Annotated in this window: 51 protein-coding genes and 1 other RNA gene; 37 read left to right on the top strand and 15 right to left on the bottom strand. The window is 45.1% G+C overall.

Going from position 1 to position 56,841, the window contains the following annotated elements; all coding sequences use genetic code 11:
* Window positions 1–503: 503 nt before the first annotated feature.
* The 9 genes from purU (at window position 504) to Q5076_RS10570 (ending at window position 8,362) form a co-directional block, all read left to right on the top strand.
* The gene (gene purU / locus Q5076_RS10610) at window positions 504–1,361 is read left to right on the top strand and encodes a formyltetrahydrofolate deformylase (RefSeq protein WP_303013047.1); all 858 of its coding nucleotides are present in this window, start codon (window positions 504–506) and stop codon (window positions 1,359–1,361) included.
* A complete protein-coding gene (gene hisH, locus Q5076_RS10605; RefSeq protein ID WP_303013046.1) occupies window positions 1,361–1,951 on the top strand; it encodes an imidazole glycerol phosphate synthase subunit HisH in 591 nt (196 codons plus the stop codon). The genes purU and hisH overlap by 1 nt, the downstream gene beginning before the upstream one ends.
* A gap of 190 nt (window positions 1,952–2,141) precedes the next feature.
* The gene (hisA, locus tag Q5076_RS10600) at window positions 2,142–2,861 is read left to right on the top strand and encodes a 1-(5-phosphoribosyl)-5-[(5-phosphoribosylamino)methylideneamino]imidazole-4-carboxamide isomerase (RefSeq protein ID WP_303013044.1); all 720 of its coding nucleotides are present in this window, start codon (window positions 2,142–2,144) and stop codon (window positions 2,859–2,861) included.
* 124 nt (window positions 2,862–2,985) lie between these two features.
* Complete coding sequence (gene hisF / locus Q5076_RS10595; RefSeq protein ID WP_303013042.1) at window positions 2,986–3,738, top strand: imidazole glycerol phosphate synthase subunit HisF; 753 nt, start codon at window positions 2,986–2,988, stop codon at window positions 3,736–3,738.
* A gap of 79 nt (window positions 3,739–3,817) precedes the next feature.
* Window positions 3,818–4,429, top strand: coding sequence for a bifunctional phosphoribosyl-AMP cyclohydrolase/phosphoribosyl-ATP diphosphatase HisIE (gene hisIE, locus Q5076_RS10590; RefSeq protein WP_303013041.1), 612 nt, complete (start codon window positions 3,818–3,820; stop codon window positions 4,427–4,429).
* The gene (locus Q5076_RS10585; RefSeq protein ID WP_303013040.1) at window positions 4,414–5,139 is read left to right on the top strand and encodes a cell division ATP-binding protein FtsE; all 726 of its coding nucleotides are present in this window, start codon (window positions 4,414–4,416) and stop codon (window positions 5,137–5,139) included. The genes hisIE and Q5076_RS10585 overlap by 16 nt, the downstream gene beginning before the upstream one ends.
* 13 nt (window positions 5,140–5,152) lie before the next feature.
* Window positions 5,153–6,472, top strand: a complete 1,320-nt coding sequence (locus Q5076_RS10580; RefSeq protein ID WP_303013038.1) for an aspartate kinase — start codon at window positions 5,153–5,155, stop codon at window positions 6,470–6,472.
* Between the two features lie 130 nt (window positions 6,473–6,602).
* Window positions 6,603–7,763 (top strand): diaminopimelate decarboxylase, encoded by a 1,161-nt coding sequence (gene lysA, locus Q5076_RS10575; protein ID WP_303013049.1) that lies wholly within the window; start codon window positions 6,603–6,605, stop codon window positions 7,761–7,763.
* Between the two features lie 119 nt (window positions 7,764–7,882).
* Window positions 7,883–8,362, top strand: coding sequence for a ferritin (locus Q5076_RS10570; RefSeq protein ID WP_303013036.1), 480 nt, complete (start codon window positions 7,883–7,885; stop codon window positions 8,360–8,362).
* A gap of 190 nt (window positions 8,363–8,552) precedes the next feature.
* On the opposite strand, the gene Q5076_RS10565 is transcribed toward Q5076_RS10570, so the two are convergent.
* Window positions 8,553–8,978: a DUF2721 domain-containing protein gene (locus Q5076_RS10565; RefSeq protein ID WP_303013035.1), complete on the bottom strand. Its 426-nt coding sequence runs from the start codon at window positions 8,976–8,978 to the stop codon at window positions 8,553–8,555.
* A gap of 138 nt (window positions 8,979–9,116) precedes the next feature.
* Window positions 9,117–10,304 carry a glycine C-acetyltransferase gene (gene kbl / locus Q5076_RS10560; RefSeq protein ID WP_303013033.1) on the bottom strand — a complete coding sequence of 396 codons (1,188 nt, stop codon included), beginning with the start codon at window positions 10,302–10,304 and terminating at the stop codon, window positions 9,117–9,119.
* Window positions 10,305–10,439: 135 nt separating this feature from the next.
* Here kbl and Q5076_RS10555 point away from each other — a divergent pair, with 135 nt between their 5' ends.
* From Q5076_RS10555 to Q5076_RS10535, 5 genes are all read left to right on the top strand, one after another.
* Window positions 10,440–11,393, top strand: a complete 954-nt coding sequence (locus Q5076_RS10555; protein WP_303013031.1) for an NAD-dependent epimerase/dehydratase family protein — start codon at window positions 10,440–10,442, stop codon at window positions 11,391–11,393.
* Window positions 11,393–12,241 carry a DUF4348 domain-containing protein gene (locus tag Q5076_RS10550; protein WP_303013029.1) on the top strand — a complete coding sequence of 283 codons (849 nt, stop codon included), beginning with the start codon at window positions 11,393–11,395 and terminating at the stop codon, window positions 12,239–12,241. The genes Q5076_RS10555 and Q5076_RS10550 overlap by 1 nt, the downstream gene beginning before the upstream one ends.
* 58 nt (window positions 12,242–12,299) lie before the next feature.
* Window positions 12,300–13,289, top strand: coding sequence for a UDP-N-acetylmuramate dehydrogenase (gene murB / locus Q5076_RS10545; protein ID WP_303013027.1), 990 nt, complete (start codon window positions 12,300–12,302; stop codon window positions 13,287–13,289).
* Window positions 13,290–13,294: 5 nt separating this feature from the next.
* On the top strand, window positions 13,295–14,053 hold the full coding sequence (locus tag Q5076_RS10540; protein ID WP_303013026.1) for an MBL fold metallo-hydrolase: 759 nt from the start codon (window positions 13,295–13,297) through the stop codon (window positions 14,051–14,053).
* Between the two features lie 83 nt (window positions 14,054–14,136).
* Window positions 14,137–15,714 carry a DUF3352 domain-containing protein gene (locus Q5076_RS10535; protein ID WP_303013024.1) on the top strand — a complete coding sequence of 526 codons (1,578 nt, stop codon included), beginning with the start codon at window positions 14,137–14,139 and terminating at the stop codon, window positions 15,712–15,714.
* A gap of 71 nt (window positions 15,715–15,785) precedes the next feature.
* On the opposite strand, the gene Q5076_RS10530 is transcribed toward Q5076_RS10535, so the two are convergent.
* Window positions 15,786–16,160 (bottom strand): DUF3127 domain-containing protein, encoded by a 375-nt coding sequence (locus tag Q5076_RS10530; protein ID WP_303013023.1) that lies wholly within the window; start codon window positions 16,158–16,160, stop codon window positions 15,786–15,788.
* Window positions 16,161–16,313: 153 nt separating this feature from the next.
* Here Q5076_RS10530 and dnaN point away from each other — a divergent pair, with 153 nt between their 5' ends.
* The 8 genes from dnaN to Q5076_RS10490 all read left to right on the top strand — a co-directional run bounded on the left by dnaN (window position 16,314) and on the right by Q5076_RS10490 (window position 25,327).
* On the top strand, window positions 16,314–17,438 hold the full coding sequence (dnaN, locus tag Q5076_RS10525) for a DNA polymerase III subunit beta (RefSeq protein WP_303013022.1): 1,125 nt from the start codon (window positions 16,314–16,316) through the stop codon (window positions 17,436–17,438).
* A gap of 116 nt (window positions 17,439–17,554) precedes the next feature.
* Complete coding sequence (locus tag Q5076_RS10520; RefSeq protein ID WP_303013020.1) at window positions 17,555–18,334, top strand: 3'-5' exonuclease; 780 nt, start codon at window positions 17,555–17,557, stop codon at window positions 18,332–18,334.
* Entirely contained in the window at window positions 18,334–19,548 is a 1,215-nt protein-coding gene (gene coaBC / locus Q5076_RS10515; RefSeq protein WP_303013018.1) for a bifunctional phosphopantothenoylcysteine decarboxylase/phosphopantothenate--cysteine ligase CoaBC, read from the top strand. The genes Q5076_RS10520 and coaBC overlap by 1 nt, the downstream gene beginning before the upstream one ends.
* A gap of 18 nt (window positions 19,549–19,566) precedes the next feature.
* Entirely contained in the window at window positions 19,567–21,231 is a 1,665-nt protein-coding gene (gene recN / locus Q5076_RS10510; protein WP_303013017.1) for a DNA repair protein RecN, read from the top strand.
* A 30-nt stretch (window positions 21,232–21,261) separates the two neighbouring features.
* On the top strand, window positions 21,262–22,005 hold the full coding sequence (gene rlmB / locus Q5076_RS10505; RefSeq protein ID WP_303013015.1) for a 23S rRNA (guanosine(2251)-2'-O)-methyltransferase RlmB: 744 nt from the start codon (window positions 21,262–21,264) through the stop codon (window positions 22,003–22,005).
* Window position 22,006: 1 nt separating this feature from the next.
* Window positions 22,007–23,713 (top strand): serine protease, encoded by a 1,707-nt coding sequence (locus tag Q5076_RS10500; protein ID WP_303013013.1) that lies wholly within the window; start codon window positions 22,007–22,009, stop codon window positions 23,711–23,713.
* A 642-nt stretch (window positions 23,714–24,355) separates the two neighbouring features.
* Window positions 24,356–24,856 carry a DUF805 domain-containing protein gene (locus tag Q5076_RS10495; RefSeq protein WP_303013012.1) on the top strand — a complete coding sequence of 167 codons (501 nt, stop codon included), beginning with the start codon at window positions 24,356–24,358 and terminating at the stop codon, window positions 24,854–24,856.
* 96 nt (window positions 24,857–24,952) lie between these two features.
* Window positions 24,953–25,327: a RidA family protein gene (locus Q5076_RS10490; RefSeq protein WP_303013010.1), complete on the top strand. Its 375-nt coding sequence runs from the start codon at window positions 24,953–24,955 to the stop codon at window positions 25,325–25,327.
* On the opposite strand, the gene Q5076_RS10485 is transcribed toward Q5076_RS10490, so the two are convergent.
* Entirely contained in the window at window positions 25,295–26,776 is a 1,482-nt protein-coding gene (locus tag Q5076_RS10485) for a folylpolyglutamate synthase/dihydrofolate synthase family protein (RefSeq protein WP_303013009.1), read from the bottom strand. The two genes, Q5076_RS10490 and Q5076_RS10485, sit on opposite strands and share 33 nt — an antisense overlap.
* A 132-nt stretch (window positions 26,777–26,908) precedes the next feature.
* On the opposite strand from Q5076_RS10485, the gene Q5076_RS10480 reads away from it, so the two are divergent.
* Window positions 26,909–28,234 (top strand): PhoH family protein, encoded by a 1,326-nt coding sequence (locus Q5076_RS10480; protein WP_303013007.1) that lies wholly within the window; start codon window positions 26,909–26,911, stop codon window positions 28,232–28,234.
* A gap of 600 nt (window positions 28,235–28,834) precedes the next feature.
* Here Q5076_RS10480 and Q5076_RS10475 read toward each other — a convergent pair.
* The 4 genes from Q5076_RS10475 to Q5076_RS10460 form a co-directional block, all read right to left on the bottom strand.
* Window positions 28,835–29,815 (bottom strand): dihydroorotate dehydrogenase-like protein, encoded by a 981-nt coding sequence (locus Q5076_RS10475; RefSeq protein ID WP_303013005.1) that lies wholly within the window; start codon window positions 29,813–29,815, stop codon window positions 28,835–28,837.
* Between the two features lie 21 nt (window positions 29,816–29,836).
* The gene (locus Q5076_RS10470) at window positions 29,837–30,505 is read right to left on the bottom strand and encodes a YggS family pyridoxal phosphate-dependent enzyme (protein WP_303013003.1); all 669 of its coding nucleotides are present in this window, start codon (window positions 30,503–30,505) and stop codon (window positions 29,837–29,839) included.
* 6 nt (window positions 30,506–30,511) lie between these two features.
* The gene (locus Q5076_RS10465; RefSeq protein WP_303013001.1) at window positions 30,512–30,991 is read right to left on the bottom strand and encodes a DUF4494 domain-containing protein; all 480 of its coding nucleotides are present in this window, start codon (window positions 30,989–30,991) and stop codon (window positions 30,512–30,514) included.
* Window positions 30,992–31,074: 83 nt separating this feature from the next.
* On the bottom strand, window positions 31,075–31,638 hold the full coding sequence (locus Q5076_RS10460; protein WP_303012999.1) for an HdeD family acid-resistance protein: 564 nt from the start codon (window positions 31,636–31,638) through the stop codon (window positions 31,075–31,077).
* A 227-nt stretch (window positions 31,639–31,865) separates the two neighbouring features.
* On the opposite strand from Q5076_RS10460, the gene tpx reads away from it, so the two are divergent.
* On the top strand, window positions 31,866–32,366 hold the full coding sequence (tpx, locus tag Q5076_RS10455; RefSeq protein WP_303012997.1) for a thiol peroxidase: 501 nt from the start codon (window positions 31,866–31,868) through the stop codon (window positions 32,364–32,366).
* A 97-nt stretch (window positions 32,367–32,463) separates the two neighbouring features.
* Entirely contained in the window at window positions 32,464–33,348 is an 885-nt protein-coding gene (locus Q5076_RS10450; protein WP_303012995.1) for a DUF3078 domain-containing protein, read from the top strand.
* A 145-nt stretch (window positions 33,349–33,493) separates the two neighbouring features.
* Here the strand turns inward: Q5076_RS10450 and Q5076_RS10445 are convergent, their stop codons facing one another.
* The 4 genes from Q5076_RS10445 to Q5076_RS10430 all read right to left on the bottom strand — a co-directional run bounded on the left by Q5076_RS10445 (window position 33,494) and on the right by Q5076_RS10430 (window position 38,322).
* Entirely contained in the window at window positions 33,494–34,144 is a 651-nt protein-coding gene (locus Q5076_RS10445; protein WP_303012993.1) for a DedA family protein, read from the bottom strand.
* 29 nt (window positions 34,145–34,173) lie between these two features.
* On the bottom strand, window positions 34,174–35,607 hold the full coding sequence (locus tag Q5076_RS10440) for a lipopolysaccharide assembly protein LapB (RefSeq protein ID WP_303012992.1): 1,434 nt from the start codon (window positions 35,605–35,607) through the stop codon (window positions 34,174–34,176).
* A 109-nt stretch (window positions 35,608–35,716) separates the two neighbouring features.
* Entirely contained in the window at window positions 35,717–37,456 is a 1,740-nt protein-coding gene (locus Q5076_RS10435) for a glutamine--tRNA ligase/YqeY domain fusion protein (protein ID WP_303012990.1), read from the bottom strand.
* Between the two features lie 53 nt (window positions 37,457–37,509).
* Window positions 37,510–38,322: a phosphate ABC transporter substrate-binding protein gene (locus tag Q5076_RS10430; RefSeq protein WP_303012988.1), complete on the bottom strand. Its 813-nt coding sequence runs from the start codon at window positions 38,320–38,322 to the stop codon at window positions 37,510–37,512.
* Window positions 38,323–38,500: 178 nt separating this feature from the next.
* Between Q5076_RS10430 and pstC the strand changes: the two genes are divergently transcribed.
* The 6 genes from pstC to Q5076_RS10400 all read left to right on the top strand — a co-directional run bounded on the left by pstC (window position 38,501) and on the right by Q5076_RS10400 (window position 43,662).
* A complete protein-coding gene (pstC, locus tag Q5076_RS10425; protein ID WP_303012987.1) occupies window positions 38,501–39,697 on the top strand; it encodes a phosphate ABC transporter permease subunit PstC in 1,197 nt (398 codons plus the stop codon).
* Between the two features lies 1 nt (window position 39,698).
* Window positions 39,699–40,574, top strand: a complete 876-nt coding sequence (gene pstA / locus Q5076_RS10420; protein WP_303012986.1) for a phosphate ABC transporter permease PstA — start codon at window positions 39,699–39,701, stop codon at window positions 40,572–40,574.
* Between the two features lie 9 nt (window positions 40,575–40,583).
* Window positions 40,584–41,342 carry a phosphate ABC transporter ATP-binding protein PstB gene (pstB, locus tag Q5076_RS10415; protein ID WP_303012984.1) on the top strand — a complete coding sequence of 253 codons (759 nt, stop codon included), beginning with the start codon at window positions 40,584–40,586 and terminating at the stop codon, window positions 41,340–41,342.
* Window positions 41,343–41,412: 70 nt separating this feature from the next.
* Window positions 41,413–42,102 (top strand): phosphate signaling complex protein PhoU, encoded by a 690-nt coding sequence (phoU, locus tag Q5076_RS10410; protein WP_303012983.1) that lies wholly within the window; start codon window positions 41,413–41,415, stop codon window positions 42,100–42,102.
* 379 nt (window positions 42,103–42,481) lie between these two features.
* A complete protein-coding gene (locus Q5076_RS10405; protein ID WP_303012982.1) occupies window positions 42,482–43,084 on the top strand; it encodes a riboflavin synthase in 603 nt (200 codons plus the stop codon).
* Between the two features lie 32 nt (window positions 43,085–43,116).
* A complete protein-coding gene (locus Q5076_RS10400) occupies window positions 43,117–43,662 on the top strand; it encodes a nitroreductase family protein (RefSeq protein WP_303013048.1) in 546 nt (181 codons plus the stop codon).
* A gap of 212 nt (window positions 43,663–43,874) precedes the next feature.
* Here the strand turns inward: Q5076_RS10400 and Q5076_RS10395 are convergent, their stop codons facing one another.
* The 3 genes from Q5076_RS10395 to rnpB all read right to left on the bottom strand — a co-directional run bounded on the left by Q5076_RS10395 (window position 43,875) and on the right by rnpB (window position 49,028).
* Window positions 43,875–47,156 carry a S41 family peptidase gene (locus tag Q5076_RS10395; protein ID WP_303012981.1) on the bottom strand — a complete coding sequence of 1,094 codons (3,282 nt, stop codon included), beginning with the start codon at window positions 47,154–47,156 and terminating at the stop codon, window positions 43,875–43,877.
* A 54-nt stretch (window positions 47,157–47,210) separates the two neighbouring features.
* A complete protein-coding gene (locus tag Q5076_RS10390; protein ID WP_004296663.1) occupies window positions 47,211–48,530 on the bottom strand; it encodes a YihY/virulence factor BrkB family protein in 1,320 nt (439 codons plus the stop codon).
* A gap of 112 nt (window positions 48,531–48,642) precedes the next feature.
* Window positions 48,643–49,028, bottom strand: an RNA gene (gene rnpB, locus Q5076_RS10385) — RNase P RNA component class A.
* Window positions 49,029–49,127: 99 nt separating this feature from the next.
* Here rnpB and Q5076_RS10380 point away from each other — a divergent pair.
* The 6 genes from Q5076_RS10380 (at window position 49,128) to Q5076_RS10355 (ending at window position 55,996) form a co-directional block, all read left to right on the top strand.
* On the top strand, window positions 49,128–50,108 hold the full coding sequence (locus tag Q5076_RS10380; protein WP_303012979.1) for a C40 family peptidase: 981 nt from the start codon (window positions 49,128–49,130) through the stop codon (window positions 50,106–50,108).
* A 42-nt stretch (window positions 50,109–50,150) separates the two neighbouring features.
* Window positions 50,151–51,302, top strand: coding sequence for a dipeptide epimerase (locus Q5076_RS10375; RefSeq protein WP_303012978.1), 1,152 nt, complete (start codon window positions 50,151–50,153; stop codon window positions 51,300–51,302).
* A gap of 219 nt (window positions 51,303–51,521) precedes the next feature.
* Window positions 51,522–53,057 (top strand): Do family serine endopeptidase, encoded by a 1,536-nt coding sequence (locus tag Q5076_RS10370; RefSeq protein ID WP_303012977.1) that lies wholly within the window; start codon window positions 51,522–51,524, stop codon window positions 53,055–53,057.
* Window positions 53,058–53,239: 182 nt separating this feature from the next.
* Window positions 53,240–54,100 (top strand): RNA polymerase sigma factor RpoD/SigA, encoded by an 861-nt coding sequence (locus Q5076_RS10365; RefSeq protein WP_002561589.1) that lies wholly within the window; start codon window positions 53,240–53,242, stop codon window positions 54,098–54,100.
* Window positions 54,101–54,276: 176 nt separating this feature from the next.
* A complete protein-coding gene (locus Q5076_RS10360; RefSeq protein WP_303012975.1) occupies window positions 54,277–54,678 on the top strand; it encodes a hypothetical protein in 402 nt (133 codons plus the stop codon).
* Between the two features lie 94 nt (window positions 54,679–54,772).
* The gene (locus Q5076_RS10355; RefSeq protein ID WP_303012974.1) at window positions 54,773–55,996 is read left to right on the top strand and encodes a clostripain-related cysteine peptidase; all 1,224 of its coding nucleotides are present in this window, start codon (window positions 54,773–54,775) and stop codon (window positions 55,994–55,996) included.
* Window positions 55,997–56,841 lie beyond the last annotated feature (845 nt).

Below are 56,841 nucleotides of genomic sequence, written 5' to 3'. Positions count from 1 at the left end.
TGACCCCATGCGTGACAGGCATGTATTCTAACCAACTGAACTAACGCACCAAAATTTCATTTTGTTAATCTGCATCTCTCTCGATTGCGGGTGCAAAGGTAGTTGTTTTTTGTAAATCTGCAAACGTTTTAAGAAAACTTTTTTCCGGTAGAAAATGAGAAAAATGCTTAGTGTCTCATTTTGAGTGTTTTTTGTAATGAAAAAAATATTGTTTTTTATTGAAAAGGATGGTGGCGCTCTTTTGTCTTGGGGATGATGGCCTTGGATAGGGAAACGGGTTGTCATGCGATTGAACGGAGAGGATAGGATGATACCGTTTTGGGGAATGTCCTTCTTTTCATAAGATATCTATCTTGATATCTTTCTATCTGTTAGAAATCAACGTTTTTATATCAACTTTCTGCTTGAAAAATTCGTAATTTTGCAATAAATCGTTATTTTTGCGCTCTAAAATTGGAGAGGTGGAATATTTTCTGCCCGGAATTGTTAATTAGTAAAAAAGAATGATGACTACAGCCAAACTGTTATTGCATTGTCCCGATAAACCGGGAATTCTTGCGGAAGTGACAGATTTTATTACGGTAAACAAAGGGAATATAATTTATCTGGACCAATATGTAGACCATAGTGAGAATATATTCTTTATGCGTATAGAATGGGAATTGAAAGATTTTTTGGTCCCTCAGGAAAAGATTGAGGATTATTTCAGGACATTGTACGCGCAAAAATATGAGATGGATTTTCGTCTTTATTTTTCGGACGTGAAACCGAGAATGGCTATTTTCGTCTCTAAACTGTCTCATTGCCTTTTTGATATGCTGGCTCGTTATACGGCAGGAGAATGGAATGTGGAAATTCCTCTTATTATAAGTAATCATCCGGATTTGCAACACGTGGCCGAACGTTTCGGCATTCCTTTTTATTTGTTCCCTATTACAAAGGAGACAAAGGAAGAACAGGAACGTAAGGAAATGGAATTGCTGGCTAAACATAAAATTACATTTATCGTTTTAGCGCGCTATATGCAGGTGATTTCCGAACAGATGATTAACGCTTATCCGAATAAGATTATTAATATTCATCATTCTTTCCTTCCGGCATTTGTAGGGGCCAAACCTTATCATGCCGCCTTCCAGAGGGGGGTGAAGATTATCGGCGCTACCAGCCATTATGTAACGACGGAATTGGACGCCGGGCCGATTATCGAACAGGATGTGGTACGTATAACACATAAGGATTCTATAGAGGAACTTGTGAATAAAGGAAAGGATTTGGAAAAAATAGTTCTTTCACGTGCGGTACAGAAACACATCGAACGTAAAATTTTAGCTTATAAAAATAAAACTGTAATATTTAGTTGATGAAAGTAGCGGTTGTAAAATACAATGCCGGAAACATCCGTTCTGTGGACTATGCTTTAAAACGGTTGGGAGTGGAGGCGGTAATTACTGCTGATAAGGAAACTATTCAATCTGCAGATAAGGTTATCTTTCCCGGAGTGGGGGAGGCGGAAACGACTATGAAGCATTTGAAGGCGACAGGGCTGGATGAGTTGGTGAGAAACTTACGGCAGCCGGTGCTGGGGATTTGTCTGGGCATGCAGTTGATGTGCCGGCATTCTGAAGAAGGAGAGGTTGACTGCTTGAATATCTTTGATGTGGACGTGAAGCGTTTCTTGCCGCAAAAGCATGAGGACAAGGTTCCGCACATGGGTTGGAATACTATCGGGAAGACGAACAGCGGGTTGTTTAAGGGATTTGCCGGAGAGGAGTTTGTCTATTTCGTACATAGCTTTTATGTGCCGGTTTGCGACTTTATGGCTGCTGAAACTGATTATATCCATCCGTTTAGCTCGGCCTTGCATAAAGATAATTTTTATGCGACCCAGTTTCATCCGGAAAAGAGTGGTAAAACGGGGGAAAGGATTTTGAAGAACTTTCTGGCTCTTTAATTAAGGGATGGGTGTTTGCAATAAAAACACGTTTTCGTTCTTTAAGATGTATCGTATATTGACCTGAAAGGGAAGATAGTAATTTTGTCTGGCGGCTGATGGTTTCTTTCCCTGGAGAAATGGGGGAGTGGAATATTGAAAGCCCCGGTAATGAAAAGAAGTTGTAATTTGTCAAAACGTAGATAATTTGATGATAGAGATTATTCCGGCCATAGATATTATTGATGGGAAGTGCGTGCGCCTTTCCCAGGGAGATTATGACAGTAAGAAAGTGTATAATGAAAATCCGGTGGAGGTTGCCAGGGAATTTGAGGCGAATGGTGTTCGCAGGCTTCATGTCGTGGATTTGGACGGGGCGGCTTCTCATCATGTGGTTAATTACCGGGTGTTGGAACAGATAACGGCGCATACTTCTTTAGCGGTGGATTTCGGTGGCGGAGTGAAAAGTGACGAGGACTTGAGAATCGCTTTTGAGAGTGGTGCGCAGATGGTAACAGGGGGAAGTATTGCTGTAAAGGAGCCTGCTCTGTTTTGCCGTTGGTTGGAAATGTACGGAAATGAGAGAATTATTTTAGGGGCGGATGTGAAAGAACGTAGAATAGCCGTTAACGGTTGGAAGGATGAAAGTGCCTGTGAACTTTTCCCGTTTCTTGAAGGTTATGCGGAGAAGGGGATTAAGAAAGTGATTTGTACGGATATCAGTTGTGACGGAATGTTGAAAGGTCCTTCCGTGGCTCTGTATAAAGAGATATTGGAGAGGTTTCCCGGTCTTTATCTGATAGCCAGCGGTGGGGTAAGTAGTGTGGATGACATTGTCGCTCTGAATGAAGCGGGGGTTCCTGGGGTAATTTTCGGAAAGGCATTGTATGAAGGACATATCACTTTAAGGGATTTGAGAAGTTTTTTATGATTAGGCATGATTAGCATGCCAAAATGAAATAAAGGTTTTGTTATAATGAAAGGGTGGGGAGTTTTTCCCCCTTTTTTCGATTTATCGGTTATCAATTGTCAAACAGTAAATAAAAAATAGGATTGTGTTAGCAAAAAGAATAGTGCCTTGTCTGGATATAAAAGACGGACAGACAGTTAAGGGAACGAATTTCGTTAATTTACGCCAGGCGGGCGATCCGGTTGAGTTAGGACGGGCTTACAGCGAACAGGGGGCCGATGAGCTTGTTTTCCTGGACATTACTGCCAGCCATGAAGGGCGTAAGACTTTTACGGAATTGGTGAAAAGAATCGCTGCTAATATAAATATCCCGTTTACTGTCGGTGGCGGGATTAATGAATTGAGTGATGTAGACCGTTTGCTGAATGCCGGGGCGGATAAGATTTCGATTAATTCTTCTGCAATTCGTAATCCTCTGTTAATCGACGGGATTGCCAAGAATTTCGGCTCTCAGGTTTGTGTTCTGGCGGTGGATGCGAAGTGGACGGAAAAGGGATGGAGATGTTATCTGAATGGAGGACGTATTGAGACCGATAAGGATTTGTTTTCGTGGACGAAAGAGGCGCAGGAACGCGGGGCAGGCGAGGTGCTTTTTACAAGTATGAATCACGATGGCGTGAAGTCCGGATATGCCAATGAAGCACTTGCCGTCTTGGCAGACCGGCTTTCTATCCCTGTCATCGCTTCGGGAGGAGCGGGGTGTAAGGAACATTTCCGTGATGTTTTTCTTCAGGGAAAAGCGGATGCTGCATTGGCTGCCAGTGTTTTTCATTTCGGAGAAATTAAAATTCCCGAATTAAAATCGTATCTTTGCAGCGAAGGAATCTCTGTGAGGTAGCCGGTGCGTCATTTGTGGGGATTCGTATGATGAATGGCATATAATTTGTAAATAGTAAATTTAAGATATTGAGAATAAAATGGAATTGGATTTCGATAAAATGAACGGGCTTGTTCCGGCTGTCATACAAGATAACGAGACACGTAAAGTCTTGATGCTGGGTTTTATGAATAAGGAAGCTTATGATAAAACGGTGGAAACCGGAAAGGTTACTTTCTTTAGCCGTACAAAGAACCGTCTTTGGACGAAGGGAGAAGAGAGCGGTAATTTTCTTCATGTGGTTTCCATCAAGGCGGATTGCGACAAGGACACGTTGTTGATACAGGTGAATCCTGCAGGTCCGGTTTGCCATACGGGTACGGATACTTGCTGGGGTGAAAAAAATGAGGAGCCGGTAATGTTCCTGAAAGTTTTGCAGGATTTTATCGATAAACGCCATGAGGAGATGCCTGAGGGTTCTTACACAACCAGTTTGTTTGAGTCTGGAATCAATAAAATGGCGCAGAAGGTCGGTGAGGAAGCGGTGGAAACCGTAATCGAGGCGACAAACGGTACGGATGAACGTTTGATTTATGAAGGAGCCGATTTGATTTATCACATGATTGTGTTGTTGACTTCAAAAGGTTACCGCATTGAAGATCTTGCGCGTGAATTGCAGGAAAGGCATAGCAGTACATGGAAGAAACATTGATTCAATATAGGAATGTAGAAATCCATCAACAGGAACTCTGTGTATTGAGTGATGTAAATCTGGAGCTGCATAAAGGGGAGTTCGTTTATCTGATAGGAAAGGTTGGTTCCGGAAAAACGAGTCTTCTTAAAACTTTATACGGCGAGCTGGATGTGGTTGCCGGTGAGGCTAGGGTGTTGGGGTATGACATGCGTTCCATCAAACGTAAGCATATTCCTCAACTACGGCGGAAATTAGGCATTGTATTTCAGGACTTCCAATTGCTGACGGACCGGACGGTATATAATAACCTGGAATTCGTTCTTCGCGCCACGGGTTGGAAAGACCGGCGGGAGATTAAGGAACGTATTGAGGAGGTGCTCGATTTGGTGGGGATGTCCAATAAAGGGTATAAGATTCCTAACGAGCTTTCCGGAGGTGAACAGCAACGCATTGTGATTGCGCGTGCCGTATTGAATTCTCCGGCTATCATTTTGGCGGATGAACCTACGGGAAATCTTGATGTGGATACGGGAAGGTCCATCGTGGAACTGTTGCACAATATTTGTAGGAACGGTTCGTCCGTAATGATGACGACGCATAATTTGCAGTTGTTGAAGGAATATCCCGGTCGGGTTTACCGTTGTGCCGGACATCAGATAGAAGATGTGACCGCCGAATACATGCCGGGACAGAGAACAATAGAAATAGATTTAAATATAGATAACTAAAACAGTAACGAAGATGAAAGTTTTAAAGTTTGGAGGAACTTCTGTAGGTTCTGCTCAGCGGATGAAGGAAGTAGCCAAATTGATTACCGATGGTGAGCGGAAGATTGTTGTCCTTTCTGCTATGTCAGGTACGACAAATACATTGGTGGAAATTTCGGATTATCTGTATAAGAAAAATCCGGAGGGTGCCAACGAGATTATCAATAAGCTGGAGGCTAAATATAAACAGCATGTTGATGAACTTTACGCAACTCAGGAATACAAACAGAAAGGCCTGGAAGTCATCAAGTCTCATTTCGACTACATCCGTTCCTATACTAAAGACCTTTTCACCTTGTTTGAAGAGAAGGTGGTCTTGGCACAGGGAGAGCTTATTTCTACAGCTATGGTAAACTTCTACTTACAGGAATGTGGTGTGAAGTCCGTATTGCTTCCGGCTTTGGAGTTCATGCGTACTGATAAAAATGCGGAACCGGACCCGGTATATATCAAGGAAAAATTGCAGGCGCAACTTGACCTTTATCCGGATGCGGAGATTTATATTACTCAGGGTTTTATTTGCCGCAATGCCTATGGGGAAATTGATAATCTGCAGCGTGGGGGCAGCGATTATACCGCATCTTTGATTGGGGCTGCCGTAAATGCTTCTGAAATACAGATATGGACGGATATTGACGGCATGCATAATAATGATCCGCGCATTGTGGACAAGACTGCTCCGGTTCGTCAGTTGCATTTTGAGGAAGCTGCGGAGTTGGCTTACTTCGGCGCCAAAATCTTACATCCTACTTGTGTTCAGCCAGCTAAATACGCCAATATTCCTGTACGTTTGCTGAATACGATGGACCCGCTTGCACCCGGTACATTGATTTCTAATGATACGGAGAAGGGAAAGATTAAGGCGGTGGCGGCAAAGGATAATATTACGGCGATTAAAATCAAGTCCAGCCGTATGTTGCTTGCCCACGGCTTTTTGCGTAAGGTATTCGAAATTTTTGAGAGTTACCAGACTTCCATTGATATGATTTGTACTTCGGAGGTGGGTGTTTCCGTGACGATAGACAATACGAAACACTTGAATGAGATACTGGACGACTTGAAGAAATACGGTACGGTGACTGTTGATAAGGAGATGTGCATCATCTGTGTGGTAGGTGACTTGGAATGGGAAAATGTGGGTTTTGAAGCGAAAGCGTTGGATGCTATGCGTGATATACCGGTGCGGATGATTTCATTTGGCGGAAGTAATTATAATATTTCTTTCCTTATCCGGGAATGCGATAAGAAAGCTGCGTTGCAGTCATTGAGCGATATGCTTTTCAATAACCGATAATACTGAAAATAAATAATATTGGGGCTGTATCAAGATGGAGCGCTCCCCGAAAGTCCGTAACGGGCTTTTAGGGGGCATTGCAAAAAGATACAGCCTCTTTTCTAAATTAACTAAACAAGTTTTTTGAATGATGAAGGGAATGTTTCCAATTGATAAATTCCGTGCATTGCAGACGCCTTTTTATTATTATGACACGAAGGTGTTGCGTGATACATTGTCGGCTATTAATCTGGAGGTTGCCAAATATTCCGGTTATTCCGTACATTATGCTGTGAAAGCGAACGCCAATCCTAAGGTGTTGGCTATTATCCGTGAAAGCGGAATGGGGGCCGATTGTGTGAGCGGTGGAGAAATACGTGCTGCCATTCGTGCTGGATTTCCGGCGAATAAGATTGTTTTTGCCGGAGTGGGAAAGGCTGACTGGGAAATCAATCTGGGATTGGAATACGGCATTTTTTGTTTTAATGTAGAGTCTGTTCCGGAGTTGGAGGTGATTAACGGATTGGCTGCCGCCCAGAATAAAGTTGCTAATGTGGCTTTCCGTATTAACCCGGATGTCGGTGCGCATACTCACGCGAATATTACTACCGGTCTGGCTGAAAATAAATTCGGAATCAGTATGCAGGATATGGAACAGGTGATAGATGTGGCGTTGGAAATGAAAAATGTAAAGTTCATGGGGCTTCATTTCCACATTGGCTCTCAAATCTTGGATATGGGCGATTTTGTGGCGCTTTGTAATCGGGTCAATGAATTGCAGGATAAGCTGGAGGCGCGTCATATTTTGGTGGAACACATAAATGTCGGCGGTGGCCTGGGAATTGATTACGGGCATCCCGACCGTCAGGCTATTCCGGATTTTAAAAGTTATTTTGCTACTTATGCCGGGCAATTGAAGTTGCGTCCTTATCAGACATTGCATTTTGAGCTGGGCCGTTCTGTTGTCGGTCAGTGCGGCTCGTTAATCAGCAAGGTGCTGTATGTGAAACAGGGAACGAAGAAGAAGTTTGCTATTCTTGACGCCGGCATGACGGATTTGATTCGTCCGGCCTTGTATCAGGCTTATCATAAGATGGAGAATATCACATCGGAAGAGCCGACGGAGACGTATGATGTGGTGGGACCGATTTGTGAATCGTCGGATGTTTTCGGAAAAGCGATTGATTTGAACAGGGTGAAACGGGGCGATTTGATTGCTCTCCGTTCGGCCGGAGCTTACGGCGAGATTATGGCATCCGGTTATAATTGCCGCGAGTTGCCGAAGGGGTATGTTGCGGATGAGCTGGTGTAAATAAAATGTGAATGTAGTTTAAAAAAGCGAACTACGTGGAACAATCTTTATTGAAATCTCATTACTTTTGTAATGAGTTCAAAAAGGAACTGCATTAACAACTTTATAAAAATAAGATTATGATTTCAGAAAAATTACAAAAGGCAATCAATGAGCAGATCACGGCTGAAATGTGGTCTTCTAATTTGTATTTGGCTATGTCTTTCTATTTTGAGAAAGAAGGATTCAGCGGTTTTGCACATTGGATGAAAAAACAGTCGCAGGAAGAACTGGAACATGCTTATGCGATGGCTGATTATATTATTAAACGTGGCGGAACTGCGGTTGTTGATAAAATTGATGTCGTACCTAACGGGTGGGGCAGTCCATTGGAGGTGTTTGAACATGTGTACAAGCACGAATGCCATGTTTCTTCTTTAGTGGATAAATTGGTCGATGTGGCTGCCGCTGAAAAAGATAAGGCTACTCAGGACTTTTTGTGGGGATTCGTTCGTGAACAGGTGGAAGAAGAAGCTACGGCTCAAGGAATCGTCGATAAGGTTAAAAAGGCGGGTGATGCCGGCGTATTCTTTCTTGACTCACAAATGGGACAACGTTAATGGCATAGTTGTACAAAGCTAAAGATTCATACGAGGCTGTACCGAAATAAAACTGCTGCTGCGCTTTACCGGGGATATTCGGTGGATATCCCGTTTTGGTTTTCTGTTATTGAAAAGGAGAGTTTTTTCCCTCTCGGTTATACGATAAGAATGACAGGTTTCCGGATAAATAAAGCGATAGGCGGATTTCTCATTTGGGTAGAGCCTCTTCTTTTTTTCTCTTTCCTTTCTCCATAGTTCCTAAATAAATCTCCAATGAGCGGGTCGAAATCTGTATTTCGCGGAAAGATACACCCAGAGATGCGATTAACAGGATTAAAGCTACCCCGAATACATACGCGGACAATAATTGCAGTCCGATGTAGATAAGGAACATGCTCACTACACATAAAAACAGGCTGGCAATACCTAATCCTTGCATGGTACGTGTCAGGTTCAATCGTTTCCGTAAATTTTCAATCTGTGCCACGGTAATATCCGAAGGTTTTTCCATGTAACGGTCACGCAGTTGACGTACCAGTTGGGCGTATGACAGAAAACGGTTGGTATAGGCCAGCAGTATTAGGGATACGGCGGAAAATAATAATGCGGGGGTAGTGAGTGTAAGTTCTTCCATAATAATGCAGGGGATGAATGGTAAATCTTAATGGGCGGATGATGAATCTGATGAGTGTCTTGTTTTGAATGGGATGATGGGTAGGAAGTAAGATAGAAACAGTCTGTTTTTTACTTGCTACCCATCATTTATAGTCTGTTATTTCAGTACACCGAGCTCTTTTCCCACTTTGATAAAGGCTGTGATACATTTATCGAGATGTTCTTTTTCGTGTCCGGCGGAAATTTGCACACGGATGCGCGCCTGGCCTTTCGGGACAACCGGATAATAGAATCCTGTTACGTAGATACCTTCTTCCTGCATGCGTGAGGCATATATCTGAGACAGTTTGGCATCATACAGCATGACGGCGCAGATTGCACTTTGGGTCGGTTTTATGTCAAATCCGGCAGCAGTCATTTTGTCGCGGAAGTAATTTACGTTTTCCACCAGTTTGTCATGCAGCGCATTGCTTTCTTTCAGCATCTTGAAAACCTCAAGGCTCGCACCGATGATACCCGGAGCCAATGAGTTGGAGAACAGATACGGGCGGCTGCGTTGGCGTAATAGGTCGATAATCTCTTTGCGTCCGGTGGTGAATCCTCCTAAAGCTCCTCCAAACGCTTTTCCCAATGTACCTGTGTAGATGTCCACACGTCCGTGGGTTTTGTATAATTCGCTTACACCGTGTCCTGTGGCTCCTACCACACCGGCGGAATGGGATTCGTCTACCATGACTAAAGCGTCATATTTTTCGGCTAGTTCGCAAATCCGGTCCATAGGCGCTACATTGCCGTCCATGGAGAATACTCCGTCCGTAACGATGATACGGAAACGTTGGGCTTGCGCTTCCTGCAGGCATTTTTCCAGCTCTTCCATGTCGGCATTGGCATAGCGGTAACGTTTCGCTTTACAGAGGCGCACGCCGTCAATAATGGAAGCGTGGTTCAAAGAATCCGAGATAATGGCGTCTTCATCTGTGAAAAGAGGTTCGAATACACCGCCGTTCGCATCAAAGCAAGCCGCGTACAAAATGGTGTCTTCCGTTTGGAAATACTCGGAAATGGCAGCCTCCAGTTCTTTGTGTATGTCTTGCGTGCCGCAGATAAAGCGGACTGACGACATACCGTATCCGCGGCGCTCCATCATTTTCTGGGAGGCTTTTATTAACCGGGGATGATTGGACAACCCTAAGTAGTTGTTAGCGCAGAAGTTTAATACTTCTTTACCTTTTACAGTGATGGCAGCTTGCTGCGCACTTTCGATTAGTCGTTCTTCTTTATAAAGCCCGGCTTCTCTGATTTCAGCCAATGTCTGGCTGAGGAATTCTTGCATTTTACCGTACATAGTGTCTGAGTGATTAAGTTAGATTACAAAGGACACAATTTTTCTTGGAATATCAATGTCTTTTTGGCAAAAATCTGAAAAAAAAGTGCTTACTTTGCGTACAAATTTAGCTTAATAATTTTAAGTACAAGGAAAATGGAACACATTTTGATTATTGGAGCCACAGGACAGATTGGTTCCGAGTTAGCGATGGAGCTGCGTAAACGTTATGGTAACACAAACGTAGTGGTAGGTTATATCCCGGGAGCAGAACCTAAGGGAGAGTTGAAAGAATCGGGACCATCGGCTATTGTTGATGTGACTGATGGTGAAATGATTGCGTCTGTGGTAAAAGAATACCATATTGATACGATATACAACTTGGCTGCTTTGCTTTCGGTGGTGGCTGAATCAAAACCTAAATTGGCCTGGAAGATAGGTATCGACGGATTATGGAATGTGTTGGAAGTGGCGCGCGAGCAGAAGTGCGCCGTATTCACTCCCAGTTCTATCGGCTCGTTCGGGGCAAGTACGCCTCATACGAAAACGCCGCAGGATACCATCCAGCGTCCGCGTACGATGTATGGGGTTACGAAGGTGACAACGGAATTGTTGAGCGACTATTACTTCAATAAATACGGTGTCGACACCCGTGCTGTCCGTTTTCCGGGTATTATCTCGAATGTGACTCCTCCGGGAGGGGGGACGACGGATTACGCCGTTGACATTTATTATTCGGCTGTAAAAGGTGAAAAATTTGTCTGTCCTATCAAGGAGGGTACTTTGATGGACATGATGTATATGCCGGACGCGCTGAATGCGGCGATTATGCTGATGGAAGCTGACCCGGCAAAGTTGATACACCGCAATGCTTTCAATATCGCTTCTATGAGTTTCGGGCCGGAAACGATTTTCCAGGCCATAAAGAAACAGGTTCCTGATTTCCAGATGGTTTATGATATCGACCCTTTAAAACAACGTATTGCCGACAGTTGGCCGGACAGCCTGGACGACACTTGCGCCCGCGAAGAGTGGGGATGGAAGCCTGTCTATGATTTAGAGAGCATGACGACGGATATGCTTGAAAAGTTAAGAGAGAAATTGAAATAATGAAAAAAATTATTGCAGGGGTCATGCTGCTTGGTATATTGGGCTCTTGTAGCAACAAAAAAGCAAAGATTGACCCTTTCGCATCTATTACTCAAGAAGTGGATTCTATCCGGTATAAAACCGATTCCATCCACGAAAAAAAATTGCCGGAAGAGCCGAAGCCTACACAGGCTGACGAATCTTTCGACGATTTTATCTATAATTTTGCTTCCGATGATGTCCTGCAGCGTCAACGTGTGAAGTTTCCGTTGCCTTATTATAAAGGCAATGAAAAATCGAATATCGAAGAATGCCATTGGAAGCATGACGATTTGTTTACTAAACAGCGTTATTATACGCTCTTGTTTGATAAAGAGGAGGATATGGATTTAGTGGGGGATACTTCCCTCACTTCCGTGCAAGTGGAATGGATATTCATGAAGACACGGATGATGAAAAAGTATTATTTTGAGCGTATTAAGGGGGCGTGGATATTGGAGGCTATTAATCTGCGTCCCGTCGAGCGGGATAAAAATGAGGATTTTATAGAATTTTTCAGTCATTTTGCTGCCGACAGCCTTTTTCAAAGTCAACGTGTACGGGAACCGTTGGCTTTTATTACTACAGACCCTGACGATGACTTTTCGGTATTGGAGACGACTCTCGATTTGAATCAATGGTTCGCGTTCAAGCCGGAATTGCCTGCCGACCGTCTTTCAAATATTAATTATGGGCAACGGAATAATGATAATTCGCCGACAAAGATACTTGCATTGAAAGGTATCGGGAATGGATTTTCCAATATCCTTTATTTCCGTCGGAAGGCTGGCGAGTGGGAATTGTATAAATTTGAGGATGTAAGTATCTAACGGTAGTCTTCGAAGTGATGGTTATTTGACATGGTTCATAATTCATAATTATTTTGATATGTATTCTCTGTTATCTTATAATACTTTCGGTATTGATGTCAGCGCTGCCCGCTTTTTGGAGTATGCTTCGGTGGAAGAATTGAAGATGCTGATTTCGCAAGGCGCCGTGACATCCCCTTTTCTGCATATTGGTGCGGGAAGTAATCTGTTGTTTACCGGAGATTACGAGGGAGTGATATTGCATTCCCGTATCAAAGGGATTGAAGTGACGGAAGAGGATGGCAAATCGGTATCGTTACGGGTAGGGGCAGGAGTCGTATGGGATGATTTTGTCGCATATTGCGTGGAACATGGATGGTACGGAGCTGAGAATCTTTCACTTATTCCCGGTGAGGTGGGAGCGGGTGCTGTGCAGAATATTGGGGCGTACGGCGTTGAGGTGAAGGATTTGATAACGTCTGTGGAGACAGTGAACAATCGGGGCGAGGAGTATGTTTATCCTGTTGAAGAGTGCGGATATGCTTATCGTGACAGTATCTTTAAGCATCCTGATAACAAGTCGGTATTTGTGACATACGTTCATTTCCGGCTTGGCAAAGAGGAACGTTATACATTGGATTATGGTACGATTCGCCGGGAGTTGGAGAAATATCCGGCGTTGACCTTGTCCGTTGTCCGGGAAATTATCATCCATATCCGTGAGGCGAAATTGCCTGACCCGAAGGTGACGGGTAATGCCGGCAGCTTCTTTATGAACCCGGTTGTTTCGAAAGAAAAGCTGGAAACTTTGCAGGAGGAATATCCGTGCATGCCTTATTATGAGTTGGCTGACGGCCGGATAAAAATTCCGGCGGGGTGGATGATTGAACAGTGCGGGTGGAAAGGAAAATCTCTGGGACCGGCAGCCGTACATGATAAGCAAGCGTTGGTCTTGGTAAACCGGGGTGGAGCAAAGGGAAGCGATATTATTGCACTCTCGGATGCCGTGCGGGCTTCTGTCCGCGAGAAGTTCGGCATAGATATACATCCGGAAGTAAATTTTATCTGAAAGAAATGAAAATAAGAATATTAGGAAGCGGGACATCTACGGGAGTCCCCCAGATAGGTTGCACGTGTCCGGTTTGCACGTCGGCCGATCCGAAAGATAATCGGTTGCGCACGTCAGCGATTGTGGAGACGGAGGATGCGCGGATTCTTATTGATTGTGGTCCTGATTTCCGGACGCAGGCGTTACGTCTTCCTTTTGAGAAGATAGATGGCGTACTTATAACTCACGAGCATTACGACCATGTGGGAGGTTTGGATGATTTGCGCCCGTTTTGCCGTTTCGGCGCCGTGCCTATTTATGCGGAGAAGCATGTATCGGACGGTTTGCGTTCACGTATGCCTTATTGTTTTGTAAATCATCGTTATCCCGGTGTACCTGATATTCCTTTGCAGGAGATATTCGCCGGGCAAAATTTCTTTATAAATACGACTGAGGTGCTTCCTTTGCGCGTGATGCATGGGAGGTTGCCGATTCTGGGGTATCGTATCGGGCAAATGGGGTATATTACCGATATGCTGGCTATGCCCGAAGAATCGTATGAACAATTGGCGGGAATAGATGTTTTGATAGTGAATGCGCTTCGGATAGCTCCTCATCCTACACATCAGGATTTGGAAGAGGCATTGGCGGTTGCACGGCGTATTCGGGCGAAGGAGACTTACTTCATACATATCAGCCATGATATGGGTTTGCATGCTGGGGTTGAAAAGGATTTTCCCGAAAATATTCATCTTGCATACGATGGGTTGGAAATTAATCTTTGATTATCGGCGGAATTTTTAGCAAAAGTTTTGTTTCCTTTGTAGAATTTATTATTTTTGCGCTTAGCCGATAAACAACGAATATTATGAAACTTCGTACGATAGTGAAAATCGCGGTCACTTCTTCTGTTGTACTTTTGTGCGCAGGTTTCGCTTCATACTCTTTTTTCAAGTTGTCGGCTGCCGAAGGGAAAAAAGATTTCAATCTTTACGAATTGGTCCCTGCTTCTGCTTCCGCGGTGTTTGTAACCGATGATATGTTGGATTTTGTGGCGGAAATAGACGGGTTGGCGTGCAGTAAAAACCGGCAATACCTTCATGCTTCTAAAATCTTTTCTTATCTGAAAGAATGTCTTTATACTCTTCTGGAAGACGCGCCTCACGGGTTGAGCCGACAAATGAATCGGATGCTGATAAGTTTTCATGAACCGGACAATATTTATAACCAGATACTTTATTGCAGGCTGGGAGAAAGCGACCGGCAGTTGCTTGAACGTTTTGCAAATAAGTATATTTTATCGCTATATCCGCCTAAGATTTTTAAGTATAGAGGAGAGAAAATAACAATTTATCCTATGGCGGACGGTAACTTTCTGGCATGTTACCTGACATCGGATTTTATGGCTTTGAGTTATCAGAAAAAGTTGATAGAAGATGTCATTGATACGTATAAGGGCGGAATATCATTAGCGGACGATTCCGGATTTGTCGAGACGGCCGCTCTGAAAAAAAACACTGCGATTGCTACGGTTTATACCCGTTGGGAAGGGATGATGGGATGGACGGAGTTTGACATGAAATTGCGGGATGATTTTATTTATCTTACCGGAGTCAGCCATGAAAAAATAGATACTTGCCTAACATTTGCGGACATGCTCCGGAAGCAGGATTCTGTCAAAGGATTTCCTGGAGAGAGACTTCCTTCCACTGCTTTTTATTTCAGTAAACAGGGAATCTCCGATTGGACGTTTTTGCTTTCTTACGGAGGTGCGCCCGGACAAGAGAAGGCGGGCCGCACGGATGAAATACGGAACCGGGATAGGGAGTTGTCCCGTTATTTGATAGAGAATGCCGGGCAGGATTTGATTGCCTGTCTTTTTCAACATGAAGATACGTTGCGGAAAACCGCGGCAGTTTTGAGTATATCTGTGGCGGATGCGAAAGAGGCTGAAAGGACGCTTCGCTCTCTTGTCAATACGGTTTCACAGGAGGAAGGGAGAACAGTGCCTCGTATCTCTTTGGGATATACTGCCGGTAAGGCATATCCTGTCTATCGGTTGCCTCAAACGAGCTTATTTGAGCGGTTAACGGGTTTTACAGGACCGGTTTCGGATGTTTATGCCGTATTTTACGGCGAACGTTTGTTGTTTGCTCCGGACGAAGAAAGCCTGTTTTGTTATATCCGCCAACTGGATAAAGGTGAAGTACTTGACGGAGCGGTAACTTATCGGGCGGGGATGGACAGTTTGTCCGATTCCTATCATTTTATGTTGGTAGCGGATTTTGACCGGATATTTCAGCAATCGGAAACTTTGGTCCGCTTTGTGCCTGACTTCTTTTTGCATCATGCCGGTTTCTTCCGTAATTTCACATTATTTGTCCAGTTTATTTGTACTGACGGAGTAATATATCCCAACCTTGTTTTGAAATATCAGGCGGAATAAAAAACTCCCGGCAAAAATCAGTCTTTGCCGGGAGTTTTTTATATGTACCTCTTAAACCGGGAGTTTTTACCTTAAAAAGGCAAATCGTCTTTAGCGTCGCCCGGAGTGAATTCCGGAATAGCGGTAGGGGGCGGGGGAGGAACGGGAGAACCCGGAGCCATTGGGGCATTTGCGCCTACACGTTCGACTTTCCATGCACGAATCCGGTTGAACCAACGGTCCTGCCACGGATTGGCATCGATATCGAATGAAACGGTCAACTCTTCGCCCATCTGGATATTGAACTGATCGATTTTTTCCGCTCCGAATACTTCGAAGCACATTTTTCTCGGATATTGGTCATGGTTCTCAATAACGAACTCCTGCGCTTTCCACTCGTTACCGGTAGTTTTTGAGACTCCTCCTTTGGGCTGGAGGATAGCGATGATTTTTCCTGTAAATTCCATTGTGATAATTTTAAATTCAGCGGCGAAGTTACAATTTTTTAGTAATATCCCTTACACAAAGCCCGTTTTTTTCTTTTGTTTTATTGGGAAGCCCCAATCTTTTTCGTAACTTTGTGCGATAAGAACATTTAAAACTTAAATACACGAAAATATATGAAATTTATCGTTTCAAGTACTGCTCTTTCCAGCCGTTTACAGGCTATCAGCCGTGTGATTAATTCAAAAAATGCGCTGCCTATTCTCGATTGTTTCCTCTTTGAACTGGAAGACGGAACATTGTCTGTAACAGTGTCTGACAGTGAAACAACAATGGTTACCACCGTGGAAGTGAATGAAAGCGATGCAAATGGACACTTTGCCGTACCGGCGAAAACGTTGCTTGATGCACTGAAAGAAATTCCGGAACAGCCTCTTGCCTTTTCAATTAATGCGGACAATTACGAGATTACGGTGCAGTACCAGAACGGGAAATATAGCCTGATGGGGCAGAATGCAGATGAATTTCCACAGTCCGCTACATTGGGAGACAATGCGGTCCGTGTAGAGATGGAGGCGAAAGTATTGCTGGGGGGAATCAACCGTTCGGTTTTCGCTACTGCCGATGATGAATTGCGTCCGGTGATGAACGGTATTTATTTCGATATTACGACTGAAGATATTACGATGGTGGCTTCGGACGGTCACAAACTGGTACGTTGTAAGACGCTCGCTGCAAAAGGCAGTGAACGTGCGGCGTTTATCCTGCCGAAGAAACCGGCGACTTTGCTTAAAAATCTGTTGCCGAAGGAACCGGGAACCGTAACGATTGAATTCGATGAACGCAACGCTGTGTTTATGCTTGAAGGCTATCGCATGGTTTGCAGGTTGATTGAAGGACGTTATCCGAATTATAATTCCGTGATTCCGCAGAATAATCCGCATAAGGTGACGGTGGACCGCCTGCAATTACTGGGAGCTTTGCGCCGTGTATCTATTTTTTCGTCACAGGCGAGCAGTTTGATTAAACTCCGCATGCAGGAGAACCAGATTGTGGTTTCCGCGCAGGATATCGATTTTTCCACTTCCGCCGAAGAAACGCAAGTCTGCCAGTATTCAGGTACGGCGATGAGCATCGGCTTTAAATCTACATTCCTTATCGACATCCTGAACAATATTTCGGCGGATGAAGTTGTCATAGAGCTTGCAGACCCTTCACGCGCCGGTGTAATCATCCCGGTGGAACAAGAGGAAAATGAAGATTTGTTGATGTTGCTGATGCCTATGATGTTGAACGATTAATTATATTTCCCCACAGAGGACGCAGAGAATACAGAGGATAGTAAATCATGATTTATTATCATTACTTGGGCTCTGCGTCTTTTGTGTCCTTTGTGGTGATACAAAATACATAAACAATGAAATTAAATTTGAAAAACCCCATCGTCTTTTTTGATTTGGAGACGACCGGAACAAATATCAACACAGACCGAATCGTTGAAATCTGTTATTTGAAAGTGTATCCGAATGGTAATGAAGAAGCAAAGACTTTGCGTATCAATCCTGAAATGCATATCCCCGAAGCGTCTTCTGCCGTGCACGGTATTTATGATGCGGATGTAGCGGATTGTCCTACCTTTAAGGAGGTGGCGAAAAATATCGCCCGCGATATCGAGGGATGCGATTTGGCCGGATTCAACTCCAACCGTTTCGATATTCCGGTGCTTGCCGAAGAATTCTTGCGTGCCGGAGTGGATATTGACATGACAAAACGCAAGTTTGTGGATGTACAGGTGATATTCCATAAAATGGAGCAACGTACTTTGTCGGCCGCTTATAAGTTTTATTGCGATAAAAACCTGGAAGATGCACATACGGCAGAGGCCGATACGCGGGCTACATACGAGGTGTTGAAAGCGCAGCTCGACCGTTATCCGGAACTTCAGAATGATATAGCTTTTTTGGCGGATTATTCCAGTTTCAGCAAGAATGTGGATTTTGCCGGCCGTATGGTTTACGATGATAACGGCGTAGAAGTATTCAACTTCGGAAAATATAAAGGAATGTCGGTCGTCGAGGTGTTAAAGAAAGACCCCGGATATTACAGTTGGATTTTAAACAGTGATTTCACATTGAACACAAAGGCGGTATTGACGAAAATCCGTTTGCGTGAAATGAGTAATTTGATTACAAGATAATGCTGAAAGGGAAAAAGATAATTCTTGGAATTACAGGCAGTATTGCCGCATACAAAGCTTGCTATATCATTCGCGGATTGATAAAACGGGGGGCGGAAGTGCAAGTGGTGATTACCCCGGCAGGAAAAGAATTTATTACTCCTATTACTCTTTCCGCTCTGACTAGTAAGCCGGTTATCAGTGAGTTTTTTGCACAGCGGGACGGTACGTGGAACAGCCATGTGGATTTGGGGTTGTGGGCGGATGCGATGTTGATAGCGCCTGCCACTGCTTCCACTATCGGAAAGATGGCAAACGGAATTGCCGATAACATGTTGATAACAACCTATCTTTCTGCTAAAGCTCCGGTGTTTGTGGCTCCGGCGATGGACCTCGATATGTTTGCCCATCCTGCTACTCAGAAGAATCTGGAGATACTTCGTTCGTATGGCAATCACATTATCGAACCCGGTACGGGTGAATTAGCCAGCCATCTGGTAGGAAAGGGGCGTATGGAAGAACCGGAAAATATCATTCGCGTATTGGACGAGTTTTTTTCCGCAAGCAATGAGCTGGAAGGAAAAAAAATCATGATTACGGCGGGACCGACTTATGAAAAGATTGACCCGGTCCGTTTTATCGGTAATTATTCTTCCGGAAAAATGGGATTCGCGTTAGCGGAAGAGTGTGCCCGTCGCGGAGCGCAGGTAACGCTGATTACAGGCCCCGTACAGTTGCAGACAAAGCATTCGCGTATTTGCCGTATCGATGTGGAGTCTGCTCAGGAAATGTTTGAGGCGTCGCAGGTACATTTTGCTGAAGCCGATGCAGGTATCCTTTGTGCGGCGGTAGCCGATTTCAGGCCGGAAGCGGTTGCCGATAAGAAAATCAAACGGGAAAAAGAAGAATTGGCTTTGCGTCTGCAGGCTACGGAAGACATTGCGGCCGGTTTGGGGGCGAAAAAAGGCAAGAATCAGCTATTGATAGGTTTTGCCCTTGAAACCCATGATGAACAACAAAATGCCGAAGGGAAGCTGGCGCGTAAGAATTTTGATTTTATCGTGCTGAACTCGCTGAATGACGCAGGGGCGGGATTTCGCCATGATACGAATAAAATAAGTATCATTGACCGGAAAGGCCGTACGGATTATCCGTTGAAGCCGAAAACGGAAGTGGCCCGTGATATTGTAGACCGTTTGGAAACAGCGTTCAATACTCAGGTTTGTAGTATATAATTTATAATTCAAATAAAGGTGTTACGTTCACTATATATTCAGAATTACGCATTGATAGAGAAGCTGGACATCAGTTTTGAAACAGGTTTTTCCGTTATAACTGGTGAGACAGGAGCCGGAAAGTCAATTATTCTGGGAGCAATCGGACTGTTGCTGGGGCAGCGGGCAGATGTAAAAGCGATTCGTCGCGGCGCTTCCAAGTGTGTGATAGAAGCCCGTTTCGATATTTCGGCATATAATATGAATTCTTTTTTTGAAGAGAACGAACTGGAGTATGATAACGAATGCATCTTGCGCCGTGAAGTACAATCGTCCGGCAAGAGCAGAGCATTTATCAATGATACTCCCGCATCTCTGGCACAAATGAAAGAACTGGGAGAGCAACTGATAGACGTGCATTCACAGCATCAGAATTTGTTGCTCAATAAAGAGGGATTTCAATTGAATGTGCTTGATATTCTCGCGCATAATGACGCTGCGCTGGAGAAATACCAGTCTTGTTATGCCGAATGGAAGAAAACGGAGCGGGAATTATCGGAATTGGAGGAACTGGCGGAAAAGAGCCGCGCCGATGAAGACTATATTCGTTTTCAGTTGGAACAGCTTGAAGAAGCCTGCCTTACCGGAGGAGAACAGGAAGAATTGGAACAGGAAGCTGAAATGCTGAGCCATGCGGAAGAAATCAAGGCGGGGCTTTATCGGGTGGAACAATCTTTCCTTTCGGACGAAGGAGGATTACTCTCTTATCTGAAAGATAATCTGAACATATTGAACAACCTGCAAAAGGTTTATCAGCCGGCGGGGGAATTGGCGGAACGTATGGAAAGTACCTATATTGAGTTGAAAGATATTTCACAGGAAGTATCTTCACAAGGAGAATCCATAGAGTTCAATCCCGGTCGCCTGGACGAAGTGAACGAACGTTTGAACTTGATTTATTCTTTACAGCAGAAACATCGGGTACAGACACTTGAAGAATTGATTGCCCTGACAGACGAGTACCGTAGCAAGTTGGCTGACATAACTTCTTATGATGAGCGCATCGCTGAATTGACGGAGCGTAAAGAGAAACAGTACGGACAAGCGAAAGAACGGGCGGAGACGCTCACTAAAGCGCGGGCGGCAGCGGCCCGTGAAGTGGAAAAGCAGTTGGCGGCCCGGCTGATTCCGTTGGGAATGCCGAATGTCCGTTTTCAGGTCGAGATGGGGTTAAAAAAAGAATTGGGGATGCAAGGAGAGGATACCGTTAATTTTTTGTTCTCCGCTAATAAAAACGGTATGTTACAGAGCATTTCCTCCGTAGCTTCCGGGGGTGAAATAGCCCGTGTCATGCTTTCTATCAAGGCAATGATTGCCGGAGCCGTGAAATTGCCGACTATCGTATTTGACGAGATAGACACGGGAGTTTCCGGTGAGATAGCCGACCGTATGGCAGATATGATGCAGGAGATGGGAGAGCACAACCGTCAGGTAATCAGTATCACCCATTTGCCGCAAATAGCTGCCTGGGGACGCGCTCATTATAAAGTATATAAGAAAGATAACGATACGGAAACGAACAGCCATATACGCCGTCTAACCGACCGGGAACGGGTAGAGGAGATTGCCCACATGCTGAGTGGAGCAACGTTGACGGAGGCGGCCCTTAGCAATGCCAAGGCTTTGTTGGCGCGTACTTCATAGTTTTTAATTCAAAATTTATAATTAATACAGATGCTTGATAAAAGTGAAATGATTTTCGGCGTTCGTGCCGTGATAGAAGCCATTCAGGCTGGAAAAGAGATTGATAAGGTCTTGGTGAAGAAAGACATTCAGAGTGATCTTTCCAAAGAACTTTTTGCAGCTTTGAAAGGTTTGCTGATACCAGTTCAGCGTGTTCCGGTGGAGCGTATTAACCGTATCACCCGAAAGAATCATCAGGGTGTGGTTGCTTTTATTTCATCCGTGACCTATCAGAAGACGGAAGACCTTGTCCCTTTTTTATTCGAGCAAGGCAAGAATCCTTTTTTCGTCATGCTTGACGGGGTTACAGATGTGCGTAATTTCGGCGCGATAGCCCGTACTTGCGAGTGTGCGGCGGTAGATGCCGTAATTATTCCAGCTCGCGGAAGCGTGTCGGTGAATGCCGATGCCATAAAAACTTCTGCCGGAGCGTTGCATACGCTTCCCGTATGCCGTGAGCAGAGTTTGCGCACGACCTTGCAATATCTGAAAGACAGTGGTTTCCGTATCGTAGCTGCGACGGAAAAGGGAGACTATGATTATACGAAAGCCGATTATACGGGGCCGTTGTGCATTGTTATGGGGGCGGAAGACTCAGGTGTCTCTTATGATAACCTCGCCCTTTGTGACGAATGGGTAAAGATACCGATGCTTGGGAACATCGAATCCCTGAATGTTTCGGTAGCTGCCGGTATTTTGGTCTATGAAGCAGTAAAACAAAGAAACAATGAGTGATATGAAGAAGATTTTAATTCTACCTTTAGCGTTTTTCTTTCTGGCACAGGGAAGTATGGCGCAGACTCCGAAATGGGTGGAGAAGGCAAAACGGGCAGTCTTCTCTGTGGTGACTTACGACAAGAACGACAAAATGTTGAATACCGGAAACGGTTTTTTTGTATCTGAAGACGGGCTTGCTTTATCCGACTATACTTTGTTTAAGGGAGCCGAACGCGCGGTTATTATTACGGCCGACGGAAAGCAGATGCCGGTTGATGTGATACTCGGCGCCAATGATATGTATGATGTCATTAAGTTTCGTGTAGGTATCACCGAGAAGAAAGTACCCGCGTTGACTGTAGCGAAAACAGTTCCTGCGGTGGGCGCCGATGCATGGATGCTTCCTTATTCCACGCAAAAGAGTATTGCTTGCGTGTCCGGAAAAGTAAAAGATGTAGCCAAAGCAGCGGGAGAATACCATTATTATACATTGGGCATGCAGATGAAAGATAAAATGGTGAGTTGTCCGGTGATGAACGTAGAAGGAGAAGTGTTCGGCATTTCCCAGAAATCTTCCGGCATTGACACGGTGAATACTTGCTATGCGGCGGGGGCGGCTTTCGCCATGTCGCAGAAAATCAATGCTCTTTCCCTGGGAGACGCCACGCTGAAAAGCATCGGCATTCGCAAAGGACTGCCCGATACGGAAGAGCAGGCACTGGTCTATTTGTTTATGGCCTCTTCGCAACTGAAGGAAGAGGATTATGGAATACTGCTGGAAGACTTCATCCGCCAGTATCCGGATAATACGGATGGATATCTTCGCCGGGCAAGTTATTATATAGCTAAGGGAAAAGACGGACAATCCTGGTATGACAAAGCTGCCGAAGATTTGGAGAAAGCATTGAAAGTAACCCGGAAGAAAGATGATGTATATTATAACATTGCCAAGCTGATACATGCCTATCAGTTGTCAAAGCCGGAGACAACCTACAAAGACTGGACTTACGACACCGCATTGGAAAATGTCCGTGAGGCGATAGCTCTTGATTCGCTGCCTGTCTACATCCAACTGGAGGGAGATATATTGTTTGCGAAATCGGATTATGAAGGAGCCTTGGCTGCCTATGAGAAAGTGAATGCCAGCAATATTTCTTCTCCTGCTACCTTTTTCAGTGCGGCCAAGACCAAAGAATTGCTGAAAGCAGACCCGAAAGAAGTATTGGTTCTGTTGGACAGTTGCATAGCCCGTTGTCCGCAGCCCGTTACGGCAGCTTACGCCCCTTATCTTCTGGAACGCGCACAAATGAGAATGAATGCGGACCAGGCACGTGACGCCATGCTTGATTATGATGCCTATTTTAAAGCCGTCAATGGACAGGTGAACGATGTGTTTTACTATTATCGCGAACAGGCTGCATTGAAAGCGCGCCAATATCAACGTGCATTGGACGATATTGCCAAGGCAGTGGAGTTGAATCCGAAAGACCTGACTTACCAGGCGGAACAGGCAGTTGTCAATCTGCGTGTGGGACGTTATGAAGAAGCAGTCCGGATACTTGGCAACGTAATAAAGACAGAGCCGAAATATGCCGAAGCCTACCGGTTGCTCGGTTTGTGCCAGATACAATTGAAAAAGACAGACGAGGCGTGTGCGAATTTTAACAAGGCGAAAGAACTGGGTGACCCCAACGCAGACGATTTGATAAAGAAATACTGCAAGTAAGAACCGTATTTTTGAAAGGATATTCATACGATAGGGAAAAAATAAAGAAAAGGCAATTCCCGTGAAAAAGTAAACTTGCCCTTCACCGGATTGCAAAAATGTAAAAATGCGGAATTAGCCGAATATCTATTACTGAATATCCCTATGAAAAAAGGAGCTGCATCGTGCATTACGACACAGCTCCTTCTCATTTTGGGGACATGTTTTAAACTCTCTCTCTTTTAATTTTTCCCCGCTTGTTAAGTTCAGGTTATAGGTTGTAATGATATATAGGTTTGATCATTTTTACATCCGCTTTTATCAGTTAAATGCAATGAAATCCGGAATACTGCATCGAATCAATAATTTTTTTCAGAAAATATTCGAATTTCTTTTAGAGCGGTGGATAACTCTCTGATAATACATTCTTATGACATCGGTTATATTCGGAAAATTGCCCGTTCATATCCGTATGAAATAAATCCCGGAGAAAGATTGAGGCATATTTACGTAATATGTCGGGCGATAATGGATATATTGCCTGTATTTATTTATATTCTAATCAAAAAGCTTTCTTTATTTATATTTTTTTATATCTTTGCTTCTATATTGAAAAACACGGATGATAATTCACTTTATTTATTCATATAAATTTAACAAATTATGTTCAAAGCTCCTTTCTCTTTTGAGGGTCGTATTCGTAGAATCGAATATTTCCTGTCAGGTATTGTCGGTGGTATAGTATTCGGTATTGCATGGACATTGGGTATCGGTACATTAATTTTAGGTGCGGGCATGGGTTCTGCAGGCGGGTCAATATTAGGCATATTGATTGGTATTGCGGCGTTAGTCGCTTCTATGTGGTTCTCTTTGGCGCAAGGCGTGAAACGTCTGCATGACCTGAATAAATCCGGCTGGTGGATTCTATTGTGTTGCATTCCGTTTGTCGGTTGGATTTTTGCACTGTATATGTTGTTTGCCGACGGCACTGTGGGACCCAATCAATACGGGGAAGACCCTAAGAACCGCATGCCGTATCAGGCACAGCCCACTTCCGTAAATGTGACGGTAAATGTTGCCAAGGAAGAAGTGAAGGTTGAGAAAAAAGAAGAAGTTCCTGCTGCCGGTACTCCTGCTGAAGACAAGGGAGAAAAGGCAGAATAATATTTAAGAATAAAAAATGACGATGCCTCTTGCAAAATTCGTTTTGCAAGAGGTATTTTTTTGTTATCTTTGAAAATCGATAAAATAAAAATAGATATGAAAAAAGTAATTTGCAGTGAGAAAGCACCGGGAGCTATTGGTCCTTATAGCCAGGCGGTGGAAGCCAATGGAATGATATTTGTATCCGGGCAGTTGCCTATTGACGCCTCTACCGGAAAGATGGCGGAAGGAATAGAAGAACAGGCACGCCAATCGTTGGAGAATATAAAACACATCCTTGAAGAAGCGGGATTGACAATGGGAAATATTGTCAAAACCACCGTATTCCTCCAGGACATGTCTTTGTTCGCCGGAATGAACGGTGTATATGCCACCTATTTTGACGGCGCTTTCCCTGCGCGTTCGGCAGTTGCGGTAAAAGCGCTGCCGAAAGACGCATTAGTGGAAATTGAGTGTATCGCGGTTCGCTAACAAATCCGCGACAATGAAGTTGCTGCCTCCCACGAAAATAAAATCTTTCGGGAGGCAGTTTTTTTGAGCTGCCTGTACGGCATCCGCCACGGTAGGATAAGCAGACCCTTTCAATCCGGCTTTTTCAGCCAGTTGCAACAATTCGTTTTCCGGAAGTGCCCGTTTCACGCTCGCCTTGGTGAAATAATAGGTGGCGTCCTTGGGCAACAATTGTAAAACACCGTTGATATCCTTGTCGTTAACCATGCCGAAAACGATATGTAGGTTCTTGTGACATTCTTGGCGGATATGTTCGAGTTGGTCTGCAATCCATCTTATTCCGTCGGCATTATGCCCCGTATCGCAGATGATGTCAGGATAACTTTGCAGTTTTTGCCAGCGTCCCATTAATCCGGTCATTGCACATACATTGCCGAACCCGTTGAAGTAGTCCGCTTTTGTTATGGCATATCCCGATTTTTCCAGTTCCTTGAGAGCGCTGATGATGGTAAAGCAGTTTTCCGCCTGATAGACGCCGTTAAGTTCGAAAAAGATACCGGTCGGAAATTCGGGTCCCGTGATGGCAATGACATCTTTTCGCCTGTCCACCATCCTGTCAAGGGCCTGCAGGCTTTGAGCCGGATTCGTGATTGATAAAAACTCCAGTAAATCCAGGTTTATCGCCTTTTCCGCCAGTTTCTGGAGACTCTTGCTGCTCTCCAAAGTATCCGCCAGTTGTTGCCTGATATTTGCCAGTTCTTTGTAAGTCATCCAGTCCAGGCGGTAATTTTTTTTCAGGTGTTCCGCGTAAACGACAGGCGCGCCCATCTCTTTTGCCTGGGTGTTAAATACACGTTTCACGCTTCCCGCTGCCCTGCCGATTACTACCGGGACCCCCTTTTTGATAATACCGGCTTTTTCTTTCGCTATTTTAGTCAATGTGTCGCCCAGATACTGTACATGGTCGAAACCTATATTGGTGATGACGCATAAGTCGGGACGGATGATATTGGTACAGTCCAGACGCCCTCCCATACCTACCTCGATAACGGCCACATCCACTTTCCGGTCGGCAAAATAGCGGAATGCCATAGCAGTGGTCAGTTCAAAGAAAGAAGGATGTAAAGGCTCGAAAAACGGGCGGTGTTCTTCTACGAAGTTGACTACATACTCTTCCGGTATCATTTCCCCGTTGATTCGGATGCGTTCCCGGAAGTCTAACAAGTGGGGCGAGGTGAATAATCCTACCCGGTAACCGGCAGACTGCAATACTGCCGCAATCGTGTGGGAACAAGAGCCTTTTCCATTGGTCCCGGCAATGTGTATCGTTTTGAATTGCCGGTGCGGATGTCCGAAATGTTCATCTAATTTACATGTCGTCTCTAATCCCGGCTTATATGCTTTGCCTCCTATCTGCTGGAACATTGGCACACTTTCATATAAGTACTTTAAAGTGTTCTGATAATCCATGTTTTATAATATTTAACTTCGGACACTCTTGATTGCCCGTTAATTTGTTTATCTTTAGAACCATCAATCCGGCCGTAAATGCGGGACTGACGAATGAGAGTGCAAATATCAACATTTAAATCTAAAGAAATCATGGGAACTAAGAAAAATTTTGTGTTGGACACAAATGTTATTCTTCACGACTACAATTGCCTGAAGAATTTCCAGGAAAATGATATCTATCTCCCTCTTGTCGTACTTGAAGAACTGGATAAGTTCAAGAAAGGAAACGAACAGATTAACTTCAATGCCAGAGAGTTTGTGCGTGAGCTGGATTTGTTGACGAGTGACGAGCTTTTCTCCGAAGGAGTGAAACTGGGCGAGGGGTTGGGACGTCTGTTCGTAGTTATCAGTAATGTGCCGGCTTCTAAGGTTTGGGAATCTTTTCCTGTGAGGAAACCGGACCATTTGATTTTGGCCGCTACGGAATATCTGGCGGAGAAATATCCGGATATGAAATCCATCTTAGTTACCAAAGATGTGAATTTGCGCATGAAAGCTCGTTCTATCGGGCTTCTTTGTGAAGATTATATCACCGATAAGGTCGTGAATGTAGATGTCTTTGAAAAGTCTAATGAAATCTTCGAAAATGTAGAACCGGCATTGATTGACCGTATCTATTCTTCCAAAGAAGGGCTTGATTTGAGTGAATTCGATTTCAAGGACGTGATTCATCCTAACGAGTGTTTTGTGTTGAAGAGCGACCGGAACAGCGTCCTGGCGCGTTATAATCCTTTTACCCATTCAATCTGCCGGGTGATGAAAGGCAGGAATTACGGAATAGAGCCCCGCAATGCCGAGCAAAGCTTCGCCTTTGAGATTTTAAATGATCCGAATGTGAAGCTGGTGGCGCTGACGGGAAAGGCGGGGACAGGCAAGACACTGCTTGCCCTGGCTGCAGCCTTAGGCAAACTTGCCGATTATAAGCAAATATTATTGGCACGTCCGGTGGTGGCGTTGTCGAATAAGGATATCGGTTTCCTTCCGGGAGATGCGCAGGAAAAAGTAGCCCCGTATATGCAACCGTTGTTTGACAATCTGAATGTAATCAAACGGCAGTTCGCGGCAAATTCCACGGAGGTGAAACGCATTGAAGACATGCAGAAAAGCGAGCAGTTGGTAATCGAGGCTTTAGCCTTTATCCGCGGGCGAAGTCTGAGTGAGATGTACTGTATCATTGACGAAGCGCAGAATCTGACTCCCAATGAAATAAAAACGATTATTACCCGTGCGGGGGAAGGTACGAAGATGGTGTTTACCGGAGATATCCAGCAGATAGACCAACCCTATCTGGACAGTCAGTCCAATGGCCTGGTATATATGATTGACCGCATGAAAGACCAGAATATTTTTGCACACGTCAATCTGGTGAAAGGAGAACGTAGCGAATTAAGCGAGCTGGCAAGTATGCTTTTGTGATAACGGACAAATCTGTCCGCTTGCCGTGCGGATGATTGGAAAAAAGGGAGAAACTTTTCTTGATATTGGAATGGAATCCATAGAAAGAAAAGTTTCTTCCTTATTTTAGGGAGAGTTTTTTCATTCTCGTTGTGCATGCTGATTCGGAGAAAAGGAAAAACACCGATACCAGTGCTAAAGATTACGCCGGCTTTGTTTAAATATTCTTCTCCGTATCGAGACAGGAACCAGTTACCTCCTCTTTAGCAACGGCAATAGCTATCAAGCGGAGAACCTGCCTGATTCTCTTACATTCAAAACTGTGACGGTATTTTCTATCCCATCAGATTATTCTGTGAACCTCAAAGCAAATTCTGTTTCCGGGATTTTCGGTATCTTTACCATGTATTTTTATGGAGGATTACCCCTGTTTAGGCAGACAAACCGTATTGGGGAGAATACTTAAAGAACTAAAAAAGGCAACCAGCTCACAATGAACCGGTTGCCTTATCTCTTTTATTTGTTGAATATCCCCAAAGAAAGATATTCAGCAAATTCCTCATGTTGAAATCCGATGAAGAGTAAGTTTCCCCTTTTTACGGGCATTTACTCTTTGTTTTTTTATTTATTGTTCATTCCGAAATATTTCAGGAATTGAGTGCGTTCAAATGTATTGACACCTTTTACATCCTTGATATTCAGCTTGCCTTTGAATTGGGCGATATCGGTGAATCCTTTTCTTTCCATCCAGGCGGAAAGGAAGCGGGTGGCATCTCCGATAAATGCATTGGTGTTCTGATAAATCGCACTGCACACCTCTACGGCAGAAGCACCGGCAAGGATTGCTTTTACTACTGCTTCCGGGTTTGCCACGCCTCCGGAAGCGGCATAGTCGATTTTATCTACTGCCGCAGATGCGATACCAATCCAGCGGAGGGGAGTGGCAAGGTCGGAAATCGTACTGAACACTTCGCCGGATATCTGTTCCATATTTTCAATGTTGATGTCCGGCTGATAAAAACGGTTGAACAAAACGACAGCGGCGGCGCCGTTGGCATATAACTGGTCTATCAATGCTACAGGATTAGTCAGGTTGTCTCCTAACTTCATGATAACCGGAATATTAATTGTTTTTTTGATATGGCGGAGTATGTCAATATGGCGCTGCTCGAACGAACCGTATGTATATTGGGTATCGGATTGCAGGGCCAGGATATTGATTTCCAAGGCATCCGCGCCGGCCTCCTCAATCATTTTTGCAAAACTGACCCATTCGGAATCGCTGTAACAGTTGATACTGGCGATAATAGGAATAGGGCATTCCTTTTTGCTTTCCTTGATTAAAGCCAGATATTCGGATAATTTATGTTCACGGATATATTCTTTCAGGTAGTCGCTGGCCTCCGGATAAAAAGAAGGGTCGTTCAAGTGTTCCGCCTCCAGCATAATCTGTTCTTCAAACAATGATTTTAAAACGATGGCGCCGGCGCCGTTTTCTGCCAGTTTCTTGTTTTTTCCGGCACTGTTAGTCAGTCCCGAACTGCTGATGATAATCGGGTTTCTAAGAGAAAGCCCTGCGAAAGTAGTCTTTAAATCGGTCATGGTATATAATGATTGAATTAATTAATAATTTCGTTCTCCGAAAATCTTGCTTCCTACCCGTACTAAAGTGCTTCCTGCAGCAATAGCCTCGTGATAGTCATGCGACATTCCCATTGAAAGTTCCCGGAAAGCGTCCGAATCGGCAAACCAAATCGTTTTTATCTCTTTGAAAAGCCTGTTTAACAAACCGAACTCCTGTTTAATCTGTTCAACGTTGTCCGTGTTGCTTGCCATTCCCATGAGGCCGCAGATACGGACATGAGTGAGATTTTTCCATTCTTCCGCGCTTAGCATATCTTTACATTCATCGGGGGTAAACCCGAATTTCGTTTCTTCCTGCGCTACATGGATTTGCAACAGGCAATTGACGTTCCGTCCCGTTTTGGCGGCTTGCCTGTTGACTTCCGCCAATAACCTGTAAGAATCAATTCCATGTATCATCGCCACATACGGTATCATGTATTTGATTTTGTTACTTTGCAGGTGTCCGATGAAATGCCATTCGATATCTTTGGGCAAACTTTCGTATTTAGCTGTCATTTCCTGCACTTTGCTTTCTCCGAAAATACGCTGTCCCGCCCGATATGCCTCTTCTATCGCGTCATTGGGATGGAATTTTGAGACAGCAACCAGCCGGACTCCTTGCGGGAGTTCGGCCAGCACTTGCTTTAAATTGTCAGCAATACTCATTGTCACCTATGCTTTTGACGGGTCAAACTCCGGTTTGTCGTTCGGTTCGGCGCTGTAGGGATATACATCCATCAGCGGAGTTTCGGATACCATGCCGATTTGGTAGTCCGCCATAGTTCCTTTCATGCCCTCGTCCAGTTTCTTGACCGCATCGCGCAGGTCGGCAGCCTGTACCAGCACTTGTGTGGAAGTCTTCTTCTCGGCGCCGCTTTTCTCGTCCAGCGTGATAAAGATAAGTTTACATTTGAACCAGCGGTCGGCGCTTTCTTCGTCACTGGGAAAAAGTTCGCTGTAATTGGCACGTTTAATGTCGGAAACCGTAAATTCTCCCGATATGAACGGAGTCATTTCTTCAATGATTCTCGCCTCAGCCTCCGTAAAGCTGAGAGCGTCAACAAGATATGGTTCGGTCACCTTTTTTTGCATTCCGTTTTCCATAATCTTTTCATAACGAATCTTACATTCAAACCAAGTATGCATTGCCATAGTTCTTTTCCTTTTTAATTAATTGACTCATGTAAATTGCCTACAAAGATAAACAAAATACCAAAGTAAGCGCCGAAAGCCTTTTATTTTCTTTTATGCAGCCTTTTCAGTTCAAATGAAAGCATGATACGGAACAGTCCGATGATAAGGAAAGTGAAAGAAATCATGTAAACAACATAAAGGGCCCCTATGGCAGGTTGCCATAATATCAGCAAGGAGCATAAAATGGCTAGGATGCCGAAAGCCATGTACCAGCCCCAGTCACGGGTCCCGTAACGTTTCAAATCGACGGAATAGCCGGTAGCGGAAAATCCCCGGAACATAAGCCAGAAAGCGATGATGAACGGGATAACCTCCATGCTGACTATGGGATAAGCTATCAGATAACTGCCGAGAATGACATCGATGATACCTCCCGCAATGTACCACCCCCAGCTAGGAATCCCTTTCCGGTTGCTAAGGGCGAAGATAATTTCCAGGATACCGCTAACCAGCATGGATATGCTGAATACGATACTTAAAGCTATATAACTGTTCAGAGGCGCAAACATGAGCCAGAGAGCAACAATGATATATACGATTCCTAAAAAAAGAGAAGTCCATCCGTTTTTTACAGAGTGCCGGAGCTCATTAAATTCTGTTTCCATACATTTTTGTGATTAAAATTGAATATTAGGATAATAATGTCAGATAATAACAAAATGGGGCAGGAAAAGTTTTTTGTGAACATTTTTTGGGGGAGATTTGTTTCTTATAAGTAGTAAATCAAAACCGGTTCACATGCGGGACAGGCTGCAATATCCGCCGTTCTTTGTATCTCAACCGGTTTCGGCTTACATTAATCAATGAAATAATTTTTAAATATAAATGTATTATGGCAACAACAAATTTCAAAGGACAGCCGGTGAAACTAATCGGTGAATTCATACAAGTGGGCAAGGTAGCTCCTGATTTTGAACTGGTAAAGACAGATTTGTCTTCTTTTTCTCTGAAAAATCTGAGCGGCAAAAATGTGATTCTGAATATCTTTCCGAGTTTGGATACAAGCGTATGCGCAACGTCAGTGCGTAAATTCAATAAGATGGCTGCCGGCCTGAAAGACACGGTCGTACTGGCGATTTCTAAAGACCTGCCTTTCGCCCACGGTCGTTTTTGTACAACGGAAGGCATTGAAAATGTGGTTCCATTGTCTGACTTCCGTTTTTCCGATTTCGATGAAAGCTATGGAGTGCGTATGGCAGACGGCCCGTTGGCAGGACTGTTGGCGCGTGCCGTAGTAGTCATTGGCAAAGACGGGAAAGTAGCATACACCGAACTTGTTCCGGAGATTACACAGGAGCCTGACTATGACAAAGCATTGGCTGCCGTTAAATAAAGATTTTGACCTAATAAGAATTGGTGATACAAGCGTGGCTTCCGCCAGGCTTCCATTCTTGTTAGGTTGTGTTATTTCTATACTAAACCTTGCTGATATGAATAAAATCAGGATGATGGCTCTCACCTTGGTAAGTGTGGCAGCGGGAACCGTTTTGGCACAAACAACCGATAGTATTCAAGCTTCTCCTTGGACAAAAGAGGGATTTGCCGGTTTAAAGCTGACACAAGTCAGTCTGACCAATTGGGCGGCCGGGGGAGACAACTCCGTTGCCTTTGATTTGCAGGGCACATACCAGGTCAATTATAAAAAAGGGAAACATCTGTGGACCAATCGCATCGAACTTGCCTACGGGCTGAATAAGACCGGAGAAGACGGGACAAGAAAGGCGAATGACAAGATTTATCTGAATACGAATTACGGTTATGCCATTGCCAAAAGCTGGTATGCCAGTGCATTTGCAACGTTTCAGACCCAATTCTCTCCCGGATATGACTATTCGGTCAGTAAAGATATCTCGATTTCCGAGTTTATGTCTCCCGCTTATCTGACTACCGGTCTGGGATTTACCTATGAGCCGGGGAAGATATTTACCGTCGTATTGTCACCTGCCTCCTGGCGCGGGACCTTCGTGTTGAATGAGCGCCTTTCTGACGAAGGGGCCTATGGAGTGGATGCCGGAAAACACCTGCTGTCCGGCTTCGGCGCTAATCTGAAAGGAGAAGTCAAATATGAGTTTTTAAAGAACATGACCGTATATTCCCGTTTGGATTTGTATTCTGATTACCTGCATAAACCTTTGAATATAGATGTGAATTGGGAGGTGCAGGTAAATATGATTATCAACAAATGGTTCTCGACCACGTTAACCACCAACCTGATGTATGACGATGATGTGAAGATTGCCCGGAAAGACGGGACGAAAAGGGCAAGCGTGCAGTTTAAAGAAATATTGGGTGTAGGGGTGCAATTCAATTTTTAGCTGTCCGGGTATGAGACGCCGGCAGTGCGTATGCGGCGGAACCGGACAAAAGACCGTAACCGCCTGTCTAATCGCATCCGGACGGATTGATAAGAACAGGCGGTTACGGTCTATATTATAGAACTACGGTTGTAGAACCTCTTTATTAGCTTTTCTTCTTCTTTTTCAATCCTTTATAAACGACGAATCCTACAGCCAATACAGCGATAATCAGGATGACGTAACCGATTTCATGGCTGTATTTGGTTGCCATTACATAGACGTCATTCGTCGTTTTGAGGTCTGTAAACCGGTAAATCAAGTATCCGAGTATAGCCAGGATGGTGTTCCATATTCCGGCGCCGAGTGTTGTATAAAGTAAGAACGGTCCGAGCTTCATGCCTGCCAGCCCTGCCGGGATACTGATAAGTTGGCGCACAGCCGGAATAAGACGGCCGAAGAAAGTAGAGGCCGCACCGTGTTTTCTGAAATACTCTTCCGCATGATGTATTTTTTCTTCATCGATAAGGCACATATGGCCTAAACGGCTATTGGCGAATTTATAGACAATGGGACGTCCCAGCCAACGGGCCAGGTAATAATTTGCCAATGCGCCGATATTAGCCCCTATAGTCGCGAATACGATGACGAGAAAAATGTTCATACTGTCATCTGCCATAGCTTTCCATGCGGCGGGCGGTACTACGGCTTCAGAAGGGAAAGGGATAAAAGAACTCTCGATAGCCATGAAAATGGTGACTACCCAATAATTCAGGTTCTCTAATACCCATTTGAGAAGTTCTGCTACAGATTCCATTTCTTAGAGATGATAAATTTGTGAATTAATTAATATAACTTGGTGTTTTCTCTCAGTTGTTCCAATACCTTTTTTATAAGTTCATCCTCTTTTTTATACTCAGCCCCGTCCATCAAGCTCCGGAGACCTTCTTCTTCAAGCGGGAATTTGCAAGCCTTGTTGTATTTGAGGAATCCCTCCAGGTCATTGGTTATGATGCTGATAAGACTTAGCCGTTCCGGCAAATCTTTATAATTCGGGTTTATTTTATATGCCTTTTCATAATATTTCTTTGCCTTGTCGATGTAGTCGAGTTCCGTATAAGCCACACCTACCATATACCATATAACCACGTTGGAATTGAATTCTATCGCTTTTTTGAACTCCGCCTCGGCTTTTTTCTCCATCTTTTCCGCCAGATATACCTTGCCTTCTGTCAGGAAAATGAGAGCCGATTTCGGATGGATACTCTTTGCTTTCTCGCATATCCGGTGCGCCTCTTCGTAGCGTCCCATTTTGACAGCCGCGATAGCTTGGGTGTTATACGTCTCTATCAGCAAGGGAGAATCGGCTTCTCCGTCTTTTTCAAAAAGGCGGATGACTTCGTCGCAACATTCGCTCGCTTCCTGCCATGCTTTTTCAGTGAAATAAGACATGCTCATGAATATATATCCTAGCGCCGGGGGAAGAGCCTTGTATTCAATCGCTTTTTTATAATTTTCGATGGCGTCGTCGAGGTTGTGCAGGTAAAAATAACCGTGCGCCCTGTAAAGATAGGCTTCCCCGTGTTTATCGTTGGCAGCCAACGCGAAATCACAGGCTTCGATTGTTTTTTCTATGTTGTCTATCGAAAAATAACATTTGGCAAGTTCTGTCCAATAAAAAGAGTTGTAAGGTTCCTTGTCTATCAGCTTGTTAAAATATTGGATGGCTTCCTCCGGGTGTTGTATTCCCGCCAGATATTCAGCCAGGACTGCAATGAATTCTTCTTCTTCGCTGTACAGGGCCTTTCCCTTGTTTATCCATTCTTCGGCGGCTTCCGGATACCCTGTATCCAGATACAGGTAGATGATATCCACAATCGTTTCTATCTCATGGACATTTTCTATCGTATTGATAAGATGTTGCGCTTCTTCCGGCTTGTCTTCATTCAGCAATATTTCAGCTTTCAGCATCTTCACCTGGATATCGTACGTTTCCGTGATGCAGTCTGCCACACGTTTGGCCTGGCTGACTTTTTGCATGTCCAGATAAAGGTAAGCCTGTTCAATCAATAAACTTGTGTTTCCCGGATGTATCCGGAGCCCGTAGTCGATAACTTCCTGCGCGTCCTCAAAACGCAACTCTTTCGCATACCAGTCTGCAATGTCGGCAAACTGGTCTCCGTCCAGGTAGATTTGTTTTTCTTCCGCTTTTGCTGATTCGTATTTGTAGATTAACTCGTCCAGTTCATTTTTGGTATTCTGTGAATTTTTTCTCCCCATTTTATTTATTGTTTTTGATTTTCCATCATCGGTTGTACGGATTGGCGCAGCTTACAGTTCCGTTTCCCGGTTTCCCGCCACACCGCTCCGTGTACATCGTGACAAAAGGCTATTTGTTGATTTTTCCCCATGTGTCTCTCAATCCTACCGTACGGTTGAATATCAGTTTTTCAGGAGTTGAATCTTTGTCAATGTTAAAGTAACCGATTCTTTGGAACTGTAAATAAGAGAGAGGGGGCAGGGTTGCCGCGAACTTCTCTATGTAACAATTCGGGAGAACTTTCAGTGAATCAGGATTGATGATTTCTTTCATCGCTTCCAATGCGTCGCAATTCTTGGCTTCGCGGATAGCGGCCAGTTCGTCACGCGGATTTTCCACCTTCCATAAACGGTCGTACAAGCGTACTTCCGCTTGTATGCAATGCTTGCAGCTTACCCAGTGAAGGGTTCCTTTCACTTTACGGTTGGCGTCAGGCATGCCGCTGCGCGTATTTGCGTCATATTCACAGTAAACTTCCGTGATGATGCCGTTTTCGTCCTTTTTGCATCCGGTACATTTCACGATATAGGCATTCTTGAGGCGCACCTCCTGTCCCGGTGTCATGCGGAAATACTTTTTCGGAGCCTCTTCCATGAAATCTTCCCGTTCCATCCACAACTCGCGGCTGAATTCGATGGTGTGGCTTCCCGCTTCCGGGTCTTCCGGATTGTTGATGGCCTCCAACTCTTCTACCTGTCCTTCCGGATAATTGGTAATAATCAGTTTTACCGGGTTAATGACAGCCGATACGCGAGTGGCGCGGCTGTTCAGGTCTTCCCGTACGGAACTTTCCAACAGGGCGATATCATTCAGCGCGTCATAAGTGGTGTATCCTATCTTATCGATGAATTTATGGATGGATTCGGGAGAATAACCGCGACGGCGGAAACCGCAGATAGTCGGCATGCGGGGGTCGTCCCACCCGTTTACCAGCCCTTCCTTGACCAGAGTCAGCAGATTGCGTTTGCTCATTAGCGTATAGCTGAGGTTCAGCTTGTTGAATTCTGTCTGGCGGGGGCGGTTGTCGTTCAAGTCCTTCCCTTCTTTGAGCCAGTCAATGAAAAGGTCGTAGAGCGGGCGGTGTACCACGAATTCGAGCGTACACAGGGAATGGGTGACTCCCTCGAAGAAATCACTTTGCCCGTGGGCGAAGTCGTACATCGGGTAAGCTTTCCATGCAGTTCCTGTACGGTGGTGCGGATGCTTTACCACCCGGTAGATAATCGGGTCGCGAAAATGCATATTGGGGTTTGCCATGTCAATCTTGGCGCGAAGGACCATCGCCCCTTCTTCGATTTCTCCGCTGTTCATCTTCTTGAAAAGCTCAAGACTTTCTTCAACGGGACGGTTCCGGTACGGGCTTTCCACACCCGCTTGGGTAGGAGTACCTTTCTGCTGTGCAATCTGTTCGGAAGTCTGTTCGTCGATATATGCTTTTCCCTCCTGGATTAGGCGGATGGCGAAGTCCCATAATTGCTGGAAATAGTCGGAAGCGTAATATTCGTTTCCCCATTGGTAACCCAGCCATTGGATATCTTCCTTAATGGCTTCCACATATTCCACATCCTCCTTGGTCGGGTTGGTATCGTCGAAACGGAGGTTACATACGCCGTTGTGTTTTTTGGCAATGCCGAAATCCAGGCAGATTGCCTTGGCATGGCCGATGTGAAGATAGCCGTTGGGTTCCGGCGGGAAACGGGTTTGCACTCTTCCACCATTTTTACCTTCTTTCAAATCTTTTTCTACAGCTTGTTCGATAAAGTTCAAGCTTTTCTTTTCACCTGCTTCTTCGTTTTTTATATCTGTCATAACGGTAAGTATGTTAGCTCTATGATTCAGGCTACAAAAGTAGGACATTTTTTTTATTTAACCGGAATATAACCGCTCTTTTTTATGATGTCCTGCCCCTCGGACGAGAGAATAAATTGAATCAGGGGGCTGACTTTTTTCTTATTCTTTACATTGTAATAATAATAAAGAGGGCGGACGATGGGATAAACCTTATTGGTGGCGTTCTCTGCCGTGGGAGCGGCATAGCGGTCTCCACCGTAAGATACGGAAAGTGTTTTGACACGGGGGGAGACGTATGCCAGCCCTACATATCCGATGGCCCCTTTCGTCTGGCTGACAGACTGGATGATGGCACCCGTTGCCGGCATGGAGAGGCTGCTTGCCATATAGTTTTTGTTTTTCAGTACGCTTTCTTTGAAAAATTCGTAAGTGCCGGATGAAGTCTCACGCGAGTAGACCACGATTTTACGGTCGTCTCCGCCCACTTGTCGCCAGTTGGTAATCTTCCCCCGGAAAATGTCTTCCAGTTGTTGGCGGGTCAGCCGCTCCACCGGATTGGAAGGATGTACCACCACGGCAAGGGCATCGTAGGCGACAATCACTTCGTCTATTTCTTCCCCTGCTTCCTTTATCTTCATCTTTTCGCTGAATTTGACAGGACGGGAGGCCATTGCGATGTCCGTCGTATTGTCCATTAAAGCGGAGATGCCCACACCGGTTCCTCCGCCGGTTACGGTGACACGGGCGCCCGTATGCCGGTTCATAAACCGTTCTGCCGTCTGTTGCGCGACGGGAAGCACCGTGTCGCTGCCTTTGATGCGTTGTGCGTTGGCGCCGAGCGATAACAGAGAGAGGGCGATTAACAAGTTTCTTCTCACTTTCATATTTCTTCTTTTTATCGACTTTGCAAATTAAACGTCCGGATGTTACATTTCCGTTTCATCCGGGACAGAAATCCTGTTTGTAGCACAAATGTAACACGATTGAAACATTTCCTTCAAACGTTAGTCACACCTCCTTAACAAAGAGACGCTTTCTTTGCGTCGGAAATCATAGACAAGTATGAAAAAAGCATTGGAAAAGATGATAGAGGGAGTATTGGCTTGCAGCGGTTTCGTGACAAGTATTACTATCCTGTTGATTGTGCTCTTTCTTTTCACCGAGGCTTTCGGGCTGTTCAAGGGCAAGGTGATTGAAGAAGGGTATGTGTTGGCATTGAATAAGGGGAACAAGGTGAGAGTGCTGACTCCCGCGCAGATAAAGAATGTTTTTGACGAGGAAATAACGAACTGGAAAGAACTGGGCGGGGAAGACATCCCCATCCGGGTTTTTCGTTTGGAGGATATAACGCAATATTACACGGAAGAGGAACTTGGCCCTGCCTATGAATATGCGGGCGATAAAATAACGGAGCTGGTAGAGAAAACACCCGGTATTGTGGCTTTTGTCCCGCAGAAGTTCATCGTTCGTCCGGATGCGGTGCATTTTATAGAGGACAACACGATTTCCGTGAAAGACGTGTTTGCGGGTTCCGAATGGTTTCCTACGGCCACCCCGGCACCGCAGTTCGGCTTTCTGCCGCTGATTGCCGGTACGTTGTGGGTGAGCCTGTTCGCTATCCTTTTCGCCTTGCCGTTCGGGCTTTCGGTTTCTATCTATATGTCCGAAGTGGCGAAGCCGAAAGTGCGGAACTGGCTGAAACCGGTTATCGAGCTGTTGAGCGGCATTCCTTCCGTGGTCTATGGCTTTTTCGGATTGATTGTCGTTGTTCCGCTGATTCAGAAGTTGTTTAATCTTCCGGTAGGAGAGAGCGGGCTGGCGGGAAGTATCGTGCTGGCTGTAATGGCATTGCCTACTATCATAACGGTGACGGAAGATGCGATGCGCAACTGTCCGCGTGCGATGCGGGAGGCAAGTCTGGCACTGGGCGCTTCACACTGGCAGACGATATACAAGGTAGTCATCCCTTATTCCATTTCAGGCATTACGTCCGGGGTGGTGTTGGGTATCGGGCGTGCCATCGGAGAGACGATGGCGGTATTGATGGTAACGGGGAATGCGGCGGTGATTCCGACGACGATTCTTGAACCTTTGCGTACCATTCCGGCTACCATCGCCGCCGAACTGGGTGAAGCCCCTGCCGGCGGCACGCATTATCAGGCGTTGTTCCTGCTGGGTGTCGTGCTGTTCTTCATTACGTTGATTATCAATTTTAGTGTGGAATATATCTCCTCCAAAGGATTAAAACATAGTAAATAAGATGGAAATACGAAGTAACAATAAAGCCAAACGCCGTTCGCAGAAGCTTGCTTTCGGGATTTTCCGGTTGTTGAGCCTTTGCATAGTACTGATATTGTTTGCAATTCTGGGATTTATCATCTATAAAGGAATCGGTGCTGTCAGTTGGGATTTTATCACCTCGGCCCCTACGGACGGAATGACGGGTGGCGGTATCTGGCCGGCTATTGTCGGTACTTTCTATCTGATGGCGGGGAGTGCGCTGTTTGCATTCCCGGTGGGAGTGATGAGTGGGATTTATATGAATGAATATGCGCCGAAAGGCAAGCTGGTACGTTTCATTCGGGTGATGACTAATAATTTGAGCGGCATTCCTTCCATCGTATTCGGATTGTTCGGCATGGCGCTGTTCGTCAATTATATGGGGTTCGGAGACAGCATTCTGGCGGGTTCCTTGACGTTGGGGCTGCTTTGCGTGCCTTTGGTTATCCGGACAACGGAGGAGGCTTTAAAAGCGATTCCCGACAGTATGCGTGAAGGCAGCCGGGCGTTGGGAGCGACAAAATTGCAGACGATTTGGCACGTCGTCCTTCCGATGGGGATGCCGAATATTATCACGGGGCTGATTCTTGCCTTGGGACGTGTTTCGGGAGAGACGGCCCCCATTCTGTTTACCTGCGCCGCTTATTTCCTGCCCCAGTTGCCGGCGAATATACTGGAACAGTGTATGGCGTTGCCTTACCACCTGTATGTGATTTCTACGAGCGGGACGGATATGGAAGCGCAGTTGCCGTTGGCATACGGCACGGCATTGGTGCTGATAATGATTATCCTGTCGGTGAATCTGCTGGCTAATGTCTTGAGGAAGTATTTTGAGAAAAAAGTAAAAACAAATTAAATTGGGTATATGGGTACGATAAAAATAGATGCGCGCGGTGTGAACTTCTGGTATGGCGGCTTTCATGCGTTGAAAGGAATCGATATGCAGATTGAAGAAAAATCAGTGGTTGCTTTTATCGGGCCGTCCGGTTGCGGCAAATCTACTTTCCTCCGGCTCTTCAACCGGATGAACGATTTGATTCCGGCCACCCGCCTGGAGGGGGAAATCCGTATCGACGGGCAGAATATCTATGCGAAAGGGGTGGAAGTGGACGAGCTTCGCAAAAATGTAGGGATGGTTTTCCAGCGTCCCAATCCTTTTCCGAAAAGCATATTCGAGAATGTGGCTTACGGGCTTCGCGTCAACGGAGTGAAAGATAATGCTTTCATTCGCCGGCGGGTGGAAGAGACATTGAAAGGAGCGGCGCTTTGGGATGAGGTGAAAGATAAGTTGAAAGAGTCGGCTTATGCTTTGTCCGGCGGACAGCAGCAGCGTCTTTGCATTGCCAGGGCGATGGCGGTGTCTCCTTCCGTATTACTGATGGACGAGCCGGCATCTGCGCTTGACCCTGTTTCTACGGCTAAGATAGAGGAGCTGATTCATGAGTTGAAAAAAGACTATACTGTCGTTATCGTTACGCATAATATGCAACAGGCCGCCCGGATAAGCGATAAGACGGCGTTTTTTTATATGGGGAAAATGGTGGAATACGGAGATACGAAAACGATTTTCACCCATCCGGAGAAAGAGGCTACGCAGAACTACATCACGGGACGTTTCGGATAACCGGGAGAGGGCGGAGCCGGAAAAGACGGCAAACGGAATATTAATCAATTAATTTATATATGCAGAAGTTATGGTAAAGTTTATAGAATCGGAACTTGTTTTGTTGAAGAAAGAAATCAGTGAGATGTGGACATTGGTATATAACCAATTAGACCGTGCGGGCGAGGCTGTCTTGACGCTTGACAGGGAACTGGCCCGGCAAGTGATGGTCCGTGAACGCCGGGTGAACGCTTTCGAGTTGAAAATAGACAGTGACGTGGAAGATATTATCGCGTTGTATAATCCGGTAGCCATTGATTTGCGTTTCGTATTGGCTATGTTGAAGATTAACACGAATCTGGAACGCTTGGGAGATTTTGCGGAAGGAATCGCTCGTTTTGTGATGCGTTGCAAAGAGCCGGTACTGGATGCCGACCTGGTGGCGCGGCTTCGTCTGGGCGAGATGCATGCGGAAGTGCTTTCAATGTTGGAGCTGGCAAAACGCGCCTTGAATGAAGAGAGCATAGAGATGGCGACTGCCGTATTCGGGAAAGACAATTTGCTGGACGGAATCAATGCGCAGGCTACCGAAATCCTTGCCGATTATATTGTTGAGCATCCTGAGACGGCGCATACATACATCGAGCTGGTAAGTGTTTTCCGTAAACTGGAGCGCTCCGGCGACCATATCAACAACATCGCCGAAGAGATTGTCTTTTTCATTGATGCCAAGGTCCTGAAACATAGCGGAAGGGTAGATGAAAACTATCCGGACAAGTAATTTTTTTGCAGATTTTTAAACAGAAATTAGAGCTCCTTAAAAAATAACCCTATATTTGTCCGCTGTAACGGGTGGGTTACGGGCGTTTTTGCGTCAAATGATAATAAATCCAAAGATTTTTCAAAAAGATGTTATATGACATGTTTTATAATTTGGATGGTATCAGTAAAAGCCCCTATATTTGCACCGTTATCCTGAAAACAATCTTTTTACCTTAAAAAAAACTAATACCTATTGAAAACTGAGAAATGGAGCTTTGTGAAAAGCCCCATTTTTTTTGCTCTTATTTTTTAAGCTCCTTCTTTATTCGTATCTTTGGCGCCTCCGCACATCGGAGAGTATTATTTCAGTTGTAAATCGTAAACTAGTAATTTGAATTATGTTTTCCGGAATCGTAGAAGAATATGCTACTCTGGTAGCGCTGGTGAAAGACCAGGAGAATATACACTTTACGTTGAAGTGTTCGTTTGTGAATGAGTTGAAAATCGACCAGAGCATTTCCCACAATGGCGTATGCCTGACGGTGGTGACCCTGACGGACGATACGTACACGGTGACTGCCATGAAAGAAACGCTGGAACGTTCCAATCTCGGTCTGCTGAAAGTGGGGGATAAGGTGAACGTTGAACGCAGCATGATGATGAACGGCCGGCTGGACGGGCATATCGTCCAGGGACATGTAGACCAGACGGCCACTTGTATCGACATCAAGGACGCGGAAGGCAGTTGGTATTTTACATTCCGCTATGCGTTTGACAAGGAAATGGCGAAGCGCGGATATATCACTGTAGATAAAGGTTCGGTGACTGTGAACGGTGTCAGCCTGACGGTATGTAATCCGACGGATGACACTTTCCAGGTGGCTATCATTCCTTATACCTACGAGCATACGAATTTCCATACGTTTGAGGTCGGCAGCGTGGTAAATATCGAATTCGATATTATCGGCAAGTATATCAGCCGGATGATTCAATATAAATAAGGAAATATAAATAAGTGACCGGAGGATTGGAAATGGCATATACTGATTTTCTTCAATTGGTGCAGGCTCGTCAAAGTGACCGTTCGTATGATAAGGAACGTCCGGTGGAGCCGGAAAAGTTGGAACGGGTGCTTGAAGCCGCCCGTCTGGCGCCTTCGGCCTGCAATGCGCAGCCTTGGAGGTTTGTAGCCGTTACGGACAGGGAACTGGCTCGAAAAGCCGGCAAAGCCGCTGCCGGTTTGGGAATGAACAAATTTGCCAAAGACGCTCCCGTACATATCCTGGTCGTTGAAGAATCTGCTAATATAACCTCCCTGCTTGGCGGGAAGTTGAAAGGCAAACATTTTCCGTTGATTGACATCGGAATAGCGGCTGCCCATATTTCCTTGGCGGCTGAGGCCGAAGGGCTGGGTTCTTGTATTCTGGGCTGGTTCGATGAGAAAGAGATGAAACAGCTTGCCGGTATTCCTGCTTCCAAACGTTTGTTGCTGGATATTGTCATTGGCTATCCGGCAAAGGAAAAACGTAGGAAGATAAGGAAACAGAAGGAAAAAGTGATTTCGTACAATCATTATTAATTGAAAAATAATTATATTATCAGCCCTTCGGGAGAAGCGTATAACAGAAGGCATCGTTGGTTTTAAAGGAACACCTCCTTCCTTTTAAACCAACGATGCCTTCCTTTTAAAGGAACGACCCGTTCCTTTAAAACCAATAAACGGCTCTGTAAAGTGTTGATATCTAGTATATTATTAATGCCGCTGGAGAAGCGGCATTAATAATACGGTATTTATCTCTTTTTTGACAAATCTTTCAATAAGCAGTCTACTGCCGCTTTCAGTTGCGCGTCTTCCCCTTTCAGGCTGGCTTCCGGTTCATTATAGACCAGGATATCAGGTTGCAAGGTCTGGTTTTCGAGATAGTTGCCTTGCATATCCATGCAACCTACCTGCGGAATGCCGAATACGATAGACGGGTCTATCTGGCGTTCCCACCATACGGCTGTCATCGTTCCCGCTACCGGGGCGCCTACCAGCTTGCCGATGCCCAGAGTCTTATATACGAAAGGAGTGCCGTGTGCATTGCTGTAATTGTCCTCGCAGGTGAGCATGCATGAAGGTTTCAGCCATTTGTTGAATGGGTCGCTGCCGATATATTGTCCGCGCGGCACAAAACGTTGGTATTCCTTTCCGCCAAGCAAGGTTACCACATCATCGTGCAGCCATCCGCCACCGTTATGGCGGGTGTCTACCACTACGGCTTCTTTATTGCGGTAACGGCCGAGCAGTTCGGAATACATCTTGCGGAAGCTGGGGCTGTCCATGCCTTTGATATGCACATAGGCAATGCGTCCGCCGGAAAGCTCTTCGACTTTCTTGGCGCAACGTTCTACCCAACGTTTGTAGAGCAATTCATTTTGAGCTCCGTAGCTGATTGCCTTTACGGTTTCTTCAAAACGTTTCTTAGTGGAAGGGTCGTATATGGTAAGGACTACTTTGCGTCCTACTTTGCCTTCGAATAACGGGAAGTAATCGGCGCCGGCCTTAATGGGCATGCCGTCTACTTTCTCAATGATACAGCCTGCCTTCACATCTGTCTTTTTCCGGGTGAAGGGGCTTTGCTTCATAATTTCTTTAATTTTTAGCCCGTCGCCATTGTATGACTCGTCATAAAAGACTCCCAGAGTGGCGGTAGGCATTGCGCTGCTTCCTGTCGCAAACCGGGCTCCGGTATGCGAACCGTTCAGCTCACCGAGCAATTCGCTCAACATTTCCGTGAAGTCATAATTGTTGTTGATGTGGGGCAAGAAGCGTTCGTATGCTTTTTGGTATCCTTTCCAGTCTGTTCCATGCAAGTCGGCCACATAGAATTTGTCGTTTACTTGCTGGCAAACGTGGTCGAAGATGTATGCACGTTCCTCATAAGGGCGGTAGTCGAAGAATGCTTCGAATTCTATCGGTGTAATCTTGCTGCCGGCAATCTCTATTTTTTTCAGCCTGCCGCCCGTACACATAAAGATATTCTTTCCTTCCTTATCCGGTATGAGCGAACCGCCGCCGACTCCTTTCAGCAATATCCTAGTCGTATTTTCTTTCAATTTATGTTCCCAGAGGTCATAGTCCCCTTCAAAGGCTGCCAGGTAATAAAGAATATCTCCCTTCGGGCTCATAACGGCATCACTCAGGCGGGAAGAATTCACGGTTAAACGGACGATGCGGTCAAAACGGTTTTCCAAATCGAACGTGAGAGGTTTCACCTCTGTGCTGTCTTTTTTCGCATCCTTACCGGAGGCTGTTTTCTTCTTGTCTTTATTGTCTCCTTTCTTCTCCGCCTTTTCTTTCTTGGCTTTCTCTTTTTCCGCTTTTTCTGCCTTTTCCGCTTCTTCGAGTAAGGCGATGTCTTCTTTGCTCATCAGGAAGCGGTTGTATGCATCGACGTCGAAGAACATGATATAGGTGTCGCTTTCACTTCCCCAGCTACCGTGGCTACGGTATCCGGCACGGTCGCTGTTCCATATCATTGCCTTTCCGCCCAATACCCATTTGGCGTTGGTGTCGCTGTATCCGCTTTCGGTAAGATTGACCATTTCGCCTTTTCCGTCAGCTTTCAGCAGAACGACGTCTTTATTGTTCCAGCCTCCTACGCCGATGAAGTCCGACAGAATCCATTGGCTGTCAGGGCTCCATTGGAACCATTGGTCGCCGTCAGCATAAGAATACTGGTATTTGGCATCCATTACTGTACGTACAGCTTTGCTTTTCAGGTTGATGACGCGGATAGCGGTACGGTTTTCGAGGAAGGCTACTTCTTTGCCGTCAGGGCTGAATTGCGGTTGGAAAGAAGCGGCTTTGGAGTTGGTCAGGCGTTCTTCTTTCAATTCTGTGGCATAGGCGAATTGTTTCTCTTCTTTGCGGACGATGGTGGACGTGTAGAGCTGCCATAATCCGTCGCGTTCCGAAGAGTAGACAAGTGTGCGCCCGTCGGGGGCAAAGCTGATGTTACGTTCCTGGTCGGGCGTGTTGGTGATTTGTTTCGTTGTTTTATAGTCGATAGAGGTTACGTAAACATCACCGCGCATAATGAACGCGACTTCTTTTCCTTTGGGAGATACGGCGATGTCGGTGGCTCCGCTGGATCTGATTTGGCGGATGATGTCTTTGTCATTCTTGTCTGCCAGAATAGTGACGTTTACTTTTTGAGGCTGTTTGCCCGGAACAAGCGTGTAAATTTCACCGTCATAGCCATAACAAAGCGTGCCGGCGGCGGATATGCTTAGAAAGCGTACGGGATGCTTTGTGTGGAAAGTTATTTGTCGGGAAGCGGCGGCTCCGGGAGTACGTTGGAATACGTTGAAAGAACCTTTCTCTTCGCTCAGGTAGTAGAATGATTTACCGTCCGGGCTCCATACCGGTTCGCGGTCTTCACCCCCGAAAGCCGTCTGCTTTTGATAAACCGGCTTTTTCCCTGGAGTGTACATCCAGATGTCACGGGCGATAGGGGATATCTGGTGTTTGCGCCAATAATCTTCATATCCTTTCTTGTCCTGATAGAGCATGGTTCCCTCTTTATTGATGGAGATACATTCCATCGGCATGGATGAAAATAGGACGGGGCGTCCTCCCGTCACGGCTACTTCGTACACTTGCTGGAACTGGCTGGAAGGGAATCCGGCATCTTCGGCGGAGGGAGTGATGTTGGCTGTGAATAAAATGTGTTTGTTGTCTTTGTAGGCAACTGGTCTCTCACTGCCTGAATGGGTAGTCAACCGCTGTGGCGCTCCTCCTTCGCTGGATACGACGAAAACGTCGAGGCTTCCCATGCGGTCTGATGCAAAAGCAATCTGTTTGCTGTCGGGGCTCCATACCGGCTCGGTGTCAAAAGCCGGATTGGTCGTGATTTGTGTGGCCCGCCCGCCGGCTGACGGTACTGTGTAAATGTCTCCTTTGTAAGTAAATGCGATGGTCGTTCCGTCCGGGGAAAGGGCGCAATGGCGCATCCATAGAGGGGATTCTTGTGCAACGCCTGCCCCTGCCAGACAGATGGCGAATGCACTTAGCAATAGCTTTTTCATTTTTTCTAATCTAATTATGTTAAGTTCATTTTATTGATTGACGGTTGTGCCTTCTTATAAATCTTTCAGCAATACTTTACTTGCTTTTTTATAGTATTCTTCTCTGGATTCGGTCAGCACCTTCCATTCGTCGTTGAATTCTTCGTCTTTGTCTATTTTGAAATTCTCGGAGCCGTATGTGTCCAAACGGTCCAGCAGGACAGCCACATTCAGTTGATTGATATCCATTGAAGGCTGGTAACCGATTTCTTCGCTTTTTTCGTCGGTAACAACCTCGTGAATCAATTCTATTTCCTGTAACTGATAAAGTACCTGATTTGTCAGTCGGATGGGGATCTGATGCTCCTCCGATATTTCTGCAGCCGTATAGGGCGGTTCGTTCTTTTCGAATCGTTTGGCTATGAGTGACATAATCAGGATGGATATAAAATCCCGGTATCGTCTGCTGATGTTCCGGGTGTCCTGGTCAAAGCTAAAGCTGCGGATATTCTGTCCGGCATACGTCAGTTCGGCTCCAAACAAACAGATTGTCCAGGATATCTGCAACCAAAGCAGAAATAAGGGAAGTGCGGCAAAACTACCATAAATGGCATTGTACTTTGACACCCACAACTGGCTGTTGATGTACAGGAACTGAAAAGCCTGATAAGCAGACCCTGCCAGAATACCTGCAATGAGAGCGTGTTTGAATTTCACTTTCGTGTTCGGCATGAAGATGTACAGCCCGGTGAACATCAGCCATGTCAGGACAAAAGGAATAAGCCGTATCATGAATTTCATAACAGGAGCGAGCAGGACGAAATCATCCATCTGCTTGAGAATGGTGCTCATAAACAGAGAAAGTCCTCCGGATACCACGATCAGAATCGGCATCAGCAGGAACATGGAGAAATAGTCCGTAATCTTGCGATACATGGATCGTGCTTTTTTCACTTCCCAGATACGGTTGAAGGTGATTTCAATATTACTGACCAGATTGATAACCGTCCATAACAACATTACCAAACCAACTCCAATGAAAATACCTCCTTTGGTCTGTGAAAGATAGGAATTGACAAATGAGAGAATGGCCTCCGTTGTTTCTGTATTTCCTCCAAAACCGTTGCGGAACTGATGTTCCATCAGGTTGTCGAACCCGAAACCACGCGCTACGGCAAACAGGATGGCAAGTATCGGTACAATGGCAAGCAATGTGCTATAAGTAAGTGCAGAAGCTTTATTGGCCATCCGGTCTTTGGTAAACCGATTGATACAAAGATAGACGGTCTTTATAATATTGTAGAGTGAGAACTTGGTCCGGGTCACTTCGTCTTCCGTAATGCGCCAGATGTCATACGTAAGAAACTTCCATATATCGGTGATTTTCTTCTTCATAGTTCTTCGCTAATTACTAATTGCAAGCAACTAATTACTGATTACAACAGACTTGCTTGAACAGTCGATCCTCATCCATTAGTCATTTGTAATTAAATGGATAATTAAAAGAAAAAGCAGTCAGCCTATAAGCCGAGTTCTGTACCCATATAATTTCCGATTATTAATCTTTAATTATATCAGGTGCCTGTCATTTATCTGAGTGGCGTGTCACCACGACACTTTAGCGGTCTACCCTCCGACATGGAGCGAGCAACTCTCATAACGCCGGTTTACATGACCTTACAACTCCTAAGACGTACAGCCCGCATGTCGCCATGCGGCTGGTGGGCTCTTACTCCACCTTCTCACCCTTGCCTCTCCCCGAAAGAAGCGGCGGTTGTTTTCTTCTACGTTACTCTACCCTCACGGACAGCTTTCTGTTAGGAAGTAGGATGCTCTGTGTTGCCCGGACTTTCCTCCTGCATGAAACATGCACGCGACAGACCGGCCGACTGCTTCATTGTGCAAAGGTAAGTCATTTATTTTGTTTTAGCCAAAGAATGTGTTACAAATAGAAATAATTTCTACCTTTGCTATCGCAAAATTATTGGTTCGATGAGGAAATTTATTCTTTTTTTCTATTGTCTTTCAGTCATTGCGGCAGTCGGCCTGCATGCGTCGGAACTACCTGCCATGCCTGCCGATTCCGCCTATGGGGTGGTGCGTGTTTCGGTTTGTAATTTGCGTGAGGAAGGCAAATTCACTTCCGGTATGAGTACGCAGGCATTACTGGGAATGCCGGTCAGGATATTGCGATATACGGGTTGGTACGAGATTCGGACACCGGACGGTTATACCGGTTGGGCACACCGGCTGGTGGTTACTCCTATGTCGGAAGAAGGCTGTCATGAGTGGAACCGGGCGGAGAAGATTGTGGTGACTTCCCATTATGGGTTCACGTATGAGAAACCGGATGAGAAATCGCAGACCGTATCCGATGTGGTGGCGGGCAACCGTTTGAAATGGGAAGGAAGCAAGGGACGTTTTTATAAGGTCTCTTATCCGGACGGCAGGCAAGCCTATATTCCCAAATCAATCTCGCAACCTGAAGTCAAATGGAGGGCTTCGTTGAAACAGGATGTTGAAAGTATTGTCAAGACCGCTTTTTCAATGATAGGCATTCCTTATCTGTGGGCGGGGACTTCTTCGAAGGGGGTGGATTGCAGCGGATTTGTCCGTACAGTTCTTTTCATGCATGATATTCTCATTCCGAGGGATGCTTCGGAGCAGGCTTGTATCGGAGAACGCATTGAAATAGATGCCGGCTTTACCGGTGTGAGACGGGGGGATTTGGTGTTTTTCGGCCGGAAGGCGGTTGACGGCGGCAAGGAAAGCGTTTCCCACGTAGGCATTTATTTGGGAGATAAGCGGTTTATCCATGCATTGGGAGATGTACATGTGGGTAGCTTCGAGCCGGAGGATAAAGATTATGATGAGTTCAATACGGGGCGTTTGCTTTTTGCGGTCCGTTTCCTGCCTTATATAAATAAGGTGAAAGAGATAAATACGACGGACCATAATCCTTATTATAACTGACGTTCGGTATCGGAACGGCGGTTTTGTTTATTATTTGTTAAAATGCAGAATAGAAGAAAGTTTTTAAAAACGGCGGCTTGGACGGTTCTGGGTTCGGGGATGATTGCCCGGCAGGCGTTGGCGGGAGAACCGGCATGTGCCGCTGTCCATATAAACAGGTCCGGTCTGGGAGGGAAGATGAAAATGACTTTTTTCCCGTATGAGCTGAAGTTAAAGCATGTGTTTACGGTAGCTACTTATTCGCGTACCGTGACTCCCGATGTGCAGGTTGAGATTGAATATGAAGGTGTGGTCGGTTACGGGGAGGCGTCTATGCCTCCTTACCTGGGAGAAACGGTAGAGTCCGTGATGAATTTTCTGGGGAAGGTGAATCTGGGGCAGTTCAGCGACCCTTTTCAGTTGGAGGACATTTTGTCATACGTTGATAGCCTGTCGCCCGGAGATACGGCGGCAAAGGCTGCGGTGGATATTGCCCTTCATGATTTGGCGGGCAAATTGCTGGGAGCTCCTTGGCATAAAATATGGGGATTGAACAAGGAAAAGGCTCCTTCTACTACTTTTACGATTGGCATTGACAAACCGGAGGTGATGCGGGAGAAAACAAAAGAGTGCGCGGGGAGGTTTAATATATTAAAGGTGAAACTGGGCCGCGACAATGATAAAGAGATGATTGAGGCTATCCGTTCGGTTACGGAACTCCCGATAGCCGTTGATGCGAATCAGGGATGGACGGACAGGGAGTATGCGCTCGATATGATTTATTGGTTGAAAGAGAAAGGGATTGTGATGATAGAGCAGCCTATGCCGAAGGAGTATCTGGATGATATCGCCTGGATAACGCAACAAAGCCCGTTGCCTGTGTTTGCCGATGAATCCGTACAACGCTTGAAAGACGTGGCGGCACTGAAAGGGGCTTTTACGGGAATCAATATTAAATTGATGAAATGCACGGGAATGCGCGAGGCATGGAAAATGCTGACGCTGGCGCGTGCACTCGGCATGCGGGTGATGGTGGGGTGCATGACGGAAACTTCCTGTGCCGTATCCGCCGCCGCCCAATTCTCGCCTTTGGTGGATTTCGCCGACCTGGACGGCAACCTGCTTATCTCTAACGACCGCTTCAAAGGGGTGGATGTAGTGGAGGGAAGGATTACCTTAAATGACTTGCCGGGTATAGGTGTCATGAAAATCTGACTTTACTGAATGAATGTCAGAGTGTTAACGGCGAATGACATACAATGAATGTAAATTTGTCAGTTATTGTCGTTAACCGCTGTTAAGCCCCAAATATTCTCTGTTAAAAGTGGACAAAAAAGAGTGACAAGTAGAATAAGTGAACGATATTTGTTATTATTTTAACGTCGTAAAAGTTAAAACAATGTCGAATATTAACATTTTAAAGAATTATAAATCATGAAACAGACAACAAAGAACATTCTGGGAGTAGGAGCTATCATTCTTCTTAGCTCAGGAGTTGCAGGATTGACAACTTACAAGCTGTTGCAATCTAACGAGCCTGCAAAGGAGGCATCTTTTAGTGAGATGTTCAGGCAGAATCCCAATGTCAAATTGGCTGCTTTTGACGCGGTAAACGCTCAACCTGTCGATTTAACTCAAGCTGCGGAAAATTCGCTTCATGCCGTTGTACATATAAGGTCTACCCAAGAGGCTAAAACAAGGACTATACAGCAAGCGCCGGACATCTTTGATTTTTTCTTCGGAGACGGACGCGGGCAGCAACGCCAGGTGCAAACGCAACCTCGTGTGGGATTCGGTTCGGGAGTCATCATCTCGAAGGACGGATATATCGTGACTAATAACCATGTGATTGACGGTGCGGATGAAATCAGCGTGAAGCTGAATGATAACCGCGAGTTTAAAGGGCGTGTGATTGGGACCGACCCCAGTACGGACCTTGCGCTGGTGAAAATCGAAGGCGATGATTTCCCGACTATTCCGGTGGGAGACTCCGAAGCGCTGAAAGTAGGGGAATGGGTTTTGGCAGTGGGGAATCCGTTCAACCTGAATTCTACGGTCACTGCCGGTATCGTAAGTGCGAAAGCCCGTTCTCTGGGAGTATATAACGGAGGCATCGAATCGTTTATCCAGACGGATGCCGCCATCAATCAGGGAAACAGCGGCGGCGCATTGGTTAATGCCAGAGGTGAACTGGTAGGTATCAATTCCGTGCTTTCTTCTCCGACGGGGGCTTATGCCGGATACGGTTTCGCTATTCCGACCAGTATCATGACAAAAGTGGTTGCGGATTTGAAGCAATACGGAACGGTACAGCGTGCATTGCTCGGTATTCGCGGAGGTTCCATCGGCAGCAGCCTGATGGATGATCATCAACCGATTGATAAGTCCGGTACTACGTTGGCGGATAAAGCTAAGGAACTGGGTGTGGTAGAAGGTGTATGGGTTTCTGAAATCGTTGAAGGCGGTTCGGCTGCCGGGGCTGATATTAAGGTCGACGACGTGATTGTCGGTTTGGACAACAAGAAGGTGTCTAATATGGCTGATTTGCAGGAAGCCATTGCCAAACATCGTCCGGGCGATAAGGTGAAGATAAAACTGATTCGCGATAAGAAGGAAAAGACGGTGGAAGTAACCTTGAAGAATGAGCAGGGTACTACGAAGATTGTGAAGGATGCCGGTATGGAGATTCTGGGAGCTGCCTTCAAGGAGTTGCCTGATGATTTGAAAAAACAGTTGAATTTGGGCTACGGCTTGCAAGTGACGGGAGTTTCTTCCGGCAAGATGGCGGAAGCGGGAGTTCGCAAAGGATTTATTATCCTGAGAGCCAACGACCAGCCGATGCGCAAGGTCAGCGATTTGGAAGAGGTGATGAAAGCCGCCGTTAAATCTCCGAACCAGGTATTGTTCTTGACCGGTATGTTCCCGTCAGGCAAACGCGGATACTTTGCCGTTGATTTGACTCAGGAATAAAGTCTGAAATATAGGTAATAAGATTGCAGGATAAGCTAATGAAATAGAAAAAGGATGCCGACAGTCAACTTGCCGGCATCTCTTTTCGTTTTATTAGTAGAAATATAGTGTAAAAGTTACTTAATTTTATATGCTAACAAATTATTTGTCGTAACTTTGCACTCCAAATCTGTTTTTAAAGAATGAGACAACTAAAGATTACCAAAAGTATCACTAACAGAGAGAGCGCTTCTCTTGATAAGTATTTGCAGGAAATCGGCCGTGAAGACCTGATTACTGTCGAGGAAGAAGTGGAACTCGCTCAACGCATTCGTAAGGGTGACCGTGTAGCATTGGAAAAATTGACACGTGCCAATCTTCGTTTCGTCGTATCTGTGGCTAAACAGTACCAAAACCAAGGTTTGAGTTTGCCTGACTTGATTAATGAAGGCAATTTAGGACTGATTAAGGCTGCCGAGAAATTTGATGAAACACGTGGATTTAAGTTTATTAGCTACGCTGTATGGTGGATTCGCCAGTCTATTCTGCAAGCATTGGCAGAGCAGTCGCGTATTGTTCGTCTCCCGTTGAATCAGGTAGGTTCGCTGAATAAGATCAGCAAAGCCTTCTCGAAGTTTGAACAGGAAAACGAGCGGCGTCCGTCTCCCGAGGAGTTGGCAGACGAACTGGAAATTCCGGTTGATAAAATCTCTGATACGCTGAAGGTATCCGGCCGTCATATTTCGGTGGATGCGCCTTTTGTGGAAGGGGAGGATAACAGCCTGTTGGATGTGTTGGTTAACGATGATTCGCCAATGGCGGACCGCTCTCTGGTTAATGAGTCTCTTGCGAGGGAAATTGATAGAGCTCTTTCTACGTTAACCGATAGGGAAAAAGAAATCATTCAGATGTTTTTCGGTATCGGACAGCAGGAAATGACATTAGAAGAAATCGGCGATAAGTTTGGCCTCACCCGTGAGCGCGTTCGCCAGATTAAAGAAAAGGCAATTAGAAGATTAAGACAAAGTAATCGTAGCAAATTGCTCAAGTCTTACTTGGGATAAGTGAGAAGTATCAATTTCTGAAAAGAAAAGAATTTAAACCGCATAAGTCGCATTTTTCTCGTATGGGAATGTACTTGTGCGGTTTTTTATTTGATTGCCGCTTATTATTTCTGTTTCAATACTATGCTGACTTTTCCTCTTTTTTGTTATCTTTGCGAAATTAAAAATTATACGATATGAAATATGTAAAAATAGTATTTGCAGTCGCACTGGTGTTTGCCGTGTGCTCGGCTTTTTCTTTGAAGAAAGAGCATTCCAAACCTGTTTATGCTTTTGGAATTGCCGCTTCGTTTACGGATACTGTTGTCTATTTTACGGATATACAGGTATTGGATAGCGCAAAGGTCAGTAAGGACGGTTTTTTAGCTCATCGCGAATTGTATAGTTACCAGTTGAAAAACTACCTGGAGGACAATCAGTTGCAGCAAAACAGCACGTGTATGATTTATTTTTCGGAAAATAGGAAAAAGTTGGAAAAGGAAGAGACAAAGATTCTCAGCAAATATAAGAGAGGCGGAAATATGACTGTGTTGCGGGTGGATTCCGAAAAATTCCGATTTACGAAACCGGAAGAATAAACCGCTGAAATGTTAATATAGTAAGAGATGTAATTCTGCATCTCTTATTTTTTTTATCTTTGCCGCCGTATAACCGTATAAAAATTGAAATCTAATGAAAAAGATTAAAATACTTTCTGTTTTCGTTTGTCTGGCATTTTGGTTTGTATCTTGCCAGAATGAAGAGGAGCCGGAAAAATTTTACAGCGCCCGTACCGTATTGGTGTATATTGCCGGAGATAACAGTCTTGGACAGGCTGGTTTTGATTCGGAAGATGTGGAGGAAATGATAAGGGGAATGAAAAATACGGATGGGACGGAGAATAATTTGTTGGTTTATTGGGCTGGCTATCATGGGGATGCCCATCTGATTAGGCTGGTAAAGAACGGAAAAGGAGAGGTCAGGCAAGAAACCGTGATGGATTACGGCAATCAGAATTCTGTCAGCGTTGATGTTATGAAGGATGTCTTTAGGACTGCTTTTTCCAATTATCCGGCTAAAAGCTACGGTATCGTTTTCTGGTCTCATGGCGATGGCTGGCGGTTTTACCAGAATCCTTCGACCCGCTGGTGGGGGCAAGATGCAAGTGACGGAGACTATAGGATGAATATTCCCGATTTGCATGAGGCATTGTCTGTCGCTCCCCATTTTGATTTTATATTGTTTGATGCTTGTTATATGCAGTCTGTTGAAGTGGTTTATCAATTACGGGATTGTGCGGACTATTTTATAGGGTCTCCTACGGAGATTCCGGGGCCGGGCGCTCCTTATGAGGAGGTGGTTCCCGCGCTGTTCTCACAGGATAATCCGGCAATAAATATTGCAAAAAACTATTATGCGGTTTATGAAGAGAAGTATGATAACGGGGCTAATATGTCTAATGACAATTGGACCGGAGGAGTGTCTATTTCTGTAGTAAAGAGTAGTGAGTTACCGGCGTTGGCTGCTGCTACCAGGGAATTCTTGCTGGCAGGAACAAAGAAAAACAACTATATAGATGTCAATAATTCCGGGATATTATGCTACGATCCTTATCGTGATAAGTCTTATCATGACATGATGGGATTAATGCGAAAAATGAAAGAAGACGACCGTGCCCAGGCTTTTGAAAATTATGAAAACATATACCGGAATACGGTTGTTTGGATGAAATCAACGGATTATAATTATTGTACGTATCCGAACGGAGTTGGAGAGATGGCATCTATGAAGGGATTTCAAGGGTTGTCTACTTATATATTAAGAGACAATCAATCTATACAGGAAACTTATTATCGACAGTCTGTCGAATGGTATTCTGCTGCCGGATGGTCTGATATAGATTGGGTTGGTGATTAAGTCCGTTTTTATAGTCTTGTAGAGGTGGAGGGAATCGCGTTTCCCTTTCCCGGAGAATTGATTAGAGAAAAGGGTGTTTCCGGTAGGGATATTCATAAAAGGATGAGGCCCGAACGTTTTTTGTCTGATTTTGGGCTTCACTTCAAAATAGCAAAAGGGGACATCTGTAATTTATAACATAGAAATCTTCTTCCTCCTGTTTTAGCCTTCATTCGTCAGGATACAAGGCAAGAATAGGGGGATTTTTCTTTTTTTAAGTTCCAGTCTGTATGCTTTCCGATTTTCAATTTCTATTTTGAAACGGTCTTTTTTACTTTTAAACAAGAATATTCAGAAATGGGGAATTTGCTGAATATCCTTGACTGTTAACCGTTTCCCTAATTCGTGTGATTGCTATTTCATTTTTATCGGGGTGTGCGGCGATATAATCAGACTGTTTATTGTAGAGTATCGCTTTAGGTAGTCTAAAGCTGTGCTTTTCGATTGCTAAAGCCATGCTTTGGACCAGCTAAAGCGCTGTGTTTGTGCAGCCTTTTATACTTGTTTTTCTGACCGGTGCATATATGGGCTTGTATGTAAGCAATGAAATCATTTTGCCTGTTGTTGCAAACCTTACTTATTATAATAGGCGTGCGCGTAGTAATAGGGAGCGGTATGTTTGGGGGATTGTACCGGTTTTGCTTATCCGGTATCTTCTTCTATCGTTTTTTATAAAGAATGGTGAATTTTTTATTTGTCTGTCATTCAATGCTTTCTGTTTATTATGTATTATTCTTAATAAAAAAAGTCGATATTTGTTTGGATAATAAGAATAAGTTGTCTACTTTTGCACCCGCTTTGCAAGA

The sequence above is a fragment of the uncultured Bacteroides sp. genome (assembly GCF_958445495.1).
In the GTDB taxonomy this organism is placed as follows: domain Bacteria; phylum Bacteroidota; class Bacteroidia; order Bacteroidales; family Bacteroidaceae; genus Bacteroides.
This window is presented reverse-complemented; position numbering and strand designations above follow the sequence as displayed.

What these genes read in the sequence shown, in the direction of transcription:
- purU (WP_303013047.1), top strand. Translation starts at nt 504, where the DNA reads ATGATGACTACAGCCAAACTGTTATTGCATTGTCCCGATAAACCGGGA.
- hisH (WP_303013046.1), top strand. Translation starts at nt 1,361, where the DNA reads ATGAAAGTAGCGGTTGTAAAATACAATGCCGGAAACATCCGTTCTGTG.
- hisA (WP_303013044.1), top strand. Translation starts at nt 2,142, where the DNA reads ATGATAGAGATTATTCCGGCCATAGATATTATTGATGGGAAGTGCGTG.
- hisIE (WP_303013041.1), top strand. Translation starts at nt 3,818, where the DNA reads ATGGAATTGGATTTCGATAAAATGAACGGGCTTGTTCCGGCTGTCATA.
- Q5076_RS10585 (WP_303013040.1), top strand. Translation starts at nt 4,414, where the DNA reads ATGGAAGAAACATTGATTCAATATAGGAATGTAGAAATCCATCAACAG.
- Q5076_RS10580 (WP_303013038.1), top strand. Translation starts at nt 5,153, where the DNA reads ATGAAAGTTTTAAAGTTTGGAGGAACTTCTGTAGGTTCTGCTCAGCGG.
- lysA (WP_303013049.1), top strand. Translation starts at nt 6,603, where the DNA reads ATGAAGGGAATGTTTCCAATTGATAAATTCCGTGCATTGCAGACGCCT.
- Q5076_RS10570 (WP_303013036.1), top strand. Translation starts at nt 7,883, where the DNA reads ATGATTTCAGAAAAATTACAAAAGGCAATCAATGAGCAGATCACGGCT.
- Q5076_RS10565 (WP_303013035.1), bottom strand. Translation starts at nt 8,978, where the DNA reads ATGGAAGAACTTACACTCACTACCCCCGCATTATTATTTTCCGCCGTA.
- kbl (WP_303013033.1), bottom strand. Translation starts at nt 10,304, where the DNA reads ATGTACGGTAAAATGCAAGAATTCCTCAGCCAGACATTGGCTGAAATC.
- Q5076_RS10555 (WP_303013031.1), top strand. Translation starts at nt 10,440, where the DNA reads ATGGAACACATTTTGATTATTGGAGCCACAGGACAGATTGGTTCCGAG.
- Q5076_RS10550 (WP_303013029.1), top strand. Translation starts at nt 11,393, where the DNA reads ATGAAAAAAATTATTGCAGGGGTCATGCTGCTTGGTATATTGGGCTCT.
- murB (WP_303013027.1), top strand. Translation starts at nt 12,300, where the DNA reads ATGTATTCTCTGTTATCTTATAATACTTTCGGTATTGATGTCAGCGCT.
- Q5076_RS10540 (WP_303013026.1), top strand. Translation starts at nt 13,295, where the DNA reads ATGAAAATAAGAATATTAGGAAGCGGGACATCTACGGGAGTCCCCCAG.
- Q5076_RS10535 (WP_303013024.1), top strand. Translation starts at nt 14,137, where the DNA reads ATGAAACTTCGTACGATAGTGAAAATCGCGGTCACTTCTTCTGTTGTA.
- Q5076_RS10530 (WP_303013023.1), bottom strand. Translation starts at nt 16,160, where the DNA reads ATGGAATTTACAGGAAAAATCATCGCTATCCTCCAGCCCAAAGGAGGA.
- dnaN (WP_303013022.1), top strand. Translation starts at nt 16,314, where the DNA reads ATGAAATTTATCGTTTCAAGTACTGCTCTTTCCAGCCGTTTACAGGCT.
- Q5076_RS10520 (WP_303013020.1), top strand. Translation starts at nt 17,555, where the DNA reads ATGAAATTAAATTTGAAAAACCCCATCGTCTTTTTTGATTTGGAGACG.
- coaBC (WP_303013018.1), top strand. Translation starts at nt 18,334, where the DNA reads ATGCTGAAAGGGAAAAAGATAATTCTTGGAATTACAGGCAGTATTGCC.
- rlmB (WP_303013015.1), top strand. Translation starts at nt 21,262, where the DNA reads ATGCTTGATAAAAGTGAAATGATTTTCGGCGTTCGTGCCGTGATAGAA.
- Q5076_RS10500 (WP_303013013.1), top strand. Translation starts at nt 22,007, where the DNA reads ATGAAGAAGATTTTAATTCTACCTTTAGCGTTTTTCTTTCTGGCACAG.
- Q5076_RS10495 (WP_303013012.1), top strand. Translation starts at nt 24,356, where the DNA reads ATGTTCAAAGCTCCTTTCTCTTTTGAGGGTCGTATTCGTAGAATCGAA.
- Q5076_RS10490 (WP_303013010.1), top strand. Translation starts at nt 24,953, where the DNA reads ATGAAAAAAGTAATTTGCAGTGAGAAAGCACCGGGAGCTATTGGTCCT.
- Q5076_RS10485 (WP_303013009.1), bottom strand. Translation starts at nt 26,776, where the DNA reads ATGGATTATCAGAACACTTTAAAGTACTTATATGAAAGTGTGCCAATG.
- Q5076_RS10480 (WP_303013007.1), top strand. Translation starts at nt 26,909, where the DNA reads ATGGGAACTAAGAAAAATTTTGTGTTGGACACAAATGTTATTCTTCAC.
- Q5076_RS10475 (WP_303013005.1), bottom strand. Translation starts at nt 29,815, where the DNA reads ATGACCGATTTAAAGACTACTTTCGCAGGGCTTTCTCTTAGAAACCCG.
- Q5076_RS10470 (WP_303013003.1), bottom strand. Translation starts at nt 30,505, where the DNA reads ATGAGTATTGCTGACAATTTAAAGCAAGTGCTGGCCGAACTCCCGCAA.
- Q5076_RS10465 (WP_303013001.1), bottom strand. Translation starts at nt 30,991, where the DNA reads ATGGCAATGCATACTTGGTTTGAATGTAAGATTCGTTATGAAAAGATT.
- Q5076_RS10460 (WP_303012999.1), bottom strand. Translation starts at nt 31,638, where the DNA reads ATGGAAACAGAATTTAATGAGCTCCGGCACTCTGTAAAAAACGGATGG.
- tpx (WP_303012997.1), top strand. Translation starts at nt 31,866, where the DNA reads ATGGCAACAACAAATTTCAAAGGACAGCCGGTGAAACTAATCGGTGAA.
- Q5076_RS10450 (WP_303012995.1), top strand. Translation starts at nt 32,464, where the DNA reads ATGAATAAAATCAGGATGATGGCTCTCACCTTGGTAAGTGTGGCAGCG.
- Q5076_RS10445 (WP_303012993.1), bottom strand. Translation starts at nt 34,144, where the DNA reads ATGGAATCTGTAGCAGAACTTCTCAAATGGGTATTAGAGAACCTGAAT.
- Q5076_RS10440 (WP_303012992.1), bottom strand. Translation starts at nt 35,607, where the DNA reads ATGGGGAGAAAAAATTCACAGAATACCAAAAATGAACTGGACGAGTTA.
- Q5076_RS10435 (WP_303012990.1), bottom strand. Translation starts at nt 37,456, where the DNA reads ATGACAGATATAAAAAACGAAGAAGCAGGTGAAAAGAAAAGCTTGAAC.
- Q5076_RS10430 (WP_303012988.1), bottom strand. Translation starts at nt 38,322, where the DNA reads ATGAAAGTGAGAAGAAACTTGTTAATCGCCCTCTCTCTGTTATCGCTC.
- pstC (WP_303012987.1), top strand. Translation starts at nt 38,501, where the DNA reads ATGAAAAAAGCATTGGAAAAGATGATAGAGGGAGTATTGGCTTGCAGC.
- pstA (WP_303012986.1), top strand. Translation starts at nt 39,699, where the DNA reads ATGGAAATACGAAGTAACAATAAAGCCAAACGCCGTTCGCAGAAGCTT.
- pstB (WP_303012984.1), top strand. Translation starts at nt 40,584, where the DNA reads ATGGGTACGATAAAAATAGATGCGCGCGGTGTGAACTTCTGGTATGGC.
- phoU (WP_303012983.1), top strand. Translation starts at nt 41,413, where the DNA reads ATGGTAAAGTTTATAGAATCGGAACTTGTTTTGTTGAAGAAAGAAATC.
- Q5076_RS10405 (WP_303012982.1), top strand. Translation starts at nt 42,482, where the DNA reads ATGTTTTCCGGAATCGTAGAAGAATATGCTACTCTGGTAGCGCTGGTG.
- Q5076_RS10400 (WP_303013048.1), top strand. Translation starts at nt 43,117, where the DNA reads ATGGCATATACTGATTTTCTTCAATTGGTGCAGGCTCGTCAAAGTGAC.
- Q5076_RS10395 (WP_303012981.1), bottom strand. Translation starts at nt 47,156, where the DNA reads ATGAAAAAGCTATTGCTAAGTGCATTCGCCATCTGTCTGGCAGGGGCA.
- Q5076_RS10390 (WP_004296663.1), bottom strand. Translation starts at nt 48,530, where the DNA reads ATGAAGAAGAAAATCACCGATATATGGAAGTTTCTTACGTATGACATC.
- Q5076_RS10380 (WP_303012979.1), top strand. Translation starts at nt 49,128, where the DNA reads ATGAGGAAATTTATTCTTTTTTTCTATTGTCTTTCAGTCATTGCGGCA.
- Q5076_RS10375 (WP_303012978.1), top strand. Translation starts at nt 50,151, where the DNA reads ATGCAGAATAGAAGAAAGTTTTTAAAAACGGCGGCTTGGACGGTTCTG.
- Q5076_RS10370 (WP_303012977.1), top strand. Translation starts at nt 51,522, where the DNA reads ATGAAACAGACAACAAAGAACATTCTGGGAGTAGGAGCTATCATTCTT.
- Q5076_RS10365 (WP_002561589.1), top strand. Translation starts at nt 53,240, where the DNA reads ATGAGACAACTAAAGATTACCAAAAGTATCACTAACAGAGAGAGCGCT.
- Q5076_RS10360 (WP_303012975.1), top strand. Translation starts at nt 54,277, where the DNA reads ATGAAATATGTAAAAATAGTATTTGCAGTCGCACTGGTGTTTGCCGTG.
- Q5076_RS10355 (WP_303012974.1), top strand. Translation starts at nt 54,773, where the DNA reads ATGAAAAAGATTAAAATACTTTCTGTTTTCGTTTGTCTGGCATTTTGG.